Origin of the sequence: Vibrio sp. 10N.247.311.51 (genome assembly GCF_041467855.1) — a bacterium.
Lineage (GTDB): Bacteria > Pseudomonadota > Gammaproteobacteria > Enterobacterales > Vibrionaceae > Vibrio > Vibrio coralliirubri.
The window spans coordinates 1-57,671 of record NZ_JBFSVK010000017.1; the positions used below are offsets into that span (position 1 = coordinate 1).

Below are 57,671 nucleotides of genomic sequence, written 5' to 3' on the forward strand. Positions count from 1 at the left end.
GCAACCTTGCCAAGGTTGAGGTCATCGGTTCGAACCCGATGTATCGCTCCAAATTAAGAAGCCCGAACAGAAATGTTCGGGCTTTTTGGTTTCTGGCGTTTCGCTTTTACGTTTAAGAACTCTTCTTGTTCGAATCCGCACTAAAAATTCATTTTTATTCTTGCCACAAAATTTCGCAATCAAGTTCGTTTTTAAAAGTGAGATTCCCTATGAACTCGTTCCTCGTGCTAGGGAATGACGTAGACGCGGACAGATGATTAACTTTCGATTCCTTTATCTGTGTAGTGAACTCTGTTGGTTTCAGTGTGAGATTCCCTATGAACTCGTTCCTCGCTCTAGGGAGTGACGCCATGACCTCAAAGCTTCTCTAGCAACGTTTATAACCCTACGTCGTCATCCTCGGGCGTGAGGAACGAGCGAACCGGGGATCTCTTTCCAAAACGATAGTATTGATGATATTTGCAGCAATTCCTTAGCCGTCGCTGCTATTTATCAAGCTATTATTAAAAACTATTGATCGTTCATTTCACTTTATGTTACTTTCCCGCGCAATCTCGGAATGAACAATGTTCAAGAAGAGCAACGATTGCTTCTGGGGGATACGCGTAGTGACCATTCTTGCTGATTGGGACATTACGTAGGGTAGGTATTGGCTAGTCCTTTAGCTGATAGACGGGATACTTATGGCGCAGTTCGCCATGTTAATGGGAAACCCAACATTGAACACACTAATTACAACATTGCTAATCAGCTCTGCATTTCCAAAGGGACCAGCTCCTCATAGCTGCCCGATCCTGCAAAAATGTCCAATTCTTCAAAACAGTAGCATTACTGAACCTTGAGCTCACGCTAACAATTTATCGCTGTCTTAAGACGGCTTAATTTCGTATTTGTCATTTGACTTATGCGAGCGTACAGCTATATCTCATTTCTAGACAATACGTGTACTTCACTATGAACTCTCTCCAAATTTAACGAGAGTTGGTGGGTAATTGCGTCTGATGGAAGTGAGTATGAACACATTCAAGGGGACTTTTATGACTACCGCCTTTGAAGTCGATATTAATACTATCGCAAATTCATTTTCAACTATGGTTCCTATTTTAGAGGGAACGTACGACCTAACACCTGACGCTATTTTGCTAGAGCAAGAACAGCATGAGTCGGATGTTCGCTCTTACCCAAGACGCTTACCTATTGCTATTAAACGAGCATGTGGCGCTTTAGTTGAAGATACTCGTGGCCAACTCTTTCTCGATTGCTTAGCCGGTGCAGGTACACTTTCTTTGGGTTACAACCACCCTGAGATTAACCAAGCACTTAAAGACCAACTCGATTCTGGTTTGCCATACCAAACACTTGATATAACGACTCAAGCAAAAGAGACGTTTATCAAGCGAGTTAAAGCTTTTCTTCCTCAAGACTTTTCAAATAACTCGGTTCTTCAATTTTGTGGCCCGTCGGGTGCTGACGCTGTGGAAGCGGCGATCAAGCTTGCTAAGCAAACCACAGGTCGCAACACCATGTTTGCTTTCCGTGGTGCTTACCATGGTATGACCAACGGCACTATGGGCATGATGGGTAACCTCGGCACTAAAGAACGTCGTAGCGGTTTGATGTCTGACGTACATTTCATGCCTTTCCCATACAACCTACGCTGCCCGTTTGGCATTGGTGGTGAAGCGGGTGCTAACGCAAGCATTCGTTACATCGAGCGTATGTTGAACGATGACGAGTCTGGCATCATGAAACCAGCAGCGATGATCGTTGAACCTGTGCAAGGTGAGGGCGGTGTGATTCCTGCTCCAGCATCTTGGTTACAAGGCCTACGTCGCATCTGTGACGAGCACGGTATCCTACTGATTTTTGATGAAATTCAGTGTGGTGTGGGTAAAACGGGTCATCGATTTGCGTTTGAAGAGTCAGGCGTTAACCCTGATATCTTATGCTTGTCTAAAGCGATTGGTGGCGGACTGCCTATGTCGCTGCTTGTGTTCGATAAGAGCATTGATACATGGAAAGCGGGTGAGCACACCGGTACATTCCGTGGTAACCAATTAGCAATGGTCTCTGGCGCTAAGGCGTTGGAGATCATCGAACGAGATGGCTTAGTTGAGCACGCGAACATCGCAGGCCAATATTTACGTCACGGGCTTGAGAAGATTCAATCACGCGTTAGCTGTATTGCTGAAGTTCGTGGTAAAGGCCTGATGCTCGGTGCTGAGATCAAACAACCAAATGGTGAGCTTAACAAGTTTGGCGAACCACAATCAGACGGCGAGTTAACCCTAGCGATTCAACGAGCAGCGTTAGAGCGTGGCTTGATGGTTGAAAAGGGTGGTCGTGATGGCTCGGTCATTCGTTTCCTTCCGCCAATGATTATCTCTTTTGAGCAGATTGACTTTGCACTCCGCGTCATGGAAGAAGCGATCATCGCAGCTGGTGGTGGCTTACAACAAGACCCAGCTTCAAGCGAACAAGCAAACCAAGAATGGAACAAGCATTTCATCCAGACAGGTTTAGGCGGTAGCGACGAATTTGCTAACGTGATGAACCAAACTACTCAAGCGATGAAAGCGGTTTTTGAACAGGTTGAAACCCCTTATTCGGGTTTAGATCCAAAAGTGCTAGAAGCAGCTATCAATGCTGTCGACCTTGATAACAATCAACACGCTTTGGTTGATGTTGTAGATAGTACTGCAGACCTTGTCGCTGCAAACTCCATCTTCGTGCAACACCCAGATTGCATTGCACACCTTCACACTCCTCCTCTTATGGCTTCGGTAGCAGCGGAATCGATTATCGCGGCGTTGAATCAATCAATGGATTCATGGGACCAAGCATCGGCTGCGACTTATGTTGAGCAGCGCGTTGTGGATTGGATGTGTGACAAATACCAACTTGGCGCACAAGCTGACGGTGTTTTCACTAGCGGAGGCACGCAAAGTAACCTAATGGGTTTATTGCTTGCGAGAGACTGGGTTGCGGATAAGCACAATGGGCATTCTATCCAAAAGCTTGGCTTACCAGAATACGCGAGCAAGCTGCGTATCTTATGTTCAAAGAAATCTCACTTCACGGTTCAAAAGTCAGCCTCTCTACTAGGGCTAGGCGAAGCGGCAGTGTGCTGTGTTGATACCAATGCAAACGGCACTATCAAGCCTGACTTGCTAGACGCAGAAGTGAAAGCGCTTAAAGCACAAGGGTTGATTCCTTTTGCTGTTGTCGGTACTGCGGGTACAACCGATCACGGTGCAATTGATGACCTTGAAGCGATTGCTGACATCGCAAACCAACAAGATCTTTGGTTCCATGTCGACAGTGCTTACGGTGGCGCGCTTATTTTAAGTAGCCATAAAGCTCGCCTGAAAGGCATCGAGAAAGCGGATTCAGTGAGCGTTGATTTCCACAAGTTGTTCTTTCAAACAATCAGCTGTGGTGCTGTGTTGCTGAAAGACAAAGCGAACTTTAAGTTCCTACTGCATCACGCAGACTATTTGAATCGCGAGCACGATGAGCTGCCAAATCTTGTCGATAAGTCTATTGCGACCACCAAGCGTTTTGATGCATTGAAAGTCTTCATGACGATGCAAAGCGTTGGGCCAAAGCAGCTGGGTGATATGTACGATCATCTCCTAGAGCAGACGCTTCAAGTTGCAGACCTAATTCAAAACCAAGACGATTTTGAACTGCTTTCTGAGCCGTCACTGTCTACTGTGCTGTTCCGTTCGGTGCCTAGCAATGGGCAATCAGCAAACGGTGAGCTAGATTTAGATAAACTGAATCAAAGGTTAAGACTGGAAGCACTGACTCGTGGTGTTGCCGTGCTTGGCGAAACGGTCGTCGACGGTAAAAGCGCGCTGAAATTCACTATCTTGAATCCGTGCTTAACGACATCAGATTTCAAATCTCTAATTAACAAAATTCAAACTCTAGCCACTGAGCTAGCAGAACAACAAGGGTAATTAATACTATGGCTATTCTACAAATTGGTGCAGGCGGCGTTGGTTGGGTTGTTGCACACAAAGCAGCACAAAATAACGAAGTACTGGGTGATATCACAATCGCTTCTCGCACAATCGCGAAGTGTGAAAAAATCATCGAATCTATCAAGGGCAAAAACAACCTTAAAGACTCAACTAAGAAGCTAGAAGCACGTTCAGTAGACGCTGATGATGTTGATGCGCTTGTTGCTTTGATTAAAGAAGTTCAGCCGGATCTAGTGATCAACGCTGGTCCTCCTTGGGTAAACATGGCAATCATGGAAGCATGTTACCAATCTAAAGTCTCTTACCTAGATACATCGGTAGCGGTTGACCTATGTTCTGAAGGCCAACAAGTACCACAAGCTTACGATTGGCAGTGGGGCTATCGTGAGAAGTTCGCAGAAGCGGGCATCACAGGTATTCTTGGTGCTGGTTTCGATCCAGGTGTGGTATCAATCTTTGCTGCGTACGCGGTTAAGCACTTGTTTGATGAGATTGACTCAATTGATGTAATGGACGTGAATGCTGGCGACCACGGCAAGAAGTTTGCGACAAACTTTGACCCAGAAACCAACATGCTTGAGATCCAAGGCGATTCTTTCTACTGGGAAAATGAAGAGTGGAAACAAGTACCTTGTCACTCTCGTATGCTTGAGTTTGAATTCCCGAACTGTGGTTCTCACAAAGTTTACTCAATGGCGCACGATGAAGTTCGTTCAATGAAAGAGTTCATCCCAGCTAAGCGTATCGAATTTTGGATGGGCTTTGGTGATGCATACTTGAACTACTTCAACTGCATGCGTGATATCGGTCTTCTTAGCCCAGATCCGCTAACACTGCACGATGGCACTGTGGTTCAGCCTCTGCATGTTCTTAAAGCACTACTGCCAGATCCAACCTCTCTGGCTCCGGGTTACACAGGTTTAACGTGTATCGGTACTTGGGTTCAAGGTAAGAAAGACGGTAAAGAGCGCAGCGTATTCATCTACAATAACGCAGACCACGAAGTGGCTTACGAAGACGTAGAACACCAAGCGATCTCTTACACTACAGGTGTTCCAGCAATTACCGCTGCACTTCAGTTCTTCCGTGGCGAATGGGCTGATAAAGGCGTGTTCAACATGGAACAGCTAAACCCAGACCCGTTCCTAGCAACGATGCCGGAAATCGGTCTAGATTGGCACGTTCAAGAGCTAGAGCCTACAGCCGGTCTACCTCTGATCCACACTTTGAAATAATTTCTGGCTCTTTGCCCTCGTTGCGTTGTCCATCGTGCTCATTTACGTTTGTAAACTCCGCGCGATGTCCTAGCGACAAGGGCAAAGCTCTGCGAATTCCATTCAAAGTCATATGATTGACGAGAACGTATAATTACAAGCCGATGCTGTTGCGTCGGCTTTGTTCGATTATCATGTGCCTTCGTGAACTCGATGGCCGCAAGGTATTAACATGCAAAACAACGAACTAAAAACGCCTTATTTCATGATCAACGAAGATAAGTTGATCGCGAATTTAGAGATAGCTAAGCAGCTGAAAGAGATTTCAGGTGTGAAGTTGGTATTGGCACTGAAGTGTTTTTCGACATGGGGTGTGTTTGACATCATCAAGCCTTACCTCGATGGCACGACAAGCTCTGGTCCATACGAAGTGAAGCTTGGCCACGAAACCTTTGGTGGTGAGACGCACGCTTACAGTGTCGGTTACAGCGAAGATGACGTGAGAGAAGTTGCTGATATCTGTGACAAGATGATCTTCAACTCTCAAAGCCAACTTGCCGCTTACCGCCATATTGTTGAAGGTAAAGCTTCACTGGGTTTACGTTTAAATCCGGGCGTGAGCTACGCAGGACAAGACTTGGCTAATCCAGCACGTCAATTCTCGCGTTTGGGCGTGCAAGCTGACCACATCAAACCAGAAATTTTCGATGAGATTAATGGTGTGATGTTCCACATGAACTGTGAGAACAAAGACGTCGATGCATTTATCGGCCTGCTTGATTCAATCTCAGAACAATTTGGTGAGCACTTAGATAAATTGGATTGGGTGAGTATGGGCGGTGGTGTGTTCTTCACATGGCCTGGCTATGACATTGAAAAGCTTGGTCTTGCACTGAAAGCCTTCTCTGAGAAACACGGCGTGCAGATGTACCTTGAGCCGGGCGAAGCCATCATTACTAAGACAACTGACTTAGTTGTGACTGTGGTTGATATCGTTGAGAATGTGAAGAAAACGGCAATTGTTGATTCAGCAACCGAAGCTCATCGCCTTGATACGCTTATTTACAATGAGCCAGCATCAGTATTGGAAGCTTCTGAAAACGGCGAACATGATTATGTGATTGGCTCATGTTCATGCCTTGCGGGCGATCAGTTCTGCGAAGCGAGCTTTGATGAGCCACTTAAGATTGGTCAAAAGTTACACCTGTTAGACAGTGCAGGCTACACCATGGTGAAACTGAACTGGTTCAATGGCCTTAAAATGCCATCAATCTACTGCGAACGTAGCAGTGGTGAAGTTCAGAAGCTAAACGAATTCGGCTATGAAGACTTCAAACGCTCATTATCACAATGGTCAGTTAATTAACTGAATCACAAGTTCAGAGCAATAAAAAGAGCAGCCAATGAGCTGCTCTTTTTTGTTCTTCAATTTTGTTTATTTAGCTTTCAATCATCACTCGAGTATCTTCACTGAGCGTTTCGAGTTCATTAACTACGTCGTCGATCTGTACTTCGATTGGCAGTTTAACGGCGATTTTTGATGTGAATAGGCTTGAGCTAACGCCACCGCCACCTGCGATAAAGACACGATGACAGTCCATATCGAGAATGCTGATCCCTTGTCTATCCAATACATGGGTCACTTCGTTGACGATGCCTGCTCGGTCGTTAGAGTCGAGTCTTAAGTGATGGACTGTGTCTTGAACATTGTGCGTATGATCGGAATCGACAAACTGCACGATGAGATCTGGATTGGCGCTAAACGCTTCTTTGACAATCGATTCGTTGATGGCTGGAAGTTGAACCTTTAGTACGCCTGCGACTTGGTCTTCAATAAAGTTCACTTTACTGATGAGCCATTTGCCGTCGTTTTCGTGAGTAACCGCAGCAAGCTGTTTGATTGTTGCTGGTGATGCTTTTCCGATAAAGTTTACGATAAATGTACTGTTCATATCAGCCCCCAAGGTTTCAATTATTCTTAGCTAATTAAATGTTTGATATCACGCGATAAAGTTCTTTAATTTCAGTGTAGAAGGTTACATCGAACAATGTTTGACCTAGGTCAATTTTTGAAACTAAGCTTCGATGCAAAAAAAGAGAATGAAGAGTAGGGCACAAAAAAAGCGGCTAGAGAGCCGCTTTTTAGAAGAGTTGTCACTGTGATTGATGATCCAGCAACTTGTATTGAGTAGTACTAGAGACGAATTAGAACGTTACTTTGAAGTTCATACCAACAAACTGAGAGTCATATGGTGCGCCAGCATCGTAAGCAAAACGTGCTGCGTCTTGGTTATCCCACCAAGGGTTAGTATTCAGGTTCACTTCTGCATCACCGCCCCATGCGTCACTTACCCAGTAGTGAATGTGTCCAACAGGGTTAAGGAAGAATAGCGACACATCACCCATGGTTTGAGAGCCCATCACTTCGCCACCTGAAGCAATGATATCTTGCTCTGCTTCTAGCATCATTTCACCGACAACCGCACCGAAGAAAGGTGTGATGAAGAGATCTTGCCATGAAGGTACTTCAGCAAACGCTTCTACGCCGTATTCCCAGAAGAACGTCGACATAGTCCAAGAGTATAAGAATGACTCAAACTCGTCGTAACCTGCGTGTCGAGCTGCGGTGTAGTAAACACCACCAAAATATGGGTGCATTACGTAGTTTAGGAAGTGTTCGTCACGGTCCCATACTGGGCCTTCAGAAACGTTATCTTTCCACTTTTTACCTAATGAACTGATATCACGTTGGTCATCATCCCACTTAGTAATACTTTCAGGGAGTAGAGTCATTAGACCCACTGTCGCGACACTTAAGCCAAGAATGGTGTAGGTTTGACCCATTAGGTAATCCCAATCTTTCTCCTGGCTCACCAACATGTGTTTTGGTTGTTGGATTGTGAAGTCGTACTCATCACTCGATTCGCTCAGTGCGTAATTGGTACTAGGCTTGTAGGTGTACAAGTTGTCATTAAAACAGTAATCTTGAGCACATTCATCCGAGTAAGAAAGGTTGATTGGCTGGTCGAAGTCGTATTGGCTTGCAACCGAGTTAACTGACATTAGCATTGAAAATGCGGCAGTAACCTTTGCTAGTAACGGTGATTTGGCCACAAGGGTCTCCATGAGAAAGTTTGGAATTGATCAGGGTCACAATTATCTATTAAATGCCTGATTTAGGGAACTAATAATTTATAGCTTTTCCTAAGAAAACCTTAGGTTTAACATTATTAATATTAGTGAAAAGGCGAATTGCTCCAAATTCAACCATAGACCAGTTTGTAAATAATGCAGTGTCTTTTTATGACAACAAGGGATAGAAATATGACGAAAATCGCAATGTTAAGCACAGGTGAAGAAGTTCTTCATGGAGACATTGTAGATACAAACGCAGCTTGGATGTCTGCTGAGTTTTATCAGCATGGTTTTGCTCTTGCTAAGCGCTCAACCGTGGGTGATCAAATGAATGCTCTTGTTGAAGAACTGCTGATGCTGAGCTTTAACTATGATGTGGTTATCGTTAATGGTGGTTTAGGCCCGACAACCGATGATATGAGTGCTGCAGCCGCTGCAGCTGCTTCCGAGCAAAAGCTCGTCATGTTCCCTGAATGGCTTGCTCGTATGGAAGAGATGTTCTCTGGACGTGGCATGCCGATGCCTGACAGCAACCTTAAACAAGCTTTGTTACCTGCGAGTTCAGAGATCGTCGATAACCCTGTGGGGACGGCTTGTGGCTTCAAACTGAAAATCAACGATGCGACTTTCTATTTCACGCCGGGTGTACCGAGTGAGTTCAAACGTATGGTGACGTTTGAGATTCTTCCTGACTTGTCGCGCACCTACCCTCAAGTGGTTGCGTCTGAATGCAGTCGACTGTTTACGTTTGGTTTGTCTGAATCCGGTATCTCTGATGTTTTGGACCAATTAAAGCTGCCAGAAGGTTATGAACTTGGTTACCGCTCTTATCTGCCGTTCATTGAGGTCAAACTGTTTGGTCCTAAGGCAGACTTAGAAACTCGCGTTAAGCTTCTGCAGATGGTTTACAAGCTGCTAGAGAGTAATGTCGTTAGTGTTGATGAGCCGATGATTGACCATATTGGACACATCATGGCGGAAAAAAAGAAGACGTTATCTGTGTCTGAAGTGTCGACCAAAGGTTCACTGTCAGCGTGGCTGCAATTGAATGAGCAGATAGAAGATTGCTTCGGACACTCATGGGTGATGGCTGAGCCAAAAGAGAGCGAACTTGAAAAGAGCGATCCATTAGCCGCGACCTTTGCGCTGGCTGGAGCAACAAGAGAGAAGTGCGGAACTGAATTGGCTTTGGTGACTGGTAAGCTGGAAGGCAACACATTCAGCGTTGCATTGTCGACTGAAGCAGGCGAGTGGGGGCAGGTACTTGAGTTTTATCGTCAGTACTCGCGTGAAGACCAACGCAACGTGATTAAGACCGTTGCCGCCGATATGCTGAGAAGGCATTTAGACAACAAACCGATGTTTGGTACTTATTCTTCGGTTAAGCGATTAAAAGACATGTTTATTCCAGCGGCTATCATTAAGTAGCTATGTAAGCTAACGATGTAAGCGAACTCGCTAAGTCTGTATTAAAAACGCTAGACAAAACGAAATAAAAAGGCCCAACATCTAAATAGGTGTTGGGCCTTTTGTTTATCTAGCCTTCTAGATAACCAAACAAGCAGCGATGTTTACACGCAACTCATGTCTGTAAGAACTCGATTACAAACCGCTTGTCATATGTAGGCTGTAGAACAAACCACGGCCGATTAACTCTGAAGCCAAGAACAATACTAGTGCTAAGCCAAGGTTAACTGGGTTCACTTTTGCTTTGTTCAGCATAGGTAGAATCCAAATCAACAAGCTTGCCATTAGCAGTGCCACTTGAAGAATCACATAGCTACCTAAACCATCGACTAACTCAGACGCTTTTGCCGCTGAAGTTTGGATGTCACCGATTAGGTTCAGTTTTCCTACTGTCACAAGCAAGCTGATAGCAACAGCGATAACAGCCAGCATGGTGATGTTACGGTCAACCGTAAAGCGGCTGTCGTTTGCGAATACAATCACGAATTGAGATAACAGCAAGCCACCCACCACCATCGTCATGATGAAGCTCAGTGGTGTGTAAATGTTGTCCCACGTAGGTACTGTGTTGATCATGTATACGTTGATCATCGCGTACATGAAGATAACACCCAGTACCATTGCGCCAACCATCAGTGCTTTCTGGATAGCTACGCCACCTTTCTTAAGCACAGACAATAGCCATTGTAGGCCACCGACAGCGAAGAATGCCGCACCGAAGAACACTTCGTTAGACAACCAAGCCGAACCTAGCTGATTAAAAGCGTTAAACGCGCGCAGTGGAGAGCCAAGGTGCGTTGTCGAGAACATGAAGCCAAGCCCCATCAGTGCCCATAGGATGAACATTGGAACCTTGTAGCTGTTCAGCTTCTCTTCGTCATGACCAAGTACCAGTGCACGTGCGCCAATCAGTAAGTAACCACCAACCGCAGTTTGCGCTAGCACCGTAAAGAAGATTAAAGACCACTCATGAAAAATCATCTTACACCTCCTTCGGGTTTGCTAGGTGACCACTGGTATCGCCAGTCGGTTTCGCGTTTTTGTTCAGCTTAATCACGATGTTCGGTAGCGTTTCTGTTGAAGATGGCAGTGGAGCCACATCCGCACCAGAGCCGTACTTCTCGCGAAGTGTATTGATTTCACCAAACTCCAATGCACGAAGTGGGCAAGACTCAACACAGATAGGCTGTTTGCCTTCAGAAACACGCTGGTAACAACCATCGCATTTCGTCATGTGACCTTTCTTAGCATTGTATTGTGGTGCGCCGTAAGGGCACGCATTGCTACAGTGCTGACAACCAATACATACGCTCTCATCAACCACAACCAAACCGTCTTCATCACGTTTGTGCATTGCGCCCGAAGGACACACTTTCACACACGCTGGATTAGTACAGTGGTTACAAGCGATAGAAAGGTAGTAAGAAAAGACATCTTTCTGAACCCAGGTATCGCCATCTTGAGTGAAGCCACCACCGGCATATTCGTATACGCGACGGTAGTTCGTTTTGATGTCTAGATCGTTATAATCTTTACAAGCAAGCTGACAGGTTTTACAACCCGTGCATTTACTTGAATCAATGTAAAAGCCGTACTGTTTCATTCCAACCTACCTTATGCTTTCTTTAGCGCTTTGATTTGAACTAGGTTTGTATGCTGAGGGTTACCCTTAGCAAGTGGGCTCGGGCGCTGAGTGGTCAGCACGTTGATAGAGCCTGCATGGTCGATCTTCTGACCATCCGGTGCATACCATGCACCTTCGCCTAGTGCGACAACTCGAGGAAGAATCCTAGGTGTCACTTTCGCTGGAATATGTACTTCGCCACGGTCGTTGAAAATACTCACCATGTCTCCGCTTTCAATACCACGTTCTTTTGCATCGATTGGATTGATCCACAACTCTTGCGGCGCTGCTGCTTTGATTTCTGCAACGTTGCCGTAAGTTGAGTGAGTACGAGCCTTGTAGTGGAAACCGGTTAGCTGAAGTGGGTACTTCTCTGCTAGTGGATCGTTATGACCTTCAAAAGAGTCCGCGTAAACCGGAAGTGGGTGAATCACTTCGTCTTCTTTCAGCTTCCAAGTCTTCGCGATATCAGCCAGTTGCTCTGAGTAGATCTCAATCTTGCCACTTGGTGTAGTCAGTGGGTTCGCTTCAGGATCTTTGCGGAAGTCTTCGTAAGCGATGTAGTGGTGGTCGTAGCTACGTTTGTAGATACCCAGCTCTTTCATCTCTTCGAAGGTTGGCAGTGTTGGATCGTTCTTACGAGTTTCTGCGTAAAGGTGCTCAATCCATTGCTCTTGAGTACGGCCTTCGGTGAACTCTTTTTCTACGCCCATGCGCTTCGCAAGCTGAGTACACATCTCGTAGATAGATTTGGCTTCAAACTGAGGCTCAATCGCTTTCTGCGCGTAGATGAAGTAAGGCATGTTCGCCGCTTTACCGTCCATACACCAGTCGTCTTGCTCAGACGTTGTTAAGTCTGGCAGGATGATATCGGCGTATTTCGCTGAAGAAGTCATATGGTTATCAACCACGACAATCATTTCACACGCACTTTCATCTTGAAGAATCGCGTGAGTCTTGTTGATGTCTGAGTGTTGGTTGATGATGCAGTTACCTGCGTAGTTCCAGATCATCTTGATTGGATTCTTAAGGCGCTCTGCACCGCGAACACCATCAGTGATGTCGGTCATTTCATGGTGACGGTAAATCGCGTCTGTCCACATGAACATTGAAATAGACGTTTCAACTGGGTTTGGCACAGTTGGGAAGCGCACAAACGGAATGTTGATGTCACTCTCACGAGCACCTGTAGAACCACCTGATACACCCACAGAACCGGTTAGTAGCGACAGCATTGCGATTGCACGACACGCTAGCTCACCGTTCGCAGTACGTTGCAGGCCCCAGCCTTGGTGGATTGCGCACGGTTTTGCTGTGCCCATTTCACGACCAAGCTTAACGATGGTATCAACTGGAATACCCGTGATCTTAGAAGCCCACTCTGGTGTCTTCTCTACGCCATCTTCACCTAAACCTAGGATGTAAGATTTGTAGTCACTGTTTTTAGGTGCTGATGCAGGAAGGGTCTTCTCATCATAACCGACACAGTATTTGTCTAGGAACGGTTGGTCGACAAGGTCTTCCGTGATCATCACGTGTGCAAGGCCTGCGACCAATGCTGCATCTGTAGAAGGACGAATTGGAATCCATTGATCTTCACGACCACCGGCAGTATCGGTGTAGCGAGGGTCGATGATGATCGTTCTTGCGTTCGATTTGTTTTTGCTTTCTACGTAGTGGTGGATCAGACCGCCGCCAGACATACGTGTCTCAGCAGGGTTGTTACCAAATTGGATATTAAGCTTAGTGTTCTCTAGGTCAGAGAAAGAGTTGTTGTTTGCCCAACCGCCGTAGGTGTAGCTCAAGCCTTTCGCGATTTGCGCTGTTGAGTAGTCACCGTAATGGTTTAGGTAACCACCACTTAGGTTCATTAGGCGAGCAATCAGCGTTTGAGCTGGTGGCCAAGATTTAGTTACTGTACCGCCCAGCGTACCTGTACCGTAGTTTAGGTAGATAGTGTCGTTACCGTAGTCTTTGATAAGGCGTTGCATGGTGCCAGCGACTTCATCGTAAGCCTCTTCCCAGCTAATACGTTTGAATTTACCTTCACCACGTTTACCCACACGTTTCATTGGGTATTTCAGGCGATCTGGGTTGTAAACACGGCGGCGCATCGAGCGACCACGTAGACACGCACGAACTTGGTGATGACCGTATTCGTCAGTACCTGTGTTGTCGGTTTCTACGTATTTGATTTCACCGTTTTGTACATGCATACGCAGTGGGCAGCGAGAGCCACAGTTTACTGTACATGCACTCCATACGATTTTCTCTTCCACATTCTCAGCAACCGCAGCCGCTACTGGTTTGGATTTGAAAGGTAAAGCGATACCGCCCGCAAGTGCGGCTGCACTACCTACCGCCGAAGAAGCTTTCATGAAGCCTCTTCGAGTAAGATTCATTACCCCAGATTCTTTCTTATTCGTCATTCTAAGATGCCTTTTGCTATTGATAGCTAGCACTTTATAGGTAGTTTGTTCTTTATGTTTTTATTTCGGATTGTTGATTGATTGGCATCAAATAAGAGCGAAATTTAAATCTTATGAATCGAATGTATAAAATAGATCAAAGAATTAAATCGCCTTATTTATATAATTATCTTTAAACCTATAACGGTATAAATAATAATGATTATCGATACGCATAAATTATTGGGTTCGCTATTTTATCAAGCGACAAGTAAAGAACAGTTAATCACCATTGTCGAAGCTTTGGTTGAGAGCGAAGTGCTCTCTGAAGAATGCTTGCAGGCATTGATAAGTGAAGACGAAGATGCGCTCTCAGCAGAGTTCAGCCGCCTGTTTGAAGGCGTTGGAGACATGCCAGCTCCGCCGTGGGGTTCTGTGTACCTAGATAAAGACCGCGTTGTGTTCGGCGCTTCTACGGTTGAGTATCGCCAATTTTTAGAATTGAATCAGATTGAATTAGACACGGGGTTAAGAGAGCCGGAAGATCAATTTGGTTTAATGTTATTCGCTCATGCGTATTTGTTAGAAAATAACAATTTAAATTCAGCTGGTGAATTGCTCGAAGGTCACTTATTAACTTGGTCCTCTGTTTATTTAGAAAAACTAAATAAAGCATCAGAGCTATCTTTTTATAAAAAGCTATCGGTTGATGTAATAGATTGGTTTAAGTACTTAATATCTGAATATAATTTAAACGTTACTACTAAAAAGTTATATATCGACTAATGTCTGAACAAATAAATTCAAATAGACGCGGTTTCTTAACTCGACTTTCTAAACCGGTTAAAGCAGCCGCGAATTATGAAGAGATATCACAGCGCTTGCATGCAAGACCGCCAAGAGCGGTCGATGAGGTGCTGTTTGAGCGTCTTTGCGACGGTTGTGGGCTGTGTGAGCAAGCGTGTCCGAATAGCGTTATTGAGATGCTAGAGGGCAGTGCGCTGCTGAATTTGGATTACAACAGTTGTTCTATGTGTAACAAATGCACTGAAGTGTGTCCGACTGGCGCACTTCATCCAACGGTCACACCTTATATCGACCTCAAGCCGAGCTTTGCGGATAGCTGCAATAATTACATGCAAATGGACTGTTCAGCATGCCAAACTGCGTGTTCAGCAGGTGCGATACACATCGAAGTGGGAGAGTTGCCTACAGTGGACAAAGATAAGTGTAACGGCTGTGGAGAGTGCCGAAGCGCTTGTTATATTGGCTCTGTGACTCTTAACCTGACTCAGCAATAAACGTTTGGCTTTGTATGACACAAGCCAACAGGAAGACGTTGGTTGAGCGATAGACGAGTCGTCTTACGATACCTAAAGACATAAATAGAAAAGGGTCCGCATTCCTAAGGAAGCGGACCCTTTTTAATTCTTATTAAGTTATTCGAGCAAAGCGACCTAAAGCCAGTTGGCTTATGCGCGTTTTTGCTTGTTTCTATGAATAACGTTACTCAGCGATAGCTCAGTCTTTGCTTTACAGATACAAGGTAATATTTCATTACCTTGCGTGTAAGCCATAGCAAAACCAACGTACTCGACTTCACCAGAATCCAATGTACAGCGGCAAGCGCCGCAGTGGCCATCTCGGCAGTTGTATTCTGGCTCTAACCCAGCTTGTTCCATTGTTTCCAACAGAGTGTTTGAAGGGTTAGATTCAATTGAAGTCAGTTTGTTGATTTTGATTGTTGGCATTACAGCTCAAATCCTTCAAAGTCGTCAGCTTTTACTTCGTTGTCGATTTGGCCAACTAGGTAAGAACTGATTTCTGCTTCTTGTGGAGCAACTTGAACGTTATCTGAAGACAACCAAGCGTTGATCCATGGAATTGGGTTCGACGTTGCTGCTGGGTAAGCAGTACCTAAACCAACAGCCTGCATACGGATATTAGTAATGTACTCAACGTATTGGCAAAGAATGTCTTTGTTTAGACCAATCATAGAGCCATCTTTGAATAGGTATTCTGCCCACTCTTTCTCTTGCTCAGCCGCTTCTTTGAATAGGTCGAAACACTCTTGCTTACACTCTTCAGCGATCTGCATGAATTCGAAATCATCTTGACCGTTACGTAGCAAGTTGATCATGTGCTGTGTACCAGTAAGGTGAAGAGCTTCATCACGAGCGATTAGCTTGATGATCTTCGCGTTACCTTCCATTAGCTCACGCTCAGCGAATGCAAATGAACATGCGAAACTTACGTAGAAACGAATCGCTTCTAGTGCGTTTACAGACATTAGACATAGGTAAAGTTTCTTCTTCAGGTCGTGAAGTGAAATCTTAACATCTTCGCCGTTGATGCTGTGGTTGCCTTCACCGTAGCGGTGGTAGTCAGCCGTTAGCTTGATTAGGTCGTCGTAGTAGAAAGCGATATCTTTAGCACGCTTTAGAATCTCTTCGTTTTCAACGATGTCGTCGAATACTACGCCTGGATCATTCACGATGTTACGGATGATGTGCGTGTAAGAACGAGAGTGAATCGTTTCAGAGAAAGACCAAGTCTCAATCCAAGTTTCTACTTCTGGTAGAGATACCAATGGAAGTAGGGCAACGTTAGGGCTGCGGCCTTGGATTGAATCTAGAAGCGTTTGGTACTTCAAGTTAGAGATGAAGATGTGCTTTTCATGCTCAGGAAGCTTGTTGTAGTCGATACGGTCGCTAGACACGTCTACTTCTTCTGGACGCCAGAAGAAAGAAAGCTGCTTTTCGATAAGCTTTTCGAAGATTTCGAATTTCTGTTGGTCGTAACGTGCAACGTTTACCGACTGACCCAAGAACATTGGTTCTTTTAGTTGGTCATTTTTTTGCTGAGAAAAAGTACTGTAAGCCATAAATGCCTCAAATCCTTTAAAGACCCGTAATAAAACGGACCCTGTTAATGCTTTAAACCCAGAGAAGATAACTCTTCTCTGGGGTCTTAATGTTTATTGCGGTTTAGATCTTACAACCGCCGCCTTCACAATCTTCTTCCGGCACTTGAACTGCATCGCCTTGGTCGTCTTTAGCACCATCACGAGTGTTATGGTAGTAAAGCGTCTTAACACCGTACTTGTACGCTGTTAGTAGGTCTTGAAGCAGCTTCTTCATTGGTACTTTACCGCTGTCGTAAACACTTGGATCATAGTTAGTGTTTGCAGAGATAGCTTGGTCAACGAATTTTTGCATGATACCCACTAGGTGTAGGTAACCGTCGTTAGAACCAATGTTCCAAAGTAGCTCGTAGTTCTCTTTAAGATTTAGGAAATCTGGAACCACTTGCTTAAGGATGCCGTCTTTCGATGCTTTCACTGATACGTAACCACGTGGTGGCTCGATACCGTTAGTCGCGTTCGAGATTTGAGACGATGTCTCAGAAGGCATAAGCGCTGTTAGCGTAGAGTTACGCAGACCGTGCTCCATGATCTCTTCACGTAGAGAATCCCAATCGTAATGCAGTGGCTCTTCACATACTAAGTCGATATCTTTTTTGTAAGTATCGATTGGCAGTAGGCCTTTCGCGTAGTTGGTCTCGTGGAAAGATGGGCAACGACCTTGCTCTTTCGCTAGTTCAACAGATGCTTTTAGCAAGTGGTATTGAATTGCTTCAAAAGTACGGTGCGTCAGGCCATTCGCGCTGCCATCAGAGTACTTAACACCATTCTTCGCTAGGTAGTATGCGTAGTTGATTACACCTACACCTAAAGTACGACGGTTCATTGTCGACTTGTATGCAGCTGGAAGCGGGTAGTCTTGGTAATCAAGCAGTGCATCTAGAGCACGAACAACCAGCTCAGAAAGCTCTGCTAGGTCGTCCAGTTCATTGATTGCGCCAAGGTTGAACGCTGAAAGTGTACATAGTGCAATTTCGCCTTCGTCATCTTCTACGTTAGAAAGTGGCTTAGTAGGAAGCGCGATTTCTAGACATAGGTTCGATTGACGAACAGGTGCTACTTCAGAATCAAACGGGCTGTGTGTATTACAGTGGTCAACGTTCTGAATGTAGATACGACCAGTAGAAGCACGCTCTTGCATTAGCAGAGAGAACAGCTCAACGGCTTTAACCGTTTCACGCTTCACTGAAGGATCGTTTTCGTACTTAACGTATAGCTCTTCAAAACGGTCTTGGTTTTCGAAGAACGCATCGTAAAGGCCAGGTACGTCTGAAGGTGAGAACAGGCTGATGTTGCCACCTTGAACTAGGCGAGAATACATAAGCTTGTTCAGCTGTACGCCGTAATCCATGTGACGAACACGGTTCTCTTCAACGCCGCGGTTGTTTTTCAATACTAATAGAGACTGAACTTCACCGTGCCATAGTGGGTAGAACACAGTTGCTGCACCGCCACGAACACCACCTTGAGAACAACATTTTACTGCTGTTTGGAAGTATTTGTAGAAAGGGATACAGCCCGTGTGGAACGCTTCACCATTACGGATTTCAGAGCCAAGTGCACGGATACGACCTGCGTTGATACCAATACCAGCACGTTGAGATACGTAACGAACAATTGAGCTTGCTGTTGCGTTGATTGAATCAAGGCTGTCACCACACTCGATCAGTACACAAGAACTGAATTGACGAGTAGGCGTACGTACACCAGACATGATCGGTGTAGGTAGAGAAATCTTAAACGTAGACGATGCGTCGTAAAAACGTTTGATGTAGTCAAGACGAGTCGATTTCGGGTATTTAGCGAATAGACACGCAGCAACTAAAATGTAAAGGAACTGAGCACTCTCGTAGATTTCTTTCGTTACACGGTTTTGCACGAAGTATTTACCTTCGAGCTGCTTAACCGCTGCGTAAGAGAAGTCTAAGTCACGTTTGTGGTCGATGTACTCGTCAAGCTCTTCGAATTCAGCTTTCGTGTAGTCTTCCATAAGGTGGCTATCGTATTTACCCATATCAACCAGTTTTGCAACGTGGTCATACAATGCAGGCGGCTCGTATTCGCCGTACGCTTTTTTACGTAGGTGGAATACAGACAGACGTGCTGCTAGATATTGGTAATCAGGAGTCTCTTCAGAGATTAAATCCGCAGCTGACTTGATGATAGTTTCATGAATGTCAGTAGTGGTGATGCCATCGTAAAACTGAATGTGAGCTTTCAATTCTACTTGTGATACAGAAACATTGTGCAAGCCTTCAGCTGCCCATGTAATCACGCGATGGATCTTCTCTAGATCGATCGTTTCTTTGCGCCCGTTACGCTTGGTAACAGTAAGTTGTTGGTTCATTCTGCTTAATTTCCCTAACAAAACTGAACAAGGCCGTGTTTTTGTGTATTTCTGTGTAATTTTTGTAAATTACGTTTCGGCTTTGTGATCTTGGTCTACCCATACATTGTAGTTCAAACACAACATATAGGGGTCATTTGTTTGTTGGGTTACAAGATAGTGCTACAACTGATATTTTTCAAGGTAAAGAAATGGGGTTGCTTGTGGATAAGTGGTGGATTGAAAAAAAACTGTAAGTGACCACTAACTGATGAGGTTAGATGTGACTTGATTGTATAAAAGTCGGCTTTTAATGATGCTTTATTTTTGCACGCCCATAAAAAAAAATCCCTTGATCTTTGAGCAAAATGGGCGATGGATTTTGGGCGATTAAATTTAAATCGAGGTGGTCAAAATGGAAGCTAGCGCACGAAATTTAGACTGAAAAAAGTCGCAAAGTTATGGTAATTGCAACTCTTTTCATTCGTCTTTTTTACAAAAGGTTTTACGGTAGAGCTACCGATATTTTTTAGCCAAAGTTTTGTGTGTGAACGATGTAGTTCACATCGACTTTTTGGCCTAAACGGTAAGTGTTCGTCAACGGGTTATAGTGCAGGCCTGTAATGCCTAATTCTTGCAGCGGAGTGTTATCAACCATCTTGATAAGTTCAGCAGGGCGAATGAACTTCTCGTGTTCATGAGTGCCTTCTGGAACGATCTTCAATAGCTTCTCTGCACCAACAATCGCAAACAAGTAAGATTTGAAGTTACGGTTCAATGTAGAAAAGAACACGTGGCCGCCCGGTTTCACCAATTTTGAACAGGCAGTGATAACAGATTGTGGGTCAGGAACGTGTTCAAGCATTTCCATGCACGTTACCACATCGTACGTCTGTGGGTTCTGCTCTGCGTGGTCTTCGATAGTGCTCTGGATGTAATCGAGCTTGGTGCCAGTTTCTAATGCGTGAAGACGCGCGACTTCTAGCGGTTCTTTACCCATGTCTAGGCCTGTTACTATCGCACCTTCAACCGCCATGCTTTCTGCAAGAATACCGCCGCCGCAGCCAACATCGAGGACTTTCTTGCCAAATAGGCCTTCCGTCTTCTCTAATACGTAATTTAGGCGCAGTGGGTTGATTTGATGTAGCGGCTTAAATTCGCCTTCTAGATCCCACCAGCGTGACGCCATGTCTTCGAATTTCTTGATTTCTGCTGGGTCTACGTTCTGTGATTTAGTCATAATCGGCATTTCCAAGTTAAATAATGCATCCATGAAATTGCAGGCATTATAACTTGCCTTTTCGCGCTGACCAGAAGATCTACAATTTTGCTAGTTTATTGGATGTAAAGTGACCATGTTTCAGCAAGATATGATGCGGAGGTGCAATTTCTCATCAATTGATTGGCTACAAGGGTCACAAGATGGTAAAAGGAGAGGGAAAGTGATGCCTCCGTAGGTAAATTTGTGTTATATTTTTCGGTCTTATACGTATTCAAAAATACGATCTGACTATAGAGGGAAAATGGCTCTATGAGCGATCTAGCGAAAGAGATCACGCCCGTAAATATTGAAGATGAGCTTAGAGGTTCATACCTAGACTACGCGATGTCCGTCATCGTTGGTCGTGCCCTTCCAGATGTGCGTGATGGCCTAAAACCAGTACACCGCCGCGTTTTGTTCGCGATGAATGTACTAGGTAATGATTGGAACAAACCATATAAAAAGTCTGCTCGTGTAGTAGGTGATGTAATCGGTAAATACCACCCGCATGGTGATAGTGCTGTATACGATACAATTGTTCGTATGGCTCAACCGTTCTCACTGCGTTACATGCTAGTTGATGGCCAAGGTAACTTTGGTTCTATCGATGGCGACTCCGCGGCTGCAATGCGTTATACCGAAGTTCGTATGGCGAAAATTGCTCACGAGCTACTGGCTGACCTTGATAAGGAAACTGTGGACTACGTACCGAACTACGATGGTACAGAACAAATTCCAGCAGTACTTCCTACAAAAATTCCTAACCTATTGGTAAACGGTGCTTCTGGTATCGCAGTAGGTATGGCTACCAACATTCCACCACATAACCTTGGTGAAGTTGTTGATGGCTGTTTGGCTTACATCAATAATGAAGAGATCACTATTGATGAGCTAATGGACTACATTCCTGGTCCTGACTTCCCAACAGCAGCACTTATCAGTGGTCGTAAAGGCATCGTTGATGCTTATAAGACTGGCCGCGGTAAGGTTTACATGCGTTCAAAAGCGGATATCGAAGTAGAGAAGAATGGTAAAGAAACCATTATCGTTACTGAGATCCCTTACCAAGTAAACAAAGCTCGTTTGATCGAGAAGATTGCTGAACTGGTTAAAGATAAGAAAGTAGAAGGCATCAGTGCACTGCGTGACGAATCTGATAAAGATGGTATGCGTATTGTTATTGAATGTAAGCGTGATGCAGTAGGCGAAGTGGTTCTAAACAACCTATACGCTCAAACTCAACTGCAAACGACTTTCGGTATCAACATGGTTGCGTTGAACAACGGTCAACCACAGTTGTTCAACATCAAAGACATGCTTAAGTGCTTCGTAGACCACCGTCGCGAAGTTGTGACACGTCGTACTATCTTCGAACTGAAGAAAGCGCGCGATCGTGCACACATCCTTGAAGCACTGTCTCTAGCACTTGCTAACATCGACGAAATCATTGAGCTTATCCGTAACGCTCCAACACCAGCTGAAGCAAAAGCTGGCTTAGTTGCACGCGGTTGGGATCTTGGTAACGTTGCTTCAATGCTTGAGCGTGCTGGTACTGATGCGGCTCGTCCTGATTGGTTGGAAGACCAATACGGCATCCGCGATGGCCAATACTTCCTAACGGAAACACAAGCACAAGCTATTCTAGAACTTCGTCTTCACCGCCTAACTGGCCTTGAGCACGAGAAGATTTTAGACGAGTACAAAGCACTTCTAGAAGAAATCGCTGAGCTAATGCACATTCTTGCAAGCACTGAGCGTTTGATGGAAGTTATCCGTGAAGAACTTGAAGCGGTACGTGAAATCTATGGCGATGAGCGTCGTACAGAAATCACAGCGGCAGTTCATGACATCGACATGGAAGAGCTGATTGCTCAAGAAGACGTTGTAGTAACGCTTTCTAACGCAGGTTACGTTAAGTACCAAATCCTAAGCGACTACGAATCTCAACGTCGTGGTGGTAAAGGTAAGAGTGCAACTAAGATGAAAGATGAGGATTACATTGAGCGTCTGCTTGTTGCTAATACTCACGATAACATCCTATGTTTCTCTACGCGTGGTAAGACATACCGTCTGAAAGTTTACCAACTACCATTAGCAAGTCGTACTGCTCGTGGTAAGCCTATCGTGAACATTCTTCCTCTAGAAGAAGGTGAACGTATTACGGCTATCCTGCCTGTTTCTGAGTTCTCTAACGAGAAATTCATCTTCATGGCAACGGGTGACGGTACAGTTAAGAAGACATCACTGGATCAATTCGCAAACGTACGTGCTAACGGCCTAATCGCAGTTAACCTACGTGACGACGATTCACTGATTGGCGTTGATATCACTAACGGTGATAGCGACATCATGCTGTTCTCTAAATCGGGTAAAGTTGTTCGCTTTAACGAGGACAAAGTACGTGCAATGGGCCGTACTGCCTCTGGTGTTCGCGGTATGAAGCTTCCAGAAGACGATCAAGTGGTTTCACTGATTGTTCCTTCTAATGAAGGCGATATCCTAACTGTGACTGAAAACGGTTACGGTAAGCGTACTGAGCTAGCTGAATACCCAACGAAAGGCCGTGCAACGCAAGGTGTAGTATCTATCAAAGTCTCTGAACGTAATGGCCCAGTTGTTGGCGCTGTTCAAGTTGAAGAAGGCGATGAAATGATGATGATCACCGACGCAGGTACGCTAGTACGTACTCGCGTAGCGGAAGTTAGCCAAGTTGGTCGTAACACTCAAGGTGTAACACTGATTCGTACTGCTGAAGACGAGAATGTTGTAGGTCTACAACGTATCGACGAAGTAGAAGAAGCTGAGATTGTAGAAGGCGAAGCTGAAGAAGCTGGTGCTGAAACTATCAATGCTGACGTTGCTGAATCAAGTGAAGAGCAAGCATCAGATGCTTCTGACTCTGAAAGTGATAGCGAGCAAGACACTGAGTAATCTCGGTTACGCTAAGTAATTAAGCTTACTATTGAAAAAACCGAGCCTAAGTGCTCGGTTTTTTATTACCTGTTATTTGTGAAGCTTGGTGTGACTTTATAACAGAGCCGTGATCGCTAAAATCTCGATAGCTAAACCTTGATCAATATAGAGGTGAGATGAAAACGATAGAGTAGGGAGTGAATATAAAGGAGTGTTGAATGGATATCTGGTTGTTGGTTGCGTTAGTACTAATGAGCTTGTTTTTGATTGTGGTCGTCATTGCGGCGAACAAAAACAGCGGTCATCTAAAAAGCAATGTAGTGATTTCGATTACTGCGGTCGCTTTGAGCGTGTTTGTTTGGTCTCAACTGAAACAAGAGATACCTCAACTTCCTTTAGATGATAACAATAGTTACACGGCAACAGATTTCGAAGATGAGCTTCAGCAAAGCCTCAAACAAGATCCGAATCAATCCGATTTGTGGTTTAAGCTTGGTGGTGTGTATATGCAGAAAGGGGAATTTGATGCAGCGTTCACCTGTTACGACTACGCGATTCGATTAGATCCTCAAGCACCTTCCGGGCTCTATGCAGCCAAAGCAACGGCACTTTACTATCTTAGTTCACAAGCGATGAGCGATGACGTGAATGCGTTATTGGCTCACTCACTGCAGCTTGATCCTAATGATCGTACGGCATTGATGCTGATTGCGACCGATCACTTCATCAGCATGCGCTATCAACAAGCGATTGATGCATGGACTCAAATCCTCGATTCCAATCAGAAGGGGATTGATCGTGTTTCGATTATTCACTCGATCAACCAAGCCAAACAGATGATCCGTTAAGCTTGGCATAATCGCTAGTCGTTAATCGTTTGTTTTTAGTTATTTACTTTCCTGCATTTCGATCAACCCACCTGCGTTATGGATTTGGGTAAACCCTTGAGCTTGCAAGAATTGATAGGCTTGTCCTGAGCGATTACCACTGCGGCAATACAAAACAATGGGTTGGTCTTTATCTATCTTAGCGAAGTGAGTAGCCACTTCAGAAAGAGGGTAGTTGATGGCGTTGTCTAGATGCCCTTGTTCGAACTCTGCAGGTGTTCTGACATCAACCACTAATGCACCTTTCTCTATTAATTCCCACCCAGTCTCAGCACGCTCAGAAGCGTAAACGCCTGAACTGAGTAGTGCGATACATAATGTTGAAAGTGAAAGTAAGGTTTTCATTGTCTATTCCTTGAATTGGCGAGTGGATTGGGGAGGAGATATTGATGTGTATTGCCCCAAACCTAAAAAACCAGCCACACAATAATAGTGTGACTGGTTTTTACGTAATGGTCTAATTGAAGAAACTAGTATTCGTAGTTGGCTTCACGCTTTTCAGCTTGCTCTTCCCATTTAGGAACAACCGTGTCTAAGAAGTGTTGTTTCTCAGCGTTCATCTTATCCATGTCCATTCCAAGCGCTTTTTGAGCCGCTTCTTTGGTCGAAATATCTGGAATCTCGATTGGATCAGTGATGCCTTTCTTCGCCAGTAGACGAACAATCTTAGTACGAGCATCGGCTGCGCGGTCAACGGCAGTACCTAGCACTTCTAGAGCGATTTCAGGAGCGTGCATATGAACACCATGAGACGCAATAGCGTAGTCCCAGCGCCATTGAGCATGACGGATATCCAGTAGGATAGGTTCCATCTCTTGCTCGGTCGCACCCGCTTCCCATGCTGCGCCTGCTTCAAAGTGAGCGGCTACGATTTGTTTCTCAGCAGTCAGCTTCATGTTCAACACTTGCGCTTTACGGCTTGAAACGATGTTACGCATGGTTTCTTTAGATTGAGTGTGACAGTTTGCACACGTATCTTCGAAGCGGTCGAATGGGTTACCCACTTTATGGTCGGTATAAACGGTGCCATCTTCTTTGGTTACTTTCGGCATATGACAGTCAGCACAAACGACTTTGTTCTTACCGTGGATGCCTTCACGCCATGTTTCGAAACCTGGGTGCTGCGCTTTCAGCATGGGTGCTTTCGATACTTTGTGCGTCCAATCTTTAAAGTTGATTGCATCATAGTAGCGTTCCATATCGCCAACCGTTGTGCCTTGATCCCAAGGGAACTTCACGCCTTTGGTTGGGCCGGTGAAGTAATATTCCACGTGGCACTGAGCACAAACAGAAGCTTGCTGGTCTAAACGGCTTTGCTCATCAAACTTTTTACCAATCGCTTCAAATGCACGTTCAACATAAGGACGTGTCACCTTCAGTGCTGGCTCACCATTTTTAAAGCCTTCGCTTTGGGTATCGTGACAATCTGCACAGCCAATAGGATTCACAATCTCGTTGCCAAGACGTGCCCATTTACCTTCAAAATAACCGTCTTCACCACGCTCTTCGATAACACGTGCTACGTCTGGGCTTTTACAACTCCAACACGCCATTGGCATAGGGCCTGAGCTTTCGTCCGTTGGGCCGCCAGTACGGAGCGTTTGTCTTACATCGTCAATCGCATAAAAGTGACCACGTGCTTTGTTGTAATCTTTTGCGAAGCCGTAGCCAGCCCACATGATAACCATGTTTGGATCTTCTTTTAGTGCGTCTTCAATCGTTTCGCTTTCTGAAGTTTGTCTCCATGAATGATATTGATCTGGGTGGTTTTGCTCGAACTGATCGTTACGAGGATCGCCAATTTCTTTTTGTTCAGACGCAGCAAAACTGGTCGCGCTTGCTAATGACGCGCTAACCATTAATAGTGCTGTGACCGAATTACGTATCCAATGCTTTTTCACAGTGATATCTCCAATATACTGATTTTTATACCAAGCGTTGTGAGTTTGCTATTCAAATTAAGAACTGGAGAATTCCTGTTTATATTAATTCATAAACAAACACATTTTGTTACGTGTTGGATATAGATTGTCCCAGATCAATTAATGGTAGTGACCTTAGTCACGTTGAAGTCTATATAACCCTAAAGTGGTATTAATGGTTAGATTAATTAGAATTTAACTGAGAATTATTATCATATATAACAATCAATTACCTAAATTGACCATGATATAAATAGGGTGATTGCGTTCACAGATTAACCTATCGAAATTTCGTATTACCCAATTAGAGGTATATTCTAACTATAGAAAGCGTTGTGGCTTATCCAAAATAAGAATTGATATCATTTAAACGGTAATAATATCGTTTAAGGGTACTTTTGTTTAACCGGAATATTATTTAGTTGAGAGTTAAATAATGCCGGTATAAGGAAAGGATAAAATGGGCAATATTAAATTGGCCATAGTCATAATGCTTAAATCCCTTCTAGCATTCTGCCTCTATGGTTATTCCATTCATGCTGTTGCTGAGCCTGCTGTTACGCCAGTAGGGGAATCAACAAGACATGAAGTCGAATTAATCCGTGACAAAGACTACAAGTGTGTTCAGTGCCATAAAGATTCAAAAGAAACGGTATTGGGTTCACATGGTGAAAGTGCACACGCTTTGCTTGGCCGTGAAGTAAATTGTACTGACTGTCATAGTTCTATTAGCCCCGACCACCGCGAAGGCGCGCCTAAAGTGGTGAAGTATCGTGAGGCTCAATCACAACCAGGGACCGACAAGGTTTACCTAGATCCTAGCTTAATTTTAGATGCCAATAGCCAGTGTATCGATTGTCACAAGCCTGATGATCTGCGCGAAGCGAGCTGGACCCACGACGTTCACGCACAAAATTTAACGTGTTCAAACTGCCATGATGTTCATGCGACAGAAGCAAAGGTGTTGGGCTTAGATAAGAAGCAAACCATCAAGCTGTGTGTGGATTGCCATTCAGACTTCAACCAGAAGAAAGAAGGGGAGTAATCTATGAGCTGCTCAAGAAGAAACTTTTTAGCTGGCGCGGGTGCCGTTATTTTTACCACAGGTGTTGCGGGAACCGCAGCTGTGACAAGTCGTAAAACGTTGGCCAATGTTCAAGAGGATGGGGCTAAACGTTATGGAATGATTCATGACGAGACCGCGTGTATTGGTTGCACCGCTTGTACAGAAGCTTGTCGTGAAGTGAACAAAGTGCCTGAAGGTGTATCGCGCTTAGAGATTATTAAGAGCGAACCTCAAGGCGAATATCCAAATGTTGATTACCGTTTTACTCGTAACTCTTGCCAACATTGTGATAACGCACCCTGCGTGATGGTTTGCCCGACAGGTGCAGCCTATAAAGATGAAAAAACCGGCATTGTCGATGTTCATCAAGAGAAGTGTGTCGGTTGCGGTTACTGCTTGTTAGCTTGTCCGTATCAAGTGCGTTTTTTCCATCCAGAGAACAAATCCGCAGATAAATGTAACTTCTGTCGTGATACCAATCTTGCACAAGGGAAGTTGCCGGCTTGTGTCGAATCTTGCCCGACCAATGCGCTAGTATTTGGCGATCTAAATGACCCTAAGAGTGAGATAAACCAGGTGCTTAAATCTGAGGTGGTTTACAGAGATAAAGCTTATCTCGGTACTCAACCAAAACTCTATAAAGTGCCACACCAAAAAGGGGAGATCTGATTATGAGTGCATGGGACACAGCTTTTCAGTCTGGTACCGTGGTATGGGACTGGATTATAGCTATCTATCTATTTCTCGCGGGGATGTCGGCAGGTGCCGTAATGATCTCCATTTACCTAAAACGTAAGGTCATTGAAGGCGATCCTGCTCATAATGGTGTGTTAAAGGCGACCGCTTTTCTTGCGCCATTTGGGATCATTTCAGGCCTACTGATCTTGGTTTTCCACCTGACAAAACCGTTATCCTTTTGGAAGATCATGATCTTCTATAATCCAACGTCTGTGATGTCGATGGGTGTGATCTTATTCCAAGTGTATATGGTGATCTTATTTCTTTGGATCGGCATTATATTTAGAGATCAAATCGTCGTATTTTTAAATGACCAAACATGGTTAAAAGGACGACTCGATTTCGTCGGTAACTGGATTGGCAAATTAGAAGTGTTTGAGAATGCTTTGGAAATATTCTTAGCTGTTCTTGCTCTAATGCTTGCCGCTTATACAGGATTCTTGTTGTCGGCTTTAAATACCTTCCCACTATTGAATAACCCCGTGCTGCCGATTTTGTTCTTATTCTCGAGCTTATCTTCGGGAGCGGCGGCGTGTATTTTATTTGGTGTGTTGGTCTTTAAAGAGTCACCTCATAGTCCGAGTATTTCATGGATCCATGGGTTCGAACGTCCGGTCGTGATGTTTGAGTTGTTTGTTCTGATTACTTTCTTTACTGGGCTTATCTTCGCTGGTGGTCAAAGTGAGCAAGCCGTATGGAACGCAATCGGCAGTGGTTTCTGGGCAAGTTGGTTCTGGTACGGCGTTATCGGTGTTGGCATGGTTCTACCATTGTTGCTGAATGCCGTTACACCAACCTCGATCCGCCATAGCTCGGTGTATATTTTCTCGGTGACTTCACTAAGCCTAATGGGCGTATTAATGCTGCGAACTTTTGTCCTTTATGCAGGGCAGTTAACGATAGCTTAATTTCGCTCAAGTTTATTAGTGAGCAGATGTTGGATACTAAATATCTGCTAATTAATGAACATGTTCTTAATAAACATGAGATGCGTGTTTAGATCGGCTCTGCTCAGGTAGAGCCTTATTGAGGTGATATGGTCGGTTCTTTGGGGCTGTTTAGTTTGGTGTTGGTTGCTGTACTCAGCAGCATTATTGGTGTGCATTCGTTTTACCAAGTGCTAAATAAACGGACGCAAAATCTAGGTTTAATCCGCAGTTTCTCTCTTTCAAATGCGCTGTTTTCTCTCACTTCTGTCGCATTGCTTGGCTATGCCTTTGTCAGTGATGACTTCTCTATCTTATACGTCGCTGAACATTCAAATACTCAATTACCCTCATTTTTTAAGTTAGCAGCCGTATGGGCAGGCCATGAAGGCTCGTTGCTGTTTTGGGTGCTGACAATCAGCATCTGGTCTGGCGTTATCGCCTTACAAAAACACTATTCAAATGAATACCAAAGCCGTGTGTTGTGGGTAATGAATCTACTGCTCGCGATATTTGCTTGGTTCACCTTATTCGCATCCAACCCATTTGAAATGAACGCGACATTACCGCTAGAAGGGCGCGACCTTAACCCCATGCTGCAAGATGTCGGTCTGATTTTTCACCCTCCATTGCTTTACCTTGGCTATGTCGGCTTTTCTGTGGTGTTGGCATTTGCCGTTGCCGCTTTGCTGGTTGATCCTATTGAGTTTGATTGGGTTGCCCATTGTCGCAGTTGGTGTTTAGTCGCTTGGATCTTTTTAACCGCGGGGATCATTCTTGGTTCTTGGTGGGCATATTACGAATTGGGCTGGGGCGGCTGGTGGTTCTGGGATCCGGTTGAAAATGCAAGTTTGTTGCCGTGGCTTACTTCGACCGCTTTACTGCACAGCCTAGGTGTTGCTAAGGGCAAACAACAGTTACTGAAATGGTCTCTCAGTCTCGCTTTCATTACGTTTTGTTTGAGTATCTTAGGCACCTTTATTGTTCGTTCTGGCGTACTCACATCGGTACACGCTTTTGCTGTCGACCCAACCAAAGGTATCGCACTGCTTCTTATATTAGTTCTGGTACTGGTGAGCTCATTTTCTCTGCTTATCATCAGAGGAGAGTCTTTTGAATCTAACCCGATTACTAGCTTCGCGAGCAAAAGTTTTTTGAGCTTAGTTGCGGTACTCATTTTTGTACTGGCGACCGCTGTTGTGGTGTTTGGTACGTTTTATCCAATGGTCTTTGAACTGCTTGGGTTGGGGAACATATCGGTAGGTGCACCTTACTTTAATCTGTTGATTGCACCTTTGGCTTTGCTTGCGTTGGCTGTCGTCGGCCTTGCCCCATTGCTGAGTATTAAGCCTCAAGCATCGAAAGGCGTTATTATGTTGATCGCTCTAGCATCTATTGGTCTCGGGTTCGCCTGTTACGCTTTGCAAGTAGAGAAGATTCAAGTGATGGCACTAATGACATGGTCACTCGCATTTTGGGTTTTACTTACTCATGTGTATGGCTTGGTGGTAACGCACAGTTCCAAGTTTCAACGTAAAGTCTGGGTGATGACCTTTGCTCATGTTGGGGTAGCAGTGTTAGCGGTCGGTGCTGCCATGAATAGCTACCACTCGTTTGAGCGCAGCTATAAGTTAAGCCCGGGTGTAGAAGTCGAATTCATGGATTGGACGCTTTCTCATCGTGATACTGAGCTGTATGTCGCTTCAAACTTTACCGGAGAAAAAGCGATACTCAGCCTAGAGTCTGGCGAGCAGAGCTTTTCTATCGCACCGGAAAGAAGACACTACCAAGTTCGAGTCATGAACATGAGTGAGCCCGCAATGAAGTGGTTCTGGCATGGCGATGTTTATATCACCATGGGTGAAAAAGTGGATTCAACCGCTTACGCATTCCGCGTTCAATATAAGGCTTATGCTCGTTGGATTTGGTTTGGTGGGTTGCTCTCTATTTTAGGTACGTTGCTCTCAATGATTTATCGTAAAAAGAAAACCGTTAAGGCGTCACAGTATGCATACCAGCGTTCGTAACAAGCTAATTAGTCTAATTGCCTTAGCATTGATAGTGGTGCTGGGGTTTGTCTTTGCGCTTGATAATAAGCAGCAGTCGACCATTGTGTCTGAACAACAAAGGGCATTTCCAGAATTTACATCGAGTGCGTTAGTAAATAGTGAAGGCGTCAGTGGTCAGCAGAAAGTTACGCTTACTGATGTCACGCAGCATCCTTATCAACTGGTTAATGTGTGGGCTTCTTGGTGCGGGATATGTAAAACCGAACATTCATTTTTGCTTCAACTTCACGATAAAGGCATTCCCATCGTTGGGCTTAATTATCGAGATAACTCTGGGGCTGCGATTAACGTGTTATCGAACGATGGCAACCCGTACTCAACCGTGATCAGTGACCCGCAAGGTAAGTTAGCGTTAGAGTTGGGCGTAATCGGCACACCTGAAACGTATTTGGTTGATGCCAATGGCCAGATCATTAAAAAGCTATTGGGCGTGATTAATGAAACGGTATGGAAAGATGAGCTTGCGATGTATTTTGATGGTGTGAATGGATGATGAAGTCTCTAATACAAACCTTGTTTATGCTGTCAGCGCTTTTAGTGATTAGCCTTCCGACTATGGCTGAAGATCTTTTTACTGCCAGTAATAAAGAGACGAGTATTCAAGTTGAACTGTTTGAGTTTGAAAACCCAGAACAACAGCAACGTGCTATTAGCTTGGCGAAAACGTTACGCTGCCCACAATGTCAAAACAAAAATCTGATTGAATCCAACTCACCGATAGCAAAAGACTTACGCCTTGTCGTGTTCAATATGGTGAAAGCAGGGAAGAGTAATAGTGAAATCACTCAATATATGACGGAAAGATTTGGTGAATTTGTACTTTATAAGCCGGCGATGAAGGTTTCAAATCTATTACTTTGGTTGCTACCGAGCCTATTATTTCTCTTATTTATATATTTATCAGTAAAAAGTGTTAGGAATGGCTCATAAAAATTGTGTATTACTGTTTACCAATTGACCTGTATTTTGTAACATTAACCGATTATAAAGGCTAAGCACTGCTATATAAGGATGTATCTGTGGATAACGTAATCTCAAATTTAAAGAAAGAGTTCCATACTCGTGTCCAGTCAGATAAATGGGCAGAGAGATACAGTGCTAAGTCGAGCATTTCTACGCTTACGCAAGAAGAGCTAACCGAATTAGAGAATGCTTGGGTGCAACTTGTCATCTGGAAGCAAACTCAAGTAAGTTGAGCGTTCTGTAAAAAAGTGTAGTTTTAGCCGCAACTGTTTACTTTATAACCCCATGTTGGTCATCCCAATGTGGGGTTTTTTCTTACCTGAAAAATAATTGTTATATTATAACAATTTGTACAAGGTCGACCTTGAAAAAAATTGTTAACAGCCTCATAGTGTCTATCATTAGATAGTTAGCTACAAAATATTGCCTAGACATATAATGTAGCGTCGTTAAATACATCGAATTTTCAAGTGAGTATAGCTATGGCGGAAGTACGTGCCAGAATAGATTTCAAAGTAGGGGCAACAAGCAGTATTGATGCTGAACTTCTGTCTTTTCATGGGTTGAAAACAGATAAAGAGCATGTTGCTGTGATATTTAAATCAGCAGACAAGACACAAGACATACCTCTTGTTCGTATGCACTCTGAGTGTCTTACTGGTGATGTTTTCCATTCTTCTCGCTGTGACTGTGGTGAGCAGCTAGACGAAACCATTAGAATTATGGGTGAGACGGGTGGCGTGATCCTTTATCTTCGTCAAGAAGGTCGTGGTATTGGTTTGTACAACAAAATCGATGCGTACCGTCTGCAAAGCGAAGGCATGAACACTTATGAAGCCAACAACCACCTAGGTTTTGGCGATGACCTACGCGATTTTACTGAAGCTGCTGAAATGCTACGCGCTTTAGGTACCACAAAAATCCGCTTAGTCACCAACAACCCTAAGAAGATCAATGAGCTAAAATCCTTTGGTATTGAGATTGAAGAAGTGGTGAATACCTCTGCTCATATCAAATCGGGTAATGAAAGCTACCTAAAGGCGAAAGTCTCACACGGTAAGCATAACCTGGATATCTGATTAGCCTCCTTTGTTGCGCATAACACAAAAATGTTCAAAGACCTCACAAATGTGAGGTTTTTTTGTATTTATCTTGCAATAAAATTGTAAGTTTGTATTATTCCAATCTGTAGTGTAAATGATAATAGTTTGCACTATTACTACGAATAATAATTTAAAGCTCAACAAGGATGCTTCATGACCATTAAATCTTTAGTGACAAAAGCCGTAACTTCGTCACTCATTTTTGCCTCTGCTTCTTCTTTCGCAGCAGTAACTCAAGATCAAGTTGTAGAACATTACGCAGATATTGCGCATGCAGTGTTTGCAGATTCAGTAATTACAGCAAAAGCGTTGAACTCTTCTATTGATACCTTCTTAGCTTCTCCTTCTGCTGGCAACTTCGAACAAGTAAAACAAGCTTGGCTTGAGTCTCGCGTACCATACCAACAGTCAGAAGTATTCCGCTTCGGCAACGCTGTTGTTGATGATTGGGAAGGCCAACTAAACGCATGGCCACTAGATGAAGGCCTGATTGATTACGTTTCGACTGATTACCAATATGAACTTGGTAACGAAGGCGCTAGCGCAAACATCGTGGCTAATAAGACTTTCCAAATTGGTCAGACTACGGTTGATGCAACTAACATTACTCCAGAGCTAATCGCAGACTTGAACGAGATCGGCGGTTCTGAAGCGAACGTAGCGTCTGGCTACCACGCAATTGAATTCCTACTTTGGGGCCAAGATTTAAACGGTACAAACAGCGGTGCAGGTGAGCGTGCTTACACTGATTTCGTTGTTGGTGCTGAGTGTACTAACGGCAACTGTGACCGTCGTGGCGCATACCTAAAAGCATCAGCTGAGTTACTTATTCAAGACCTAGAGTGGATGGAAAAGCAGTGGGCTGAAGGCGAGAAAGGCAACTACCGTCAAGAGCTTCTTTCTGAATCTAGCGAGAATGGTCTTCGTAAAATGCTGTTCGGCATGGGTTCACTGTCTCTAGGTGAGCTAGCGGGTGAGCGTATGAAGGTTGCACTAGAAGCAAACTCTACTGAAGACGAGCACGATTGTTTCTCTGATAACACGCACAACTCTCACTACTACAACGAGCAAGGCATCTACAACGTTTACACGGGTCTATACAAGCGTGAAGACGGTACTCTGCTTTCAGGTCCAAGCCTGTTCGACCTAGTAGAGCAAAAAGATGAGCAAGCTGCGAAAGAGATTCAAAAGCAGTTTGACTTAGCGCGTGCACAAGTAGGCGAACTAGTAACGTCTGCAGAGAAAAACAACCAGCACTTCGATCAGCTAATCGCTGCTGACAACGCTGCGGGTAACGCACTAGTTAACAAAACAATTGTTGCGCTAGTATCTCAAACAGCTGCTATTGAGCGTGCTGCGGGTGTGATTGGCATTGATAGCCTAAACCCAGACACAGCGGATCACGAGTTCTAAGAACCCGAGCGAACACAAATATAAGGGCTCTCATAGGGCCCTTAATTGTTTGCTAATTAAGAAAGTCATTTCCACATAAAAACTAAAATCAAAAACACAGCAAGGCAATGTATGAAGTCGTATCTCTCAGCCTCACTATTAACCGCACTGTTTTTCTTATCTCCGCTACACGCCCATGAAACCTACTCTGGTGGCAAAACGACCGTGAAGAAAGAGGGAGCGAACGCTTTTTCTCTTCCTGCTGCCAATTTACCCATGAGTAAACGCTTAGATTTCAGCGTAGGTAACAGCTTTTTTAGAAACCCTTGGGTACCCGCGCCTTCATCAACCGATGCGCGTGATGGACTTGGCCCACTGTTCAACACCAACGGCTGTCAAAATTGCCACATCAAAGATGGCCGTGGTCACGCGCCAGAAAAAGGCGATGAGAATGCGGTTTCAATGCTGGTTCGCTTAAGCATTCCAGCAGAAACGCCAGAGCAGAGACAAGCCTTCATTCGTGATGGCGGTATTCCAGAACCGACCTACGGTGGCCAGCTACAAGATTTTGCGCTTCAAGGTGTAAAACCAGAGGGCAAAGTGAATATTAGCTACACGGATGTTCCTGTTGAGTTCAAAGACGGCACTGTCGTTACTCTGCGTAAACCCATTTTAAAGATTACTGAACTTGCTTTCGGTGAAATGCACCCTAAAACAGAATTCTCAGCTCGAGTCGCGCCGCCAATGATTGGCCTTGGTCTGCTTGAAAGTATCCCACAAGAAACGATTCTAGGATTTGCAGAGCAGCAATTGGCTGACAAGCAAGGCGTGTCGGGTAAAGCTAACTATGTTCTTGATGTTCAAACCAATGAAATGGTGCTAGGTCGTTTTGGTTGGAAAGCTGGGCAGCCAAACTTAATGCAGCAAAACGCGGCGGCATTTAACGGCGACTTAGGCCTGACAAGCAGTTTATTCCCGAATGAAAACTGCACATCAGCGCAATCAACCTGTGATGATTTCCCAAATGGTGGCGAGCCAGAAGTTAGCGACAACATCTTAGATTTTGTTGAGTTCTATTCGCAGCATCTCGCGGTACCTATTCGTCGTAATGTCGAGAACCCAGCGGTTGTTCAAGGTAAAAAGCTGTTTAAAGAGATTGGTTGTCAAAGCTGTCACCAAGCTGAAATTCGCACAGCAGAACGTGAGGGTCTGCCTGCTCTTTCGAAACAGTTGATTAGCCCATACACCGATATGCTTCTGCATGATATGGGTGAAGGTTTAGCCGACAATCGCCCAGAATATCTTGCTAATGGTCAAGAGTGGCGTACCACACCACTTTGGGGATTAGGCTATACCAAAGAAGTTAATGGTCATACGTTCTTACTTCATGACGGTCGCGCAAGAAACGTTATGGAAGCGGTACTTTGGCATGGTGGCGAAGCAGAAATGGCAAAACAAAAAGTATTAGCTTTGAGTAGCAGTGAACGCGAAGCACTACTAGCGTTTTTGGACTCATTATAGGCTGTCTTGAATTCAGTTAAGCCAACGGCTTAGTTACTTAAGAAAGCCGCTAACAAAAGACTGACTACCGCTGAACTTGTAGCAATACGAGGTCAGCGGTCGTTTCATATTTATTGAACTCATATAATTAAAAGAAAAACTAGGAAGTAAGGTAACAGCATGGCACATAAATTTTTGTTAATGCCTTTATCGGTATTAGTCATAGCAGGCTGTCAATCATCGGGTGAGCAAGCCGCTTCATCTGAGGTTAACGGTGTCTCTTATCAAGCAGACACGACGAATCATATTAGTCGCAGTGTTTATCAGCAGGAGTTTAATTCTGCCGTCCTATTCGCCAAGCAAGCCAACGAGCTGGAAGTCTTGATGCAAGGGTACTGCCAAACTAATGATGTTGAGTTAGATGCTTTGAAAAATCAGTGGCAGCTCACCATGAACAGTTGGATGGCACTGCAAGGACAAGAAAGAGGCCCAACAGCGGCATTAGAAGAGAGCTGGAATGTTCAATTCTGGCCAGACAAAAAGAACATTACCGGCCTAAAAATGCGCCAGCTGACTCAGCAAGATAAAGCTTGGTCTCAAGATGAAATTGCTCAGCAGAGTGTGACTGTTCAAGGGTTAGGTGCGTTGGAGTGGTCTCTGTACGACGAGCAATCTCCACTACTGCAAGATAAAGCGTCTGGCTGTCTATCTTCACCAGCTATCGCACAAAACTTGGCGATGAAATCGGCCTCTATTGCTGAGGCTTGGCAGGTTAACCCTTGGTTAGCGTTAGACGAGATGCGTTGGGAATCTGAATACATCGCTTTACTAACTAACCAACTTGATTACAGCATGAAAAAGCTGAGTCGCCCAATGGCTAAAATTGGTCACCCACGCCCTTATTTCTCTGAATCTTGGCGAGCTCAAACCTCAATGACTCAGTTGAAAGCGAACGTAGCCGCGCTAGAGAAATTGTACTTAGCTGATGGTAATGGTCTTGATGGTTTATTGAGAGACAAGGACTTAAATGACCTTGCCGATCGTGTAGCAGCCCAGTTCGCTCTAACGTTAGATACTTGGCCTACAGATTCTAGCTTGTTTACTCTACTACAGAGCAAAGAAGGCTACCGAGATGTGCTGACTCAATACAACAAACTAGAACGTTTGAAGTACCTGATTCATGAAGAAGTAGCGATAGAGCTTGGCGTGGTAATAGGATTTAATGCTACCGATGGTGACTGATACTACACGAAGAACGTTACTCAAGGCCGTACTGGGTTGCGCAGCTGTTCCGGCTCTTCCATTTGGGTGTGCAAGTCAAAAGGATGGCATGAGCACATCTAATGATCCCCAGTTGATTGGTTGTGCTCTTAATGGTCGTGGTCAATATTCAGCGGTTGTGGCTGACGAATTTGGTATGCCACTGAGCCAACTTCCGATCCCCGATCGTGGTCATGGCGTAGCAATTTGCCCAACATCATCACATGCGGTGGTTTTTGCTCGTCGTCCTGGTGACTATTTTATGGTGTTTGACTATAAAAGTGGTCAGCAGATCAAAATGGTCGTCAAAGGTAAAAACCGCCACTTCTATGGTCATGGCGTTTACTCATTGGATGGTAAGTTACTGTATGCCACCGAAGGGAAAACGGACAGCAGCCAAGGCGTAATTGGCGTGTACGATGTCGCGCAAGGCTATCGTAAGGTTGAGGAGTTCACTGGTTTCGGTATCGGCCCACATGAAGTGATCATCATGCCTGATGGTAATCTCGCGATTGGCGTTGGTGGCGTTCATACTGATGGCAGAACACCGAAAAATTTGGACTCCATGCAACCGAGTTTGAGTTATGTTTCTCCTGAAGGTGTGTTGCTTGATCAGGTTGAATTGCTAGACAAGAAGCTGAGTATTCGACACTTAGCCCATGATGGTGCTGAAACCGTGCTTTGTGGTCAGCAATATCGTGGTGAGCCAGACGAGTATCCTTCGCTTTTGGCGATGCATACCAAAGGCGGGCAGTTTGAATCACTGAACGCTGAGCCTGAGCAATGGGCAAGATTTAATCACTATATCGCAAGCATTGCGGCGTCAGATGATTGGATTATCGCGACCTCGCCAAGAGGGAATTGCTACGGTATTTGGTCTAAAGAGAGCAAAGAATTAGTCGAGCTGTCTGCACTGTCGGATGCCTCTGGTGCCGTGCTACTTGATGGAGAATTTCGACTCAGCTCTGGGGCGGGCAGTGTGGTTAGCCAACGCAAGCCCTATGAGAAATCAACTCAGCAATCATCGGTCCAGTGGGATAACCATTGGAGTTCTATCTGATTTATAAAGCCGCTTAAAAATAACATGCTTACTCCTATATCTTTGCCATACTTATGGGATGATTGATGATGGAGTTAAGCATGTTCGCGAAATACTTCTGTGGATTACTAGTTTTAGTCTCTGTGCATGCATGGAGCTATACGAGTTCTGACGAGAGCCGTTTCATTCCGGCTGATTCAGAACTCTCTTACATGCTTATATATCCAGAGCTCACACAGAGTATCTATCAAGACACTTCTCTGCCTATCCTTTGGGATTCTCCTGAGCTGGTTAAAGCGTTTGAGTTCCAATTGTCGCTTCTTGAACAAGCGCAAATGGCACCGCTTTTTGAACGACAACTCAAGCAAATCCGCCAGTATCAATCTCGTCGCCAATGGCAAGAGTTGGACATCTTACTCACCGATACCTTTATCTATTACCTAAGCTACGTTGAAAACGCGCCGCTTGCCGGTAAAGAGTGGTACTTCTCGGGTAAGCTGCATTCTAAATTGCCTCCACCTTCGCCGCATATTCTGATGAGACTGAAAAGCAGCGTTGCTAATGATTACTTATTGGAGATGGTGTTGTCTTACGCGCCGCCTGTCGGGGATTTTGACCAATTTAAGGCGACCTATTCCGTGTTGGAAACCGCGTCTGAACTCAATATCGAACGATACAGACAGAAAGGATTGAAACGCTTGGGAGACTCGCTCTCGGACAAAGCGACTTTGGTTGAGCGTATTGCATTGGTCGGCGTTGATACCTCGATGATCGCGGTCGACTTCCCTGAATTCGATCGAGATCTGCAAAAGGCGATTAAATCTTTCCAACGCATGCACGGCCTTACGGATGATGGGATCATCGGGCCAGACACGATCAAGTGGATCAATATGGGTTTTGATGATCGGTTGAGCTCTTTGGCTCTGAATGCAGAACGCGTTCGTTTATGGCCAAGAGACAGAGACTCTCTTATCGTGGTCAACGTGCCTAGCTTTGATATGAAGTATTGGGAAGATGGCGAAGAGGTGTTTGAGTCGAAAGTCGTGGTAGGCAGAAAATCACGAAAAACGCCGCTTTTAGAGATAAACCTAGATTCGGTCATTCTAAACCCGACTTGGAATGTGCCATGGAAAATCATGGTCAAAGACATCTTGCCTAAGGTCAAAGCTGATGAAAGTTACCTTGAAACGAACAACTTCCAAGTGATTGACGGTTGGCGTTCAATGGAAACGGTCGACACCACAGAGATCGATTGGCAGACCATCAACTTCAATTCTTTCCCATATCGAATGCGTCAGCAGGCAGGTTCACGTAATGCATTAGGCTTGTACAAGTTCAACACTCCCAATAAGCGCGCGATCTATCTACACGATACACCAAGTAAAGGTCTGTTTAATGACGACTTCCGAGCTTATAGCTCAGGTTGTATACGTGTTGAACATGCAGAAGAACTGGCTGAGTTGTTGTTTGCCACCAAGGTAAGGAAGGTTCCGAACCAAAATAGCGACCTTGCGCCGAACACCAAGGTTCGTCTCAAGAAGCGAATTCCAGTGCACATCATCTATCAAACCGTGTTGTTTGAAGAAGGAGGTATACAATACCGCGGCGATATCTACCAATATGATAAAGAGGGCGGTTGATTAAAATACGACCAATAAAGGTGATCTTGACCGAAAAATGACAAGCAAGCTTCTATTGATAAAATTATAATGAGTATCAATAACTAACCGTGTAAAGGTTACAAATACTAACGTTTTGCACGGTTTTTGTACGTTGACGCAGCAAATCCCATTATGTATCGTGCATTTTTCGTTCGATCTAATTGGTTTTTTTGCTGTATGTCTCAAAGTTTATTTTCACGCCGTCAGTTTCTGACTTACGCTGGTGGTACTGCTGTAGTCGCCTCTCTTACTCCTTCTATCGCTTTCGCTTCATACCCGGATCAACCAAGAACGATTAGTATGAATAATCTTCACACTGGTGAACGATTAGAGACTTGTTATTTCGATGGCACTAACTATGTTGGTGACGAGATGGCACGTCTTAGCAAACTATGCCGCGATTTCCGTCGCAATGAAATCCACCCAATGGATAAGAATCTGTTTGATCAGATCACTCAGATTCAAAACGTGTTGGGTATTCAAAAAGAAGTTCAGGTGATCTCTGGTTATCGTTCTCCGGCGACTAATGAAGCCCTTCGTTCTAAGTCGAGTGGTGTCGCTAAGAAGAGTTACCACATGCTAGGTAAAGCGATCGATTTCCGTATCGATGGTGTTGACCTTAAAGAGTTGAGAGACGTAGCGAAAAGCTTGAACGCGGGTGGTGTCGGTTATTATGCGCGTAGCAACTTTATCCATATCGATACTGGTCCAGTCCGCAGCTGGTAGAGCTAAGCTGAGTTATTGAGTGATACGGTAGGCACTTGTCAAAGTAGACATCCAATGTCATAGTTTGCCCAAATTTCAGTTTGTTCTAATAACTCGGTTTATTGCTGCTCAGTTTGTTGCTGTTTAGTTTGTTATTGTTGGGTTTGTTGCCAATAACATAGCGATATTCGAGTTGTTCACCAGATTCGCTCTTTAAGGTTTGTATATGTCTCTTAAGTATCAAGTTGTACCTGTTACCTCTTTCTCTCAGAACTGCTCGATTGTGTGGTGTGATGAAACCATGGAAGGCATCGTTGTCGATCCGGGCGGTGATGTTCAACAACTCGCGGCTATCATTGAAGAACTCGGTGTTAAGGTTGTGAACTTGGTATTGACGCACGGTCACTTAGACCATGTTGGCGGCACGGTACCACTTGCTGAGATCTTGAAGGTGAATATTGTTGGTCCACACAAGGCAGACAACTTCTGGCTACAAGGTCTAGAGAATCAAAGCCAGATGTTTGGTTTCCCACTGTGCAAAGCTTTTGAACCAAACACTTGGTTAGAAGAGGGCGACAAAGTCACTTTTGGTAATCAAGTTATCGATGTGATTCATACGCCGGGCCACACTCCAGGTCACGTTGTACTGTTCAGCGAGCAAGCTCGTTTAGCGTTTGTCGGTGATGTGTTGTTCAATGGCGCAATTGGACGTACTGACTTCCCACAAGGTGATTTCAACACGCTGATCTCTTCAATCAAGACTAAGCTTTGGCCACTAGGCAGTGACGTGACATTCGTGCCGGGCCATGGTCCTGAATCGACATTCGGTCGCGAGCGCGCATCAAACCCGTTCGTCGCAGATGAAATGCCCCTATACTAATTAAGTCTTTGATTAAATTGCTAATTATTTGTGTCGATTGATTGAAAATGAAGCTTAGCTTTTGTTCTGAAAGCTAAGCTATTTTATTGCGTGTGAACTTACTGGTAAATCTTAATCAGAAAGGCGTTCAGCGGCAGCCAAGTAGCGTCGAGCCAGTCCCACAAACTCTTCTCCACTCATATTCAAATCATGGGTTGATATGAAAATGTCATAACCGTGGAAACCCCTTTGATACTTCATTCTGTTGGCAAGCATCGCCTGTAAGCCAGAATAGTCTTTAATCACCGCGTTTTGATTGTTTGTTTCATTCGGTGAATCAAGGTTGTCTTGTGATTGGTTATCGTTGAAATTAACGTCGTCGGTATTCTGTGACTCTTTATATTGGCTTAGTTCGATACAGCCACTTTCAGTACAACGCGCGTGGTAATGCGATGAGTCGAGAACCATATCCTCAAAGTTGGACTCTTTGCCTGCTTGCTTGGCTCCTAAGTACAAAAGTGCTCGTTGGCTGAGCAGTAATTCACACGTGATTTTAGGGCAAATCGAATCAAGGTAGGGCGAGTAATCTTTTACTTTAATTCCGACCCAAGGCAGGGGCTGATGCCAACCATCTTGTTCATAAGTGCAAAGACCAATCTTTTGGATGTTACTCCATTTTAAAACCCAACCCCCTTTGTAAAAGTGCTGCTGAAAATGAGTCGGGGTAAGTGTGAACATCACTCGGCTACGCAGCATCAAATAGTAGCCAGTTCCCAGAAGCGCAATACTGCAAAAAGCACCCACGATCAGTAACTTTGGATTGTCACTGTAAAGCGCAACGATCAAGCAAATGAAGCCTAAAATAACCGCGAGGATACGGTACGAGCGAGTGAATGAAGGCAAAGAGAAATTACTAAGGTGACGAGTGTCCATAGGCAACACCAAGTTTTCATATTTTTGTCTGGATGGATAACCAGTGTATATGACCCTGAATTGATAAGTCGATGTTTAAATAATAGACGCTAGTAGACAATATCGGTATTTTTCGTCGACTTTCGACGCTTCACTCTACAAATAGCTCCTGTTTTTTGGTATAAATCGCGCTTCAAATTTTCACCACTGCGAAAAGAGCAGTGAACTGGAGAAATATTCAATGAGACTTGCTCATAAGCGTAAGGTGCAGGCTAAACTGCAGAAACGCACTAAAGCGGCTGTAGTTAAAGCAGTGGCAACGCCGAAAAAAGCGAAGCCTGTCGCAGAGAAAGTTGTAGCAGAAAAAACTGTAGCAGCAAAACCAGCGGTAGAGAAAGCAGTAGCAGCAACTAAAGAAGTTGCAGTAGCACTGACTCCTAAGCAACAACAAGTTCTAGACATCGTTGTTAGCAATGCTGAAGGCATTAACCCTAAAGGTATCGGCCTAGAAGCTGGTCAAGAAGACGCGAAAGCAGCTTCATGGGCAACAGGCGCATTGAAAAAACTTCTTGAAGAAAACCTAGTAGCGAAAGAGCAGCTAGCAGGTAACAAGGTTATCTACAAAGCTATCTAATCCTGTGGGATTACATTCGCTTCGTTAAGTTTTTAAGCCTCGATTTTCGAGGCTTTTTTGTATCTGGCACATTATGCCAAGCCCAAGCCCAAGCCCAAGCCCAAATCTAAACTCAAGTCTAAATCTAGGCTCTATAATCTCAATTCCAATTCGAGATCCGGCTTAACTGATTACTCTTGTCTCGTGTCTGAGCTTCGAATCAGCAAGCACTAAAGTAGGGCGTTAGCTAGGTAGAATAAGAGAGCAAAGCCTTGATTGTTTTCCCTAAAATACAGCAATGAATAGAGCTTCATCACGAAATGGCAATCAATTGTTAAGAGTATTTAATTATTAATACTTAGGTATTTATCAATAAGCATTTACCTAGTGAATGGCCTCAATCCTTTAAAATCGACATTACCTAATCATCTCCTACGTAGTTCTACGTAATCCTTTGGTCTAATACGCAGTTTGTGTGTGCCCGTCGTGCGTGCTCTCCCTGATATCTTGTTGCCTCATCACGGTGCACTCTTATGTTGAATCATAAAAAATGCTCATAGAAAGAGTGTTAACCCAACAAAGGACGTGAACATGAGTCTCATTTCTAACTCCCTCACACGAGTTTTTAAAAACGTTGCAGTAACTGCTGCGGCTTGTTTAGCTTTGGTCGCTACTGGTGCTACAGCCGCTGATAAGGTTTACCGTTTAAAACTTGCGGAAACTTGGGGACCAAACTTCCCAGTTTTCGGTGATGCAACCAAAAACATGGCGGCGATGGCTGAGAAGATGTCGAATGGTCGACTGCAAATCAGAATCGATTCAGCAAACAAACACAAAGCACCTCTTGGCGTTTTTGACATGGTTAAGTCTGGTCAATACGACATGGGTCACTCAGGCTCTTACTACTGGAAAGGTAAAGTTCCAAACACTCTTTACTTCACTTCTATGCCTTTTGGTATGACGCCAGCAGAACAATACGCGTGGTTCTATCACGGTGGTGGTATGGAGTTGATGGAGCAGGTTTACTCTCCACATAACTTGATGTCGTTCCCAGGTGGTAACACAGATATTCAGATGGGTGGTTGGTTTCAAAAAGAGATCAACAGCGTAGAAGATCTACAAGGTCTGAAAATGCGAATCCCAGGCTTTGCCGGCGAGATTCTTGCTGAGCTTGGTGCTAAACCGACGAACATTGCCCCTGGTGAGCTATACACATCTTTAGAGCGTCGCACGATCGATGCACTAGAGTGGGTAGGTCCATCACTGGATTTACGAATGGGCTTCCACAAAATCGCGCCTTACTACTACACAGGCTGGCATGAGCCGGGTTCAGAGCTTCAATTCTTAGTGAATAAGCGTACATGGAACAAGCTTCCTGAAGACCTACAAGAGATCTTGCGTGTTGCCATGCGTACAGCGGCTTACGACATGTACACACAAGCAACACACGAAAGTGGTAAGAACTGGGTTTCAATGAAAACAGAATACCCAGATGTACAAGTTAAAGATTTCCCGCCAGAGGTAATGTCTGCACTGAAAGAAGCGAACGATCGTCTTCTTGCTGAGCACGCTGAGAAAGATGCATTGGCAAAAGAGATTCAAGCTTCACAAGCAGCTTACCTAGAGCAAGTACGTTCATGGACGGATATTTCACATAGAGCTTATCTAAATAGCCAAGCGAAATAATCGACAGTTGTTGAACTGAATCTAAATGAACCCGAAGCTTTTCTTATTGAGTATTTAAGAGTGAATAAGCCGAGGGTTCATTTTAAACATAATAACTAAGCAGGATAGATCCTGTAATACGCCCAAGAACCCTTTCTACGTCGTGCCTATTGCTAGCTATAAACTGAATTGTTTTTAGTTTGGTTAGCTGTACTGCGCGATGTCTTTTCAAATTCCATGGAGTCGGGAATGCGAAGTCTAATTTATATTGAACGCGTGTTTAATCGTATCGGTGACGCACTGGGATGGCTTTCCAGTATGTTGTTTATTCTACTAATCGCTAACGTTGTGTATGACGTTGTCATGAGATATGCGTTCAATGATGTCTCAATCGCTTTCCAAGAGATGGAATGGCACCTTTTCTCAGCCGTTTTCCTATTAGGTGTTCCTTATGCCATCAAGGCTGGTGGTCATGTGCGAGTGGATGTGTTCTACGAGCAACTGAGCTTCAAGGCGCAAGCGATTATTGACCTGCTCGGCACACTGATCTTCCTGATGCCTTTCTGTTTGTTGGTTGCATGGTTTGGTATTGATGTGGCCAAAGAGAGTTATAACCTCGGCGAAACCTCAGGTGACCCAGGTGGCTTGCCATATCGCTGGATCATCAAAGCTATGATCCCGCTGTCATTCTTTCTAATGGCACTCAGTGGCGTGGGTTTAATCCTCCACTCACTTAATAAGATTTTTAATCCGCATCTTATCCATGCAAACAATACTCATACAAAGAATTAGTAGAGGCTGAACATGATTGGAATAGTAATGTTTTTCGTAGCCTTGTTTGCACTTTTACTTGGCTTCCCTGTGGCGTTCACCTTTGGTGGTATCGCGTTAATCTTTGGTGTTTGGGCTGAGGGCATCGAAATGTTTGCCTTTATGCCATATCGAATTCAATCAATCATGGAAAACACGGTGCTGATGGCCGTTCCATTGTTTGTCTTCATGGGGCTTGTTCTGCAAAAGACCAAGCTTGCTGAGCAGTTGCTTGAGTCTATGGGACGACTGTTTGGTGGTGTTCGTGGTGGTATCGCAATCTCGACGGTACTGGTAGGTTCACTGCTTGCTGCGTCAACCGGCGTAGTAGGGGCTTCGGTAGTGGCGATGGGTCTTATCTCGTTACCCGTAATGCTTAAGTACAACTACGACAAAGGCTTAGCCTGCGGCACTATTTGTGCGTCTGGTACGCTAGGGCAGATCATTCCACCCTCCATCGTATTGATTCTATTGGGTGACGTACTAGGTGTGCCAGTAGGCGACTTGTTCCAAGCGGCGATTTGGCCGGGCGTGATGCTGGTCGGCGCGTACATCGTTTATATCTTGATATACGCGAAGCTACACCCTGAAGCGGCTCAACCGATTGAACGTGATGACTCCATCAGCCGTAAGCAAGAAGTGTTTAATGCACTGAAAGCGATTCTTCCGCCTTTAGCGCTCATCATTGTTGTACTGGGCTCTATCTTCGCAGGTGTTGCTACGCCAACAGAGTCAGCGGCATTAGGTGGCGCGGGTGCGATGATTCTTGCACTGCTTTACGGCCAGTTTAGTTGGTCGATGGTGTACGACGCGTCTAAAGAGACGGTCAAAGTAACCGCGATGGTATTTGCTATTTTGTTGGGTGCAACGGCATTCTCAATGGCGTTTACCTACACTGGTGGTGATTATCTGGTTGAAGAGTGGATGCTACAGCTACCGGGTGAGAAATGGGGCTTCCTGATCATTACCATGTTAGTGATTCTGATTTTGGGTTTCTTCATCGACTTCGTAGAGATCTGTTTCATCATCGTGCCGATCATTGCGCCAGTTGCTGAACTGATGGGCATCAACATGACATGGTTCGCTATCCTTATCGCGATGAACCTACAAACCTCCTTCTTAACGCCGCCATTTGGCTTCAGTTTGTTCTATTTGAAAGGGGTAGCACCAAAAGGCGTAACGACCAAAGATATCTACCGAGGTGTGATGCCTTTCATTGTGATTCAGATACTCGTACTTGGGTCACTTCTCGCGTTCCCCGCGTTTTATGGAATGTGAGTGACGCCAAGAATGTGAACGATATGTTTCAACGGCTATCTATAAATTGCTAAAGTAAAACGGCTTATTGATGTTCAGTAAGCCGTTTTTTGTGAGGGAAAGGAATGCCTCTAAAAGCCAAGCTGATTTTGCTGACGCTACTTCCGTTGCTGCTGGTAACGGCGAGCATTAGTTGGATCTCGTTACACCAGACCAAAACGTTGGGTGCGAAAGAGGTCGAGATCTTCAGAGACAGCCTAATCAAGTCGCGTGAAAACGCCCTCAAAGACACGGTTGACCTCGCGTTCGACGCCATAGAACACGTCTATAACGATCCAAATATCCAAGAAGCTCAAGCCAAAAACAAAGTTCGAACCATATTGTCTAAACTTAGATATGGATCAGACGGGTATTTCTTTGCCTACGATCGTCACGGAACCAATTTAGTTCACCCAATTCAGCCTGAATTGATTGGCCAAAACCTACTCGAATTGCAAGACGAAGATGGCGACTTTCTGATAGAAGCCCTGCTAAGAGAGGCGCAAACCGGTGGAGGGTTTCACCAGTATTTATGGCAAAAGCCATCGACGGGTGAGGTCGTGTCTAAGTTGAGTTACGCCGCTTGGTTGGAACGCTGGGATTGGATGATTGGCACCGGTTTGTATATTGAGGATGTGCATCAAGAAGTGGCTTCGATGCAGGCCGAGATTAACAAGAATATTGAAACCACGTTCTTCTCTATTGTGGTGATTTTGAGTGTGACGGTGGCCGTTATTATCGTGCTTACCTTAGCCATCAACATGCATGAACATCGTATTGCGGATAACAACCTAAAGGAACTGGCGCACAAGACGGTGATGTTCCAAGAAGACGAGAAGAAACACCTAGCGCGTGAGTTACATGATGGTATTAATCAATTATTAGTGTCGAGTCGTTGCCACTTAGAACTGCTCGGTAATAAGCTACAAAATGAAGAGCTCAAAGCCCATTTGAATAAGTCGCAGCATTCATTGATGCGAGCGATCGAGGAAGTGAGGCACATCTCGCATCAACTTCGTCCAAGTTCGTTGGATGATATAGGCTTAGAAGCGGCGTTGTCTTCGCTGTTATTAGATTTTCAGGCGCACTCGGGTATTGAAGTGGAAACCTTGTTCAGTACTCAACAGGGCAAGCTGAAATCTGAGGCCGCGACAACCTTGTATCGAGTGGTGCAAGAGTCGCTGAATAATATCGAGAAACACGCGCAAGCGACTAAAGTAACGGTTATCGCGCAGCAAATTGGTAATGTGCTGCAGCTACTGATTCAAGATAACGGTGTCGGTTTCAACACCTATAAAGCGATGGAAAAACGAGGGATCGGGCTGCGTAACATGAGAGAGCGAGTGGAGTTCATCGGTGGTGACTTTGAATTGATGAGTGAGATTGGCCTCGGAACGGAAATTACAGTGTTACTGACACTAGAGGGATTAATGAATGAGTGAAGTTATTCGAGTTGTGATTGCTGATGATCACCAAGTGGTACTGGATGGCTTTATGGCGAGATTGGAACTCGAGCCAGATATTAGCGTGATAGGTACCGCCAGTAATGGACTAGAAGCGGTAGAGGTCGTTAAGTCTCTGCGCCCTGATGTGGTGTTGATGGATATCAGCATGCCTATCATGAATGGCATTGATGCTACCCATCTGATCAAAGAAGAAGACCCAGAAGCCAAGGTACTGATGCTGACCATGCATAACAACCGTGAATACATCATGAAGGTGATGCAGTCGGGTGCTGTCGGCTACATGTTGAAAGAGATTTCGGCTGAAAAAATGGTGCAGGCAATCAAAACGGTCAATCAAGGTTCGACCTATTTCTGTGAAAAAGTCACGCAGAATTTGTTTACTCAGCCGATTACTCCCACGCCATCGGTCAAGAATCCATTGAGCAGACGTGAAGAGGCTGTGCTGAAATTAGTCGCAAAAGGGGAGAGCAGTAAAGAGGTCGCGAAGGCGCTGAATATCAGCTATCGAACGGTAGAAACCCATAGGCAAAATATTAAGCATAAGCTCGATATTCACTCTACGGCAGAGCTTGCAAAATATGCTGTCAGCTCCGGGCTTGTGGACTGATCTTACGCTAAATAACGTTAAATGTGTAATTTAATTACTAAATGTGTAATTTACGCCTCCTTTATGGAGGTTTTTTTAGTATTTTTGCGACAGGTTGATATTCTTCTTTTCGAAATTTAAGCGCCGAATGCAATGTTGCAAACTGTGCGCTGCAAATTAGAGAGGAAGCATGGAGCCTGTAAAAGATAGGTATAGTATTGAAAATACCGATTATACAGTAGGACAAGATAACGTTCAGAAATGGGGTTTTGATGTTCATAACCCAGTATTTGGAATCAGTGCAGGAGCGATCATTGTCTTTCTTCTGGCACTTCTAGTCGCAGACCCTGACACCGCAAAAGCGGCGCTTGATGGAATCAAATGGAAAGTCATCGGTAACTTCGATGGTTTCTTCATGTGGGCAGCAAACATCTTCGTTATTTTCTGTTTTGCCCTCATTGTCTCCCCGTATGGCAAGATACGTATTGGTGGCAATGATGCCAAAGCAGAGCACTCAAACCTATCTTGGATGTCGATGTTATTCGCTGCGGGAATGGGTATTGGCCTAATGTTCTGGGGTGTGGCTGAGCCAGTGGCTTATTTCACTGGCTGGTATGAAACGCCATTAGGTGTTGAAGCTTACTCTCCTGAAGCGGCGAAGTTGGCTCTTGGTGCAACCATCTACAACTGGGGTCTGCACGGTTGGGCGATTTACGCTGTTGTTGCTCTAGCGCTTGCCTTCTTCACCTTCAATAAAGGTTTACCTCTATCAATCCGCTCTATTTTCTATCCTATTTTGGGTGATAGAACTTGGGGTTGGTTTGGTCATATTGTTGATATCGTCGCTGTACTTGCAACACTATTTGGCCTTGCAACTTCATTGGGCTTAGGTGCTCAACAAGCAACCAGCGGTATTAACCATGTATTTGGTACCGATGGCGGTATTGGCATGCAGCTGATTGTTATCGCTGTGGTCACTTTCTTAGCAACAATGTCAGTGGTTCGCGGCATTAACGGTGGCGTAAAGCTTCTGAGTAATGTGAACATGCTGGTTGCTTTGGGCTTGCTTATCTTCGTTACCATCGCTGGTGGCATGGCGGGCATTAAAGCAATCCCAACCGCGCTAATGGGCTACATCGAAAACTTCATTCCTTTAAGTAATCCTCATGGTCGTGATGACGAAACGTGGATGCAAGGTTGGACGGTATTCTACTGGGCGTGGTGGATGTCTTGGTCACCATTCGTCGGCATGTTCATCGCTCGTATCTCTAAAGGTCGTACGATTCGTGAATTCATCGTTGCTGTATTGTTCATTCCAACGACTGTAATCATCATCTGGATGGCTATTTTCGGTGGTATCGCGATTGATCAAGTGGCGAACAAGGTGGGCGAGATTGGTATGAATGGTCTGCAAGATATTACACTTTCTCTTTTCCACACTTACGATGCACTGCCAATGAGCTCTGTGCTGTCAGTGGTATCGATTGGTTTGATTATGGTGTTCTTTATCACCTCGTCTGATTCAGGCTCATTGGTTATCGATAGCATTACCTCTGGCGGTAAAGTGGATGCTCCGGTTCCACAACGTGTATTTTGGGCGTTGATGGGCGGCGCGATTGCAGCGGTTCTACTATGGGTTGGTGGTACGGAATCTATTCAAGCACTGCAAGCTGGAACGGTATCAATGGCGCTACCATTTGCCTTCATATTATTGCTTATGTGCCTAAGCTTATTGCTAGGTTTACGAACTGAAAATCAATTGGTTAAGCACCAAAATGCTTTGAGTTAAAAGTATTTTTGATAAAAAGGTCGACAGGGTCGACCTTTTTTTCGTCATAAACTTGAGTAATTACGTGAATATTGTTTGAAATTCCATCGAACCGATTCTGGTTTACTGAAAACAACAAGTTAACCTGCTAAACTTCAGACATCCAAGTATTTGAATTATTGTGACAACAGCTTGTACTACTTGGATCGTAGGTTCGAGTTTGTGATTAAGTCGCAGGTAAGTAAGGAATACGAGGTCAATAGACCCTAATAGTATTCCGTAGAGAGGGATAATGACTAAAGGTATAGATAAATACAGTATCGACAGTACGGATTACACTGTCGGTCAAGATAACGTCCAAAAATGGGGTTTTGATGTTCATAACCCAGTATTTGGTATCAGTGCGGGACTTATCGCTTTGTTCCTGATCGGTGTTCTTATTACAGATACCGCTTCAGCAAAGGCTGCACTAGATGGCGTTAAAGGCCAGATTATCAATTCGTTTGATTGGCTTTTCATCTGGTCGGGTAATATTTTCGTAATTTTTTGCTTGGGCTTGATTGTTTCTCCATACGGCAAAATCCGCCTTGGTGGTGTTGATGCGACGGCAGATTACTCATTCATCTCTTGGCTATCGATGCTGTTTGCCGCAGGTATGGGTATCGGCTTGATGTTCTGGAGTGTGGCTGAGCCTGCTGCTTACTTCACGGGTTGGTTTGAAACTCCGTTAGGTGTTGAACCAAACACACCAGAAGCTGCAAAACTGGCATTGGGTGCAACCATGTATCACTGGGGTCTACACCCTTGGGCGATTTATGGCGTAGTAGCACTGTCACTTGCGTTTTTCTCTTACAACAAGGGACTGCCTCTTTCTATCCGTTCTATCTTTTACCCAATTTTAGGTGATAGAGCTTGGGGCTGGGCAGGTCACATCGTTGATATTCTTGCTGTACTTGCAACACTATTTGGTCTGGCGACATCGTTAGGTCTTGGTGCGCAACAAGCGGCAAGTGGTATTCAGCATGTATTCGGCATTGAAGCGGGCCTAGGTCTGCAAGTTATTGTGATTACAGCGGTGACTTTATTGGCGGTAGTATCAGTACTTCGTGGTATTGATGGTGGCGTTAAAGTTATCAGTAACATCAACATGTTGGTTGCTTTCCTACTGCTTATCTTAGTGGCTCTAATCGGCTACGCGGTGACTTTAGGTTCTATCCCAACAACATTGATGGCATACATTGAAAACATCATTCCGCTAAGTAACCCTCACGGTCGTGAAGATGAAACGTGGATGCACGGTTGGACTGTATTCTACTGGGCTTGGTGGATCTCATGGTCTCCATTCGTAGGTATGTTTATCGCACGTGTTTCTAAAGGTCGTACCGTTCGTGAGTTCATCACAGCAGTACTGATTGTACCGACTACAGTGACTATCATTTGGATGTCAGTATTCGGTGGCATGGCGATTGACCAAATCGTGAATAACGTTGGTATTCTTGGTCAAGACGGCCTAACGGATGTATCACTAGCAATGTTCCAAATGTTTGATGCACTGCCGTTCGGTACTCTGCTTTCAATCATTGCGGTTGTATTGGTTCTAGTATTCTTCATTACATCGTCTGACTCAGGCTCTCTAGTAATCGACAGCATCACCGCTGGTGGTAAAGTTGATACGCCTGTGCCTCAACGTGTGTTCTGGGCGTTCCTAGAAGGTGCTATTGCTGTTGCTCTATTGTGGGTTGGTGGTACTGAAGCAGTACAAGCTCTACAAGCGGGTGCAATCTCGACGGCATTGCCATTCACCATCATTCTATTGCTGATGTGTGTGAGCTTGCTAATGGGTATGCGTACAGAAAAACGCTAGGCTTTTTAAGCTGAAATCTACTGCTATTTATACGCAGTAGAACGGTAAATAATATGAAGGCAGAAGAGGGAACTCTTCTGCCTTTTTTGTTTCTTCTTTACCGTTTTTTCATGTCTCTTTTAACATGTGAAGTGCGATAAAAATTCTAATAACCGTAGAGATAATGCCGCCTTAAATTTGGCGACAAGCCAAGGAATTGACATTAGGTAAGCTTATGGTTTGATTAAAATTATATTCCGATATTAAATTGTGAAATCGCTCGAATTTAATACTGATATTGGGTAGTATGCGCGGGATTTCCCACCACTCGTGAAACTTTGACATGAAACTAACACTAAAGCAGAAGTTGATAGGTGCTAGCCTATCTGCTGTTGTCGTTATGGCTACAGCGTTGACTTGGTTGTCAGCAAACCAATTATTTGAACAGACTCGTAATGGCGTATACCTACGAGCTGAAAGCGTATCTGAAGCAGCATCTGAAGGGATTAAAAACTGGATTGATATCCGCACGGATATCGCATCAGCATTTAATGACTTTTCACGAGAGGATGATGTTGTTCCTTTCCTTAAGCAAGCTCGTGTAGCGGGTGGCTTTGACGATATCTTTTTAGGTACTCCAGAAGGTGGAATGTACCGTTCACACCCTGAACGTAATCGTGCAGATTACGATCCTCGTCAACGTCCTTGGTACCAAGAAGCAAACGCTGCAGGTAAGCAAATCATTACCACGGCTTATCAAGATGCAATCACTAAAGCACTTCTAGTAACGATCGCAGAACCTGTTCGCCACAACGGCCAACTTGTTGGTGTTGTTGGTGCAGACGTACTTATCGACCAATTAGTTAACGATGTAATCAGCCTTGATGTTGGTGACAACGCTTACGCAATGCTCATTGATGCCTCTGACGGCACATTCCTAGCACACCCAGATTCAGCACTAAGCTTGAAGCCAGTAAGCCAGCTTTCAAACGATATCTCTATGCCTATTATCGAAAATGCAGTGCGTACGGGTAGCATCGAGATCATCAAAGAGCGCGGCGCTGACAAGCTGCTTTACTTCACGAAGGTGCCTAACACTAACTGGATCTTCGCGGTTCAGATGGACAAAGCAACAGAAGAAGCGAACCACTCAACGCTACTTACTCAGCTGATCATCACTGCTGTCGTTATTACGCTCATCGTAATCGTACTCGTGTCTTGGTTAGTGAGCTTCCTATTCCGCGACCTAAACCGCGTTTCAGCGGCACTTGAAGAAATTGCTTCAGGTGAGGGTGACCTTACTCAACGTCTTGAGCCTAAGAGCGACGACGAAATTGGTCAGCTTGCTGCAAACTTCAACCGTTTTGTGGGCAACATGCACACCATGGTGATCAAGCTAAGCGAAGTATCTGCTGCGCTGGGCAACCAAGCGCGTCAAACGGCTTCTCAAGCTTAAGAACGTAGTGCTCGTATCCAAATGCAACAAGACGAGATCAACATGGTAGCAACAGCCGTTAACGAAATGGCTGCAGCAACACAAGAGATCGCAGGTAACGCAGACCACACTGCACAGAACTCATCTGAAGCGGTTGGCGCGTGTGAGCACGGTACTGGTCAAGTAACACAGACTCAAAGCTCTATCCAAAACCTTGCTCAAGAAGTTCAAATCGCAACCAACGTGATTCTAGAACTTGAAGAGCACGGCAACAGTATCAACGCTATCTTGTCTAACATTCAAGGTATTGCAGAACAAACTAACCTACTTGCACTTAATGCCGCTATTGAAGCTGCACGTGCCGGTGAGCAAGGTCGTGGTTTCGCAGTAGTTGCGGATGAAGTTCGAGTTCTAAGCCAACGTACACACGGTTCAACGCAAGAAATTCAACAAACGATTGAGTTGCTGCAAGGTACAACAGGCAAAGCGGTTAACATCATGAACGATAGCCGTACACTTGCTGAAACCAGTGTTGATGACGCGAACTCAGCGGCTGCAAGCCTAACGCAAATCCATGCTGCTGTTGAACGCATCAGCGACATGGCAACACAGATTGCTTCTGCTGCAGAAGAGCAAGCGTCAGTAACGTCTGAGATTACTCGTAACACTGAAGGAATCCGTGACGTATCTAACGAGCTAGCAGATGAAGCGCACCAAGCTGCAGAGCAAGCTGCGCAGCTTTCTGAACTGTCTCACGAGCTAGAAAGCGAAATCAGCCGCTTCAAGCTGTAAGCGCTAACAGGTAATTTGAAAGCCGAATGTGAATATCACATTCGGCTTTTTTGTGCGTGCTAGTTAGAGTTGTGACCCAAACTAATTGTTCGGGTAACCTGGAAACTTAGCTTTAAGGGCCGCACGAGTCGGGAAGTACTGCTCCATAAATTTCACCATCGCAGGGTCGTTCGCTTGTAGCTCTGTGAAGGTTGCAGAACTTAACTCTTGCGCGTTGTAACCCTTATAGTTCAGGTCGTAGTAGGCATACAGAGAATAGGCTAGGTACTCTTGGTCGTATGACTCAGCGTCTAAATCAGCTTCAACAATCGTCGAGTCTTTACCGTTTGGAAAGTAAGAGCCGGCAAGAATCGCTTTCTCATTCAGTTCATCTAACTCCTTCTGCATCACACCCCATTTCGATGAAGATGATTGCACCGCTAGGTTCATCACACCGTAATCGTGTACAAAGTGAATGATCTCTTCAAACGCAGCGTCTCTTTGAGTGACTAGATCCGGTTTATTCTCGCCTGTTGTTATGTCAGTAGTTTCAGTCGCGAACAGATCTTGGAAACGGTAATTTTCATCTAAGAAGTCACCGCCATCTCTGTCAGACCAATCTTCATCGTAAAAGAATCCCATGGTCGCTTTGCTGTCGTAAATTGCCTTAGTCACTTCAGCAGGGAAGCTATCAAGGTAGTACTCCATGATGTTCTTAACATGAGCGACTTTTGCCTCTGAATTGTTTGCAGATTTATCTTCGATCAACAGTGGGATCTTGTAGCCATGAGCCTCTACGCAAGTTCGTTGATTGATGCCATTTTTAAGCAGCTCACCCGTTGTATTTGAGATAACAGAACAGTCAGCTGTAGGCACACGTGAGAATGTCTCTGAGGCGCTTTGAGCGAAGGATGGAACAAATTGAATGCCATTGCTCAGAGTGTTACCAACACGAACATAGAGGTTCATAGGCCTCATTTGGTCGATATTAAATTTGATGCCAGTAGCATCAATAATGAATTGCTTATTGATGGTCACGGTATCCGCTTGTTTCCATCGAATGACGTTGTTTATGTCGTTTTCAACCTCAGCAATAGCAAGGTCTTCAAGTGTCTTTGTTGTGTTAAAGTTTTCGTAGTAAATATCGAAATTTTCAACGTTAAACGTCTTACCCGCTGAGTTTGTTGCTGTCACAGAGAAGGTGATATCTGCGTCGCTTTGGGTCTTGTAATTGCGCTCAGGAATGCCGTGGACTTGCGCGAAACTGCCGCTCGCTTTTTGTGTATTACCGTACTGGGTAATATCAATGTTCACGTTCTTGTCTGTACCCGCAGCAATCGATTTCACGCTGAATTGCAGTGAGTAATTACTTCCTAAGCTAACCACTGAGCTAGCGCTTGATGCGTCGATGACATTCTTTGATGCTTTACCGTCGCTACTTCCGCCACACGCGGTGAGCATCGTAGTCAGAACTAGAGTTGGAATTGTGAGTTTGTATACCATAGGGGACCAAGTTATCTGCAAGCTATAAAGCCAGCATGTTACAAGAAATGGCATTTGCTCTTAGTAAGCTTTTGTAAGTAATGTATTAATAGTGCTTACAAATAAGCAACAAGTGATTGGCGGAGGTTATTTGTTTGGGCTGCTCGATACTAGAATCACAGACAACAAAAAGCCCGAGTATAAACTCGGGCTTTGAATGGTTTTCTTTATAACTTATGAAGGAGCTAGATTGCCTGACGAAGTTGGAAGTAACGTCCTTCTTCGTTTAATAGCTTCTCGTGAGAGCCGTTTTCAACGATCTCGCCTTGTTCAATCAGAACAATAGAATCCATCGATTCCAGACCAATCAAACGGTGCGTGATGAAGATAACCGTCTTGCCTTCGAAGTGCTTCTCGAACAGCGTCATGATGCTTTGCTCTGTTTGCTTATCTAAGCCTTCTGTTGGCTCATCTAGAAGCAGGATAGGAGCATCATGAAGAATCGCACGTGCGATACCAATACGGCGCTTCTCACCACCAGACAGTTGACGACCACCATCACCTAACCAGCTATCAAGCGCGTTATTCTCAAGCAGCTTTTCTAGGCCAACGTCTTTTAAGATATTCGCTAAGTGATCATCGGTTGCTTCTGGTCTTGCAATCAACAAGTTGTCACGCAAAGTACCATTTAGAATGTCGACACGTTGGCTTACCACACTGATTGATTCACGAAGCTGTGATTCATTCCACTGAGTCAGTTCAATGCCCGCAATTGAGATGTAACCCTTCTTAGGATCCCAGTAGCGAGTCAGAAGCTGAATCAGTGTTGATTTACCAGAACCCGTTTGACCCACAATCGCAACCTTGTTCGTTGCAGGGATCGTTAGGTCGACAGCGTTCAGAACATTGCGCTCAGAATCAGGGTAGTTGAACGTCACGTTTGAGAACGTAATATCCAGCGGCTTGTTGATGTCGAGCTTCTCTTCAGCAAACTGAACTTCAGGCTCAGACAGAATCACTTCGTTCAAGCGACGTGCAGAAGACAGAGTTTGACCTAAATGCTGGAACGCGCCTGCGATTGGCATTAATAGTTCAAAACTAGCCATGGTTGCGAATGCCATTAGCGCGATGAACGGATCTGGTGCATTACCACCCACGCCGTCAGCCGCAAGCCAAAGCATAAGAACCAGCGTCAAACCGTTGAACAACATTAGCGCTGCTGAAGCCATGCCGGTTAGGTTAGCGTTCACAAACTGATTCGCCATCAGCTTGCGTTGCGTTTCTAGAATCGCATTACGGTAACGCTCTTCCGCACCAAACAGAGTCAGTTCGCTGTAGCCTTCAATCCAATCTAGCGTCGTTACACGAAGATCCGCTTTGTTTTGTGTCAGCTCACCACCGTTACGTTTACCCAGCTTGTAGAACAAGATTGGCCAAACCAACAGCATGATAAGAAGGATAGAACCTAAGATTAAACCTAGTGAGCTATCGAACCACATCAAGAACAGAGTCAGGAAGAAGATCCCGAACACACCGACGGTCACTGGGCTTACTAAGCGCAAGTACACGTGGTCCATGGCGTCGACATCAGCAACCAAACGGTTCAGTAGGTCAGCGTCACGAAGGTTTGAGATACGACCTGGGATGAGCGGAGCCAGCTTCTTGAAGAAGAAG

General features: G+C 44.7%; 45 protein-coding genes and 1 pseudogene (1 of these 46 running past the window's edge). 32 read left to right on the top strand and 14 right to left on the bottom strand.

The features are described from left to right. The first annotated feature begins 1,013 nt into the window (after positions 1 to 1,013). From AB6E85_RS15575 to nspC, 3 genes are all read left to right on the top strand, one after another. On the top strand, positions 1,014 to 3,965 hold the full coding sequence (locus AB6E85_RS15575) for a pyridoxal phosphate-dependent class III aminotransferase (protein WP_372143169.1): 2,952 nt from the start codon (positions 1,014 to 1,016) through the stop codon (positions 3,963 to 3,965). 8 nt (positions 3,966 to 3,973) lie between these two features. Next, a complete protein-coding gene (locus tag AB6E85_RS15580) occupies positions 3,974 to 5,224 on the top strand; it encodes a carboxynorspermidine synthase (protein ID WP_050621275.1) in 1,251 nt (416 codons plus the stop codon). Between the two features lie 211 nt (positions 5,225 to 5,435). Then, entirely contained in the window at positions 5,436 to 6,569 is a 1,134-nt protein-coding gene (nspC, locus tag AB6E85_RS15585) for a carboxynorspermidine decarboxylase (RefSeq protein WP_061038905.1), read from the top strand. Positions 6,570 to 6,642: 73 nt separating this feature from the next. Here nspC and AB6E85_RS15590 read toward each other — a convergent pair whose 3' ends face one another. Both AB6E85_RS15590 and AB6E85_RS15595 read right to left on the bottom strand, forming a co-directional pair. Then, positions 6,643 to 7,155, bottom strand: coding sequence for a glycine cleavage system protein R (locus AB6E85_RS15590; RefSeq protein ID WP_017061000.1), 513 nt, complete (start codon positions 7,153 to 7,155; stop codon positions 6,643 to 6,645). Between the two features lie 253 nt (positions 7,156 to 7,408). Next, complete coding sequence (locus tag AB6E85_RS15595; RefSeq protein ID WP_048613575.1) at positions 7,409 to 8,317, bottom strand: DUF3943 domain-containing protein; 909 nt, start codon at positions 8,315 to 8,317, stop codon at positions 7,409 to 7,411. 210 nt (positions 8,318 to 8,527) lie between these two features. On the opposite strand from AB6E85_RS15595, the gene AB6E85_RS15600 reads away from it, so the two are divergent. Next, on the top strand, positions 8,528 to 9,766 hold the full coding sequence (locus AB6E85_RS15600; protein ID WP_050621273.1) for a CinA family nicotinamide mononucleotide deamidase-related protein: 1,239 nt from the start codon (positions 8,528 to 8,530) through the stop codon (positions 9,764 to 9,766). Between the two features lie 174 nt (positions 9,767 to 9,940). Here AB6E85_RS15600 and AB6E85_RS15605 read toward each other — a convergent pair whose 3' ends face one another. Genes AB6E85_RS15605 through AB6E85_RS15615 form a run of 3 tightly spaced genes read right to left on the bottom strand, consistent with a single transcriptional unit; the run spans position 9,941 to position 13,858 of the window. Next, positions 9,941 to 10,786 (bottom strand): DmsC/YnfH family molybdoenzyme membrane anchor subunit, encoded by an 846-nt coding sequence (locus AB6E85_RS15605; protein ID WP_048613147.1) that lies wholly within the window; start codon positions 10,784 to 10,786, stop codon positions 9,941 to 9,943. 1 nt (position 10,787) lies between these two features. Continuing rightward, the gene (locus AB6E85_RS15610; RefSeq protein ID WP_004733360.1) at positions 10,788 to 11,408 is read right to left on the bottom strand and encodes a DMSO/selenate family reductase complex B subunit; all 621 of its coding nucleotides are present in this window, start codon (positions 11,406 to 11,408) and stop codon (positions 10,788 to 10,790) included. Positions 11,409 to 11,419: 11 nt separating this feature from the next. Continuing rightward, positions 11,420 to 13,858, bottom strand: a complete 2,439-nt coding sequence (locus AB6E85_RS15615) for a DmsA/YnfE/YnfF family dimethyl sulfoxide reductase (protein WP_372143170.1) — start codon at positions 13,856 to 13,858, stop codon at positions 11,420 to 11,422. A gap of 198 nt (positions 13,859 to 14,056) precedes the next feature. On the opposite strand from AB6E85_RS15615, the gene AB6E85_RS15620 reads away from it, so the two are divergent. Next, positions 14,057 to 14,623: a molecular chaperone gene (locus AB6E85_RS15620; RefSeq protein WP_050635173.1), complete on the top strand. Its 567-nt coding sequence runs from the start codon at positions 14,057 to 14,059 to the stop codon at positions 14,621 to 14,623. Continuing rightward, entirely contained in the window at positions 14,623 to 15,138 is a 516-nt protein-coding gene (gene napF / locus AB6E85_RS15625) for a ferredoxin-type protein NapF (RefSeq protein ID WP_372143171.1), read from the top strand. The genes AB6E85_RS15620 and napF overlap by 1 nt, the downstream gene beginning before the upstream one ends. Positions 15,139 to 15,309: 171 nt before the next feature. Here the strand turns inward: napF and yfaE are convergent, their stop codons facing one another. From yfaE to ubiG, 4 genes are all read right to left on the bottom strand, one after another. Then, positions 15,310 to 15,588, bottom strand: a complete 279-nt coding sequence (gene yfaE, locus AB6E85_RS15630; RefSeq protein ID WP_010438115.1) for a class I ribonucleotide reductase maintenance protein YfaE — start codon at positions 15,586 to 15,588, stop codon at positions 15,310 to 15,312. Further along, complete coding sequence (gene nrdB, locus AB6E85_RS15635) at positions 15,588 to 16,721, bottom strand: class Ia ribonucleoside-diphosphate reductase subunit beta (protein ID WP_017063554.1); 1,134 nt, start codon at positions 16,719 to 16,721, stop codon at positions 15,588 to 15,590. Before nrdB ends, yfaE begins: the two co-directional genes overlap by 1 nt. Before the next feature lie 103 nt (positions 16,722 to 16,824). Further along, positions 16,825 to 19,107: a class 1a ribonucleoside-diphosphate reductase subunit alpha gene (gene nrdA / locus AB6E85_RS15640; protein WP_017060992.1), complete on the bottom strand. Its 2,283-nt coding sequence runs from the start codon at positions 19,105 to 19,107 to the stop codon at positions 16,825 to 16,827. 508 nt (positions 19,108 to 19,615) lie between these two features. Then, positions 19,616 to 20,359: a bifunctional 2-polyprenyl-6-hydroxyphenol methylase/3-demethylubiquinol 3-O-methyltransferase UbiG gene (gene ubiG / locus AB6E85_RS15645; protein ID WP_172379706.1), complete on the bottom strand. Its 744-nt coding sequence runs from the start codon at positions 20,357 to 20,359 to the stop codon at positions 19,616 to 19,618. Positions 20,360 to 20,617: 258 nt separating this feature from the next. Here ubiG and gyrA point away from each other — a divergent pair, with 258 nt between their 5' ends. Both gyrA and AB6E85_RS15655 read left to right on the top strand, forming a co-directional pair. Beyond that, positions 20,618 to 23,278, top strand: coding sequence for a DNA topoisomerase (ATP-hydrolyzing) subunit A (gyrA, locus tag AB6E85_RS15650; protein ID WP_048607208.1), 2,661 nt, complete (start codon positions 20,618 to 20,620; stop codon positions 23,276 to 23,278). Between the two features lie 200 nt (positions 23,279 to 23,478). Beyond that, a complete protein-coding gene (locus AB6E85_RS15655; RefSeq protein ID WP_372143172.1) occupies positions 23,479 to 24,108 on the top strand; it encodes a tetratricopeptide repeat protein in 630 nt (209 codons plus the stop codon). Positions 24,109 to 24,147: 39 nt separating this feature from the next. On the opposite strand, the gene AB6E85_RS15660 is transcribed toward AB6E85_RS15655, so the two are convergent. Next, the gene (locus AB6E85_RS15660) at positions 24,148 to 24,492 is read right to left on the bottom strand and encodes a rhodanese-like domain-containing protein (protein ID WP_059020620.1); all 345 of its coding nucleotides are present in this window, start codon (positions 24,490 to 24,492) and stop codon (positions 24,148 to 24,150) included. A gap of 125 nt (positions 24,493 to 24,617) precedes the next feature. Next, positions 24,618 to 26,048: an ammonia-forming nitrite reductase cytochrome c552 subunit gene (nrfA, locus tag AB6E85_RS15665; protein WP_174214341.1), complete on the bottom strand. Its 1,431-nt coding sequence runs from the start codon at positions 26,046 to 26,048 to the stop codon at positions 24,618 to 24,620. A 481-nt stretch (positions 26,049 to 26,529) separates the two neighbouring features. Between nrfA and nrfB the strand changes: the two genes are divergently transcribed. From nrfB to AB6E85_RS15740, 15 genes are all read left to right on the top strand, one after another. Next, positions 26,530 to 27,114, top strand: coding sequence for a cytochrome c nitrite reductase pentaheme subunit (nrfB, locus tag AB6E85_RS15670; protein WP_019822323.1), 585 nt, complete (start codon positions 26,530 to 26,532; stop codon positions 27,112 to 27,114). 3 nt (positions 27,115 to 27,117) lie between these two features. Then, positions 27,118 to 27,804: a cytochrome c nitrite reductase Fe-S protein gene (nrfC, locus tag AB6E85_RS15675; RefSeq protein WP_048613593.1), complete on the top strand. Its 687-nt coding sequence runs from the start codon at positions 27,118 to 27,120 to the stop codon at positions 27,802 to 27,804. Positions 27,805 to 27,806: 2 nt separating this feature from the next. Then, the gene (gene nrfD / locus AB6E85_RS15680) at positions 27,807 to 28,781 is read left to right on the top strand and encodes a cytochrome c nitrite reductase subunit NrfD (protein WP_019822327.1); all 975 of its coding nucleotides are present in this window, start codon (positions 27,807 to 27,809) and stop codon (positions 28,779 to 28,781) included. A gap of 128 nt (positions 28,782 to 28,909) precedes the next feature. Further along, positions 28,910 to 30,826, top strand: coding sequence for a heme lyase CcmF/NrfE family subunit (locus tag AB6E85_RS15685; RefSeq protein ID WP_372143173.1), 1,917 nt, complete (start codon positions 28,910 to 28,912; stop codon positions 30,824 to 30,826). Next, positions 30,807 to 31,361, top strand: coding sequence for a DsbE family thiol:disulfide interchange protein (locus tag AB6E85_RS15690; RefSeq protein WP_372143174.1), 555 nt, complete (start codon positions 30,807 to 30,809; stop codon positions 31,359 to 31,361). Before AB6E85_RS15685 ends, AB6E85_RS15690 begins: the two co-directional genes overlap by 20 nt. Further along, positions 31,358 to 31,798 carry a heme lyase NrfEFG subunit NrfF gene (gene nrfF / locus AB6E85_RS15695; RefSeq protein ID WP_372143175.1) on the top strand — a complete coding sequence of 147 codons (441 nt, stop codon included), beginning with the start codon at positions 31,358 to 31,360 and terminating at the stop codon, positions 31,796 to 31,798. The genes AB6E85_RS15690 and nrfF overlap by 4 nt, the downstream gene beginning before the upstream one ends. An 89-nt stretch (positions 31,799 to 31,887) precedes the next feature. Continuing rightward, positions 31,888 to 32,064 (top strand): hypothetical protein, encoded by a 177-nt coding sequence (locus AB6E85_RS15700; RefSeq protein WP_017632056.1) that lies wholly within the window; start codon positions 31,888 to 31,890, stop codon positions 32,062 to 32,064. 249 nt (positions 32,065 to 32,313) lie between these two features. Then, positions 32,314 to 32,910, top strand: a complete 597-nt coding sequence (ribA, locus tag AB6E85_RS15705) for a GTP cyclohydrolase II (protein ID WP_017632055.1) — start codon at positions 32,314 to 32,316, stop codon at positions 32,908 to 32,910. 177 nt (positions 32,911 to 33,087) lie between these two features. Then, positions 33,088 to 34,347 (top strand): imelysin family protein, encoded by a 1,260-nt coding sequence (locus tag AB6E85_RS15710; RefSeq protein ID WP_017063566.1) that lies wholly within the window; start codon positions 33,088 to 33,090, stop codon positions 34,345 to 34,347. A gap of 111 nt (positions 34,348 to 34,458) precedes the next feature. Then, positions 34,459 to 35,847, top strand: a complete 1,389-nt coding sequence (locus tag AB6E85_RS15715) for a di-heme oxidoredictase family protein (protein ID WP_372143176.1) — start codon at positions 34,459 to 34,461, stop codon at positions 35,845 to 35,847. 159 nt (positions 35,848 to 36,006) lie between these two features. After that, positions 36,007 to 37,068 carry an imelysin family protein gene (locus tag AB6E85_RS15720; RefSeq protein WP_372143177.1) on the top strand — a complete coding sequence of 354 codons (1,062 nt, stop codon included), beginning with the start codon at positions 36,007 to 36,009 and terminating at the stop codon, positions 37,066 to 37,068. Then, positions 37,058 to 38,146, top strand: coding sequence for a DUF1513 domain-containing protein (locus AB6E85_RS15725; protein ID WP_372143211.1), 1,089 nt, complete (start codon positions 37,058 to 37,060; stop codon positions 38,144 to 38,146). Before AB6E85_RS15720 ends, AB6E85_RS15725 begins: the two co-directional genes overlap by 11 nt. Before the next feature lie 80 nt (positions 38,147 to 38,226). After that, a complete protein-coding gene (locus AB6E85_RS15730; RefSeq protein ID WP_372143178.1) occupies positions 38,227 to 39,765 on the top strand; it encodes a murein L,D-transpeptidase in 1,539 nt (512 codons plus the stop codon). A gap of 198 nt (positions 39,766 to 39,963) precedes the next feature. Beyond that, positions 39,964 to 40,512, top strand: a complete 549-nt coding sequence (locus tag AB6E85_RS15735; RefSeq protein ID WP_048613171.1) for a YcbK family protein — start codon at positions 39,964 to 39,966, stop codon at positions 40,510 to 40,512. A gap of 205 nt (positions 40,513 to 40,717) precedes the next feature. Continuing rightward, complete coding sequence (locus AB6E85_RS15740; RefSeq protein ID WP_050643845.1) at positions 40,718 to 41,371, top strand: MBL fold metallo-hydrolase; 654 nt, start codon at positions 40,718 to 40,720, stop codon at positions 41,369 to 41,371. A gap of 111 nt (positions 41,372 to 41,482) precedes the next feature. On the opposite strand, the gene AB6E85_RS15745 is transcribed toward AB6E85_RS15740, so the two are convergent. Then, positions 41,483 to 42,283: a DUF2982 domain-containing protein gene (locus tag AB6E85_RS15745; protein WP_372143179.1), complete on the bottom strand. Its 801-nt coding sequence runs from the start codon at positions 42,281 to 42,283 to the stop codon at positions 41,483 to 41,485. Positions 42,284 to 42,503: 220 nt separating this feature from the next. On the opposite strand from AB6E85_RS15745, the gene AB6E85_RS15750 reads away from it, so the two are divergent. From AB6E85_RS15750 to AB6E85_RS15790, 9 genes and pseudogenes are all read left to right on the top strand, one after another. Beyond that, positions 42,504 to 42,896, top strand: a complete 393-nt coding sequence (locus AB6E85_RS15750; RefSeq protein WP_017060956.1) for a hypothetical protein — start codon at positions 42,504 to 42,506, stop codon at positions 42,894 to 42,896. A gap of 570 nt (positions 42,897 to 43,466) precedes the next feature. Further along, positions 43,467 to 44,561, top strand: a complete 1,095-nt coding sequence (locus tag AB6E85_RS15755; RefSeq protein WP_050052955.1) for a TRAP transporter substrate-binding protein — start codon at positions 43,467 to 43,469, stop codon at positions 44,559 to 44,561. 228 nt (positions 44,562 to 44,789) lie between these two features. Continuing rightward, positions 44,790 to 45,332: a TRAP transporter small permease subunit gene (locus AB6E85_RS15760; RefSeq protein ID WP_050635125.1), complete on the top strand. Its 543-nt coding sequence runs from the start codon at positions 44,790 to 44,792 to the stop codon at positions 45,330 to 45,332. Positions 45,333 to 45,344: 12 nt separating this feature from the next. Continuing rightward, on the top strand, positions 45,345 to 46,628 hold the full coding sequence (locus AB6E85_RS15765; RefSeq protein WP_372143180.1) for a TRAP transporter large permease subunit: 1,284 nt from the start codon (positions 45,345 to 45,347) through the stop codon (positions 46,626 to 46,628). Positions 46,629 to 46,732: 104 nt separating this feature from the next. Then, the gene (locus tag AB6E85_RS15770) at positions 46,733 to 48,088 is read left to right on the top strand and encodes a cache domain-containing protein (protein ID WP_372143181.1); all 1,356 of its coding nucleotides are present in this window, start codon (positions 46,733 to 46,735) and stop codon (positions 48,086 to 48,088) included. Next, positions 48,081 to 48,719, top strand: coding sequence for a response regulator transcription factor (locus AB6E85_RS15775; RefSeq protein WP_017060961.1), 639 nt, complete (start codon positions 48,081 to 48,083; stop codon positions 48,717 to 48,719). The genes AB6E85_RS15770 and AB6E85_RS15775 overlap by 8 nt, the downstream gene beginning before the upstream one ends. A gap of 169 nt (positions 48,720 to 48,888) precedes the next feature. Beyond that, positions 48,889 to 50,487 (top strand): BCCT family transporter, encoded by a 1,599-nt coding sequence (locus AB6E85_RS15780; RefSeq protein WP_372143182.1) that lies wholly within the window; start codon positions 48,889 to 48,891, stop codon positions 50,485 to 50,487. A gap of 271 nt (positions 50,488 to 50,758) precedes the next feature. Next, positions 50,759 to 52,330 (top strand): BCCT family transporter, encoded by a 1,572-nt coding sequence (locus tag AB6E85_RS15785; protein ID WP_048607163.1) that lies wholly within the window; start codon positions 50,759 to 50,761, stop codon positions 52,328 to 52,330. A gap of 322 nt (positions 52,331 to 52,652) precedes the next feature. Then, positions 52,653 to 54,536 (top strand): annotated as a pseudogene (locus tag AB6E85_RS15790) (methyl-accepting chemotaxis protein). A gap of 81 nt (positions 54,537 to 54,617) precedes the next feature. Here the strand turns inward: AB6E85_RS15790 and AB6E85_RS15795 are convergent. Further along, the gene (locus tag AB6E85_RS15795; RefSeq protein ID WP_372143183.1) at positions 54,618 to 56,018 is read right to left on the bottom strand and encodes a hypothetical protein; all 1,401 of its coding nucleotides are present in this window, start codon (positions 56,016 to 56,018) and stop codon (positions 54,618 to 54,620) included. Positions 56,019 to 56,242: 224 nt separating this feature from the next. Next, positions 56,243 to 57,671: the 3' portion of a heme ABC transporter ATP-binding protein/permease CydC gene (cydC, locus tag AB6E85_RS15800; protein ID WP_050652177.1), read on the bottom strand. Its footprint extends 293 nt past the window's final position; 1,429 of the gene's 1,722 nt are visible here — the last part of the coding sequence; the start codon falls outside the window, past its right edge; its stop codon occupies positions 56,243 to 56,245.

What these genes read in the sequence shown, in the direction of transcription:
- AB6E85_RS15575 (WP_372143169.1), top strand. Translation starts at nt 1,014, where the DNA reads ATGAACACATTCAAGGGGACTTTTATGACTACCGCCTTTGAAGTCGAT.
- AB6E85_RS15580 (WP_050621275.1), top strand. Translation starts at nt 3,974, where the DNA reads ATGGCTATTCTACAAATTGGTGCAGGCGGCGTTGGTTGGGTTGTTGCA.
- nspC (WP_061038905.1), top strand. Translation starts at nt 5,436, where the DNA reads ATGCAAAACAACGAACTAAAAACGCCTTATTTCATGATCAACGAAGAT.
- AB6E85_RS15590 (WP_017061000.1), bottom strand. Translation starts at nt 7,155, where the DNA reads ATGAACAGTACATTTATCGTAAACTTTATCGGAAAAGCATCACCAGCA.
- AB6E85_RS15600 (WP_050621273.1), top strand. Translation starts at nt 8,528, where the DNA reads ATGACGAAAATCGCAATGTTAAGCACAGGTGAAGAAGTTCTTCATGGA.
- AB6E85_RS15605 (WP_048613147.1), bottom strand. Translation starts at nt 10,786, where the DNA reads ATGATTTTTCATGAGTGGTCTTTAATCTTCTTTACGGTGCTAGCGCAA.
- AB6E85_RS15610 (WP_004733360.1), bottom strand. Translation starts at nt 11,408, where the DNA reads ATGAAACAGTACGGCTTTTACATTGATTCAAGTAAATGCACGGGTTGT.
- AB6E85_RS15615 (WP_372143170.1), bottom strand. Translation starts at nt 13,858, where the DNA reads ATGACGAATAAGAAAGAATCTGGGGTAATGAATCTTACTCGAAGAGGC.
- AB6E85_RS15620 (WP_050635173.1), top strand. Translation starts at nt 14,057, where the DNA reads ATGATTATCGATACGCATAAATTATTGGGTTCGCTATTTTATCAAGCG.
- napF (WP_372143171.1), top strand. Translation starts at nt 14,623, where the DNA reads ATGTCTGAACAAATAAATTCAAATAGACGCGGTTTCTTAACTCGACTT.
- yfaE (WP_010438115.1), bottom strand. Translation starts at nt 15,588, where the DNA reads ATGCCAACAATCAAAATCAACAAACTGACTTCAATTGAATCTAACCCT.
- nrdB (WP_017063554.1), bottom strand. Translation starts at nt 16,721, where the DNA reads ATGGCTTACAGTACTTTTTCTCAGCAAAAAAATGACCAACTAAAAGAA.
- nrdA (WP_017060992.1), bottom strand. Translation starts at nt 19,107, where the DNA reads ATGAACCAACAACTTACTGTTACCAAGCGTAACGGGCGCAAAGAAACG.
- ubiG (WP_172379706.1), bottom strand. Translation starts at nt 20,359, where the DNA reads ATGGATGCATTATTTAACTTGGAAATGCCGATTATGACTAAATCACAG.
- gyrA (WP_048607208.1), top strand. Translation starts at nt 20,618, where the DNA reads ATGAGCGATCTAGCGAAAGAGATCACGCCCGTAAATATTGAAGATGAG.
- AB6E85_RS15655 (WP_372143172.1), top strand. Translation starts at nt 23,479, where the DNA reads ATGGATATCTGGTTGTTGGTTGCGTTAGTACTAATGAGCTTGTTTTTG.
- AB6E85_RS15660 (WP_059020620.1), bottom strand. Translation starts at nt 24,492, where the DNA reads ATGAAAACCTTACTTTCACTTTCAACATTATGTATCGCACTACTCAGT.
- nrfB (WP_019822323.1), top strand. Translation starts at nt 26,530, where the DNA reads ATGGGCAATATTAAATTGGCCATAGTCATAATGCTTAAATCCCTTCTA.
- nrfC (WP_048613593.1), top strand. Translation starts at nt 27,118, where the DNA reads ATGAGCTGCTCAAGAAGAAACTTTTTAGCTGGCGCGGGTGCCGTTATT.
- nrfD (WP_019822327.1), top strand. Translation starts at nt 27,807, where the DNA reads ATGAGTGCATGGGACACAGCTTTTCAGTCTGGTACCGTGGTATGGGAC.
- AB6E85_RS15685 (WP_372143173.1), top strand. Translation starts at nt 28,910, where the DNA reads ATGGTCGGTTCTTTGGGGCTGTTTAGTTTGGTGTTGGTTGCTGTACTC.
- AB6E85_RS15690 (WP_372143174.1), top strand. Translation starts at nt 30,807, where the DNA reads ATGCATACCAGCGTTCGTAACAAGCTAATTAGTCTAATTGCCTTAGCA.
- nrfF (WP_372143175.1), top strand. Translation starts at nt 31,358, where the DNA reads ATGATGAAGTCTCTAATACAAACCTTGTTTATGCTGTCAGCGCTTTTA.
- ribA (WP_017632055.1), top strand. Translation starts at nt 32,314, where the DNA reads ATGGCGGAAGTACGTGCCAGAATAGATTTCAAAGTAGGGGCAACAAGC.
- AB6E85_RS15710 (WP_017063566.1), top strand. Translation starts at nt 33,088, where the DNA reads ATGACCATTAAATCTTTAGTGACAAAAGCCGTAACTTCGTCACTCATT.
- AB6E85_RS15715 (WP_372143176.1), top strand. Translation starts at nt 34,459, where the DNA reads ATGAAGTCGTATCTCTCAGCCTCACTATTAACCGCACTGTTTTTCTTA.
- AB6E85_RS15720 (WP_372143177.1), top strand. Translation starts at nt 36,007, where the DNA reads ATGGCACATAAATTTTTGTTAATGCCTTTATCGGTATTAGTCATAGCA.
- AB6E85_RS15725 (WP_372143211.1), top strand. Translation starts at nt 37,058, where the DNA reads ATGGTGACTGATACTACACGAAGAACGTTACTCAAGGCCGTACTGGGT.
- AB6E85_RS15730 (WP_372143178.1), top strand. Translation starts at nt 38,227, where the DNA reads ATGTTCGCGAAATACTTCTGTGGATTACTAGTTTTAGTCTCTGTGCAT.
- AB6E85_RS15735 (WP_048613171.1), top strand. Translation starts at nt 39,964, where the DNA reads ATGTCTCAAAGTTTATTTTCACGCCGTCAGTTTCTGACTTACGCTGGT.
- AB6E85_RS15740 (WP_050643845.1), top strand. Translation starts at nt 40,718, where the DNA reads ATGTCTCTTAAGTATCAAGTTGTACCTGTTACCTCTTTCTCTCAGAAC.
- AB6E85_RS15745 (WP_372143179.1), bottom strand. Translation starts at nt 42,283, where the DNA reads ATGGACACTCGTCACCTTAGTAATTTCTCTTTGCCTTCATTCACTCGC.
- AB6E85_RS15750 (WP_017060956.1), top strand. Translation starts at nt 42,504, where the DNA reads ATGAGACTTGCTCATAAGCGTAAGGTGCAGGCTAAACTGCAGAAACGC.
- AB6E85_RS15755 (WP_050052955.1), top strand. Translation starts at nt 43,467, where the DNA reads ATGAGTCTCATTTCTAACTCCCTCACACGAGTTTTTAAAAACGTTGCA.
- AB6E85_RS15760 (WP_050635125.1), top strand. Translation starts at nt 44,790, where the DNA reads ATGCGAAGTCTAATTTATATTGAACGCGTGTTTAATCGTATCGGTGAC.
- AB6E85_RS15765 (WP_372143180.1), top strand. Translation starts at nt 45,345, where the DNA reads ATGATTGGAATAGTAATGTTTTTCGTAGCCTTGTTTGCACTTTTACTT.
- AB6E85_RS15770 (WP_372143181.1), top strand. Translation starts at nt 46,733, where the DNA reads ATGCCTCTAAAAGCCAAGCTGATTTTGCTGACGCTACTTCCGTTGCTG.
- AB6E85_RS15775 (WP_017060961.1), top strand. Translation starts at nt 48,081, where the DNA reads ATGAGTGAAGTTATTCGAGTTGTGATTGCTGATGATCACCAAGTGGTA.
- AB6E85_RS15780 (WP_372143182.1), top strand. Translation starts at nt 48,889, where the DNA reads ATGGAGCCTGTAAAAGATAGGTATAGTATTGAAAATACCGATTATACA.
- AB6E85_RS15785 (WP_048607163.1), top strand. Translation starts at nt 50,759, where the DNA reads ATGACTAAAGGTATAGATAAATACAGTATCGACAGTACGGATTACACT.
- AB6E85_RS15795 (WP_372143183.1), bottom strand. Translation starts at nt 56,018, where the DNA reads ATGGTATACAAACTCACAATTCCAACTCTAGTTCTGACTACGATGCTC.